The sequence below is a fragment of the Alkalibacillus flavidus genome (assembly GCF_040545925.1).
Lineage (GTDB): Bacteria > Bacillota > Bacilli > Bacillales > Alkalibacillaceae > Alkalibacillus > Alkalibacillus flavidus.
In genome coordinates, this window is sequence record NZ_JBEPMX010000002.1 from 115,344 (window position 1) to 173,014 (window position 57,671).

General features: G+C 39.4%; 54 protein-coding genes, 2 tRNA genes and 2 other annotated features (2 of these 58 cut by a window edge). Of the genes, 7 read left to right on the forward strand and 49 right to left on the reverse strand.

Annotated features, from left to right (window positions below; translation table 11 throughout):
• From radC to ABID56_RS03185, 5 genes are all read right to left on the reverse strand, one after another.
• A protein-coding gene (radC, locus tag ABID56_RS03165) for a RadC family protein (RefSeq protein WP_354219164.1) crosses the window boundary here: on the reverse strand, nt 1-66 show its start. It extends 624 nt beyond the left edge of the window; 66 of the gene's 690 nt are visible here — the first part of the coding sequence; its start codon is at nt 64-66; the stop codon falls past the left edge of the window.
• Nucleotides 67-220: 154 nt separating this feature from the next.
• Nucleotides 221-1,033: a hypothetical protein gene (locus ABID56_RS03170; protein WP_354219165.1), complete on the reverse strand. Its 813-nt coding sequence runs from the start codon at nt 1,031-1,033 to the stop codon at nt 221-223.
• A 152-nt stretch (nt 1,034-1,185) separates the two neighbouring features.
• Nucleotides 1,186-2,910, reverse strand: coding sequence for a sensor domain-containing diguanylate cyclase (locus tag ABID56_RS03175; RefSeq protein ID WP_354219166.1), 1,725 nt, complete (start codon nt 2,908-2,910; stop codon nt 1,186-1,188).
• Nucleotides 2,911-2,943: 33 nt separating this feature from the next.
• The gene (locus ABID56_RS03180) at nt 2,944-4,230 is read right to left on the reverse strand and encodes a bifunctional folylpolyglutamate synthase/dihydrofolate synthase (RefSeq protein ID WP_354219167.1); all 1,287 of its coding nucleotides are present in this window, start codon (nt 4,228-4,230) and stop codon (nt 2,944-2,946) included.
• Between the two features lie 75 nt (nt 4,231-4,305).
• On the reverse strand, nt 4,306-6,957 hold the full coding sequence (locus ABID56_RS03185; protein ID WP_354219168.1) for a valine--tRNA ligase: 2,652 nt from the start codon (nt 6,955-6,957) through the stop codon (nt 4,306-4,308).
• A gap of 51 nt (nt 6,958-7,008) precedes the next feature.
• Nucleotides 7,009-7,236: a binding site (T-box leader), on the reverse strand.
• Nucleotides 7,237-7,345: 109 nt separating this feature from the next.
• On the opposite strand from ABID56_RS03185, the gene ABID56_RS03190 reads away from it, so the two are divergent.
• Complete coding sequence (locus tag ABID56_RS03190) at nt 7,346-7,534, forward strand: YszA family small membrane protein (protein ID WP_354219169.1); 189 nt, start codon at nt 7,346-7,348, stop codon at nt 7,532-7,534.
• On the opposite strand, the gene ABID56_RS03195 is transcribed toward ABID56_RS03190, so the two are convergent.
• The 8 genes from ABID56_RS03195 to hemA all read right to left on the reverse strand — a co-directional run bounded on the left by ABID56_RS03195 (nt 7,531) and on the right by hemA (nt 15,485).
• Nucleotides 7,531-8,514 (reverse strand): LysM peptidoglycan-binding domain-containing protein, encoded by a 984-nt coding sequence (locus tag ABID56_RS03195; RefSeq protein ID WP_354219170.1) that lies wholly within the window; start codon nt 8,512-8,514, stop codon nt 7,531-7,533. The two genes, ABID56_RS03190 and ABID56_RS03195, sit on opposite strands and share 4 nt — an antisense overlap.
• Before the next feature lie 234 nt (nt 8,515-8,748).
• Nucleotides 8,749-9,066 (reverse strand): hypothetical protein, encoded by a 318-nt coding sequence (locus ABID56_RS03200; protein WP_354219171.1) that lies wholly within the window; start codon nt 9,064-9,066, stop codon nt 8,749-8,751.
• Between the two features lie 213 nt (nt 9,067-9,279).
• Nucleotides 9,280-10,563, reverse strand: a complete 1,284-nt coding sequence (gene hemL, locus ABID56_RS03205; protein WP_354219172.1) for a glutamate-1-semialdehyde 2,1-aminomutase — start codon at nt 10,561-10,563, stop codon at nt 9,280-9,282.
• Nucleotides 10,564-10,577: 14 nt separating this feature from the next.
• The gene (hemB, locus tag ABID56_RS03210) at nt 10,578-11,555 is read right to left on the reverse strand and encodes a porphobilinogen synthase (protein ID WP_354219173.1); all 978 of its coding nucleotides are present in this window, start codon (nt 11,553-11,555) and stop codon (nt 10,578-10,580) included.
• Nucleotides 11,552-12,328, reverse strand: coding sequence for a uroporphyrinogen-III synthase (locus tag ABID56_RS03215; protein WP_354219174.1), 777 nt, complete (start codon nt 12,326-12,328; stop codon nt 11,552-11,554). Before ABID56_RS03215 ends, hemB begins: the two co-directional genes overlap by 4 nt.
• The gene (gene hemC / locus ABID56_RS03220; protein WP_354219175.1) at nt 12,328-13,257 is read right to left on the reverse strand and encodes a hydroxymethylbilane synthase; all 930 of its coding nucleotides are present in this window, start codon (nt 13,255-13,257) and stop codon (nt 12,328-12,330) included. The genes ABID56_RS03215 and hemC overlap by 1 nt, the downstream gene beginning before the upstream one ends.
• Nucleotides 13,258-13,273: 16 nt before the next feature.
• Nucleotides 13,274-14,101 (reverse strand): cytochrome C assembly family protein, encoded by an 828-nt coding sequence (locus ABID56_RS03225; RefSeq protein ID WP_354219176.1) that lies wholly within the window; start codon nt 14,099-14,101, stop codon nt 13,274-13,276.
• 19 nt (nt 14,102-14,120) lie between these two features.
• Complete coding sequence (hemA, locus tag ABID56_RS03230) at nt 14,121-15,485, reverse strand: glutamyl-tRNA reductase (protein WP_354219177.1); 1,365 nt, start codon at nt 15,483-15,485, stop codon at nt 14,121-14,123.
• 200 nt (nt 15,486-15,685) lie between these two features.
• Between hemA and ABID56_RS03235 the strand changes: the two genes are divergently transcribed.
• A complete protein-coding gene (locus tag ABID56_RS03235; RefSeq protein WP_354219178.1) occupies nt 15,686-16,165 on the forward strand; it encodes a LiaI-LiaF-like domain-containing protein in 480 nt (159 codons plus the stop codon).
• A 40-nt stretch (nt 16,166-16,205) separates the two neighbouring features.
• Here ABID56_RS03235 and ABID56_RS03240 read toward each other — a convergent pair whose 3' ends face one another.
• From ABID56_RS03240 to ABID56_RS03270, 7 genes are all read right to left on the reverse strand, one after another.
• Nucleotides 16,206-17,330 carry an MFS transporter gene (locus tag ABID56_RS03240; RefSeq protein WP_354219179.1) on the reverse strand — a complete coding sequence of 375 codons (1,125 nt, stop codon included), beginning with the start codon at nt 17,328-17,330 and terminating at the stop codon, nt 16,206-16,208.
• 143 nt (nt 17,331-17,473) lie between these two features.
• Entirely contained in the window at nt 17,474-18,058 is a 585-nt protein-coding gene (gene yihA, locus ABID56_RS03245; protein WP_354219180.1) for a ribosome biogenesis GTP-binding protein YihA/YsxC, read from the reverse strand.
• Nucleotides 18,055-20,385, reverse strand: coding sequence for an endopeptidase La (gene lon, locus ABID56_RS03250; RefSeq protein ID WP_354219181.1), 2,331 nt, complete (start codon nt 20,383-20,385; stop codon nt 18,055-18,057). Before lon ends, yihA begins: the two co-directional genes overlap by 4 nt.
• Nucleotides 20,386-20,556: 171 nt before the next feature.
• Complete coding sequence (gene clpX, locus ABID56_RS03255; protein WP_354219182.1) at nt 20,557-21,834, reverse strand: ATP-dependent protease ATP-binding subunit ClpX; 1,278 nt, start codon at nt 21,832-21,834, stop codon at nt 20,557-20,559.
• A gap of 289 nt (nt 21,835-22,123) precedes the next feature.
• Nucleotides 22,124-23,410: a trigger factor gene (gene tig / locus ABID56_RS03260; RefSeq protein ID WP_354219183.1), complete on the reverse strand. Its 1,287-nt coding sequence runs from the start codon at nt 23,408-23,410 to the stop codon at nt 22,124-22,126.
• Between the two features lie 132 nt (nt 23,411-23,542).
• Nucleotides 23,543-24,538: a tetratricopeptide repeat protein gene (locus tag ABID56_RS03265; protein ID WP_354219184.1), complete on the reverse strand. Its 996-nt coding sequence runs from the start codon at nt 24,536-24,538 to the stop codon at nt 23,543-23,545.
• 144 nt (nt 24,539-24,682) lie between these two features.
• Nucleotides 24,683-25,537 (reverse strand): fructosamine kinase family protein, encoded by an 855-nt coding sequence (locus ABID56_RS03270; protein WP_354219185.1) that lies wholly within the window; start codon nt 25,535-25,537, stop codon nt 24,683-24,685.
• Nucleotides 25,538-25,678: 141 nt separating this feature from the next.
• Here ABID56_RS03270 and ABID56_RS03275 point away from each other — a divergent pair, with 141 nt between their 5' ends.
• Nucleotides 25,679-26,398, forward strand: coding sequence for a potassium channel family protein (locus ABID56_RS03275; RefSeq protein WP_354219186.1), 720 nt, complete (start codon nt 25,679-25,681; stop codon nt 26,396-26,398).
• An 83-nt stretch (nt 26,399-26,481) separates the two neighbouring features.
• On the opposite strand, the gene lipA is transcribed toward ABID56_RS03275, so the two are convergent.
• Together lipA and ABID56_RS03285 are read right to left on the reverse strand one after the other, a co-directional pair.
• A complete protein-coding gene (gene lipA, locus ABID56_RS03280; protein ID WP_354219187.1) occupies nt 26,482-27,414 on the reverse strand; it encodes a lipoyl synthase in 933 nt (310 codons plus the stop codon).
• A complete protein-coding gene (locus ABID56_RS03285; RefSeq protein WP_354219188.1) occupies nt 27,407-28,252 on the reverse strand; it encodes a lipoate--protein ligase family protein in 846 nt (281 codons plus the stop codon). The genes lipA and ABID56_RS03285 overlap by 8 nt, the downstream gene beginning before the upstream one ends.
• A gap of 243 nt (nt 28,253-28,495) precedes the next feature.
• Here ABID56_RS03285 and ABID56_RS03290 point away from each other — a divergent pair.
• Nucleotides 28,496-28,569 (forward strand) — tRNA-Gly (locus ABID56_RS03290).
• Nucleotides 28,570-28,582: 13 nt separating this feature from the next.
• Nucleotides 28,583-28,655: transfer RNA gene (locus ABID56_RS03295), tRNA-Arg, on the forward strand.
• A gap of 96 nt (nt 28,656-28,751) precedes the next feature.
• On the opposite strand, the gene ABID56_RS03300 is transcribed toward ABID56_RS03295, so the two are convergent.
• From ABID56_RS03300 to zapA, 20 genes are all read right to left on the reverse strand, one after another.
• Complete coding sequence (locus tag ABID56_RS03300; protein WP_354219189.1) at nt 28,752-29,357, reverse strand: XTP/dITP diphosphatase; 606 nt, start codon at nt 29,355-29,357, stop codon at nt 28,752-28,754.
• Nucleotides 29,350-30,105 carry a ribonuclease PH gene (gene rph / locus ABID56_RS03305; protein ID WP_354219190.1) on the reverse strand — a complete coding sequence of 252 codons (756 nt, stop codon included), beginning with the start codon at nt 30,103-30,105 and terminating at the stop codon, nt 29,350-29,352. The genes ABID56_RS03300 and rph overlap by 8 nt, the downstream gene beginning before the upstream one ends.
• Nucleotides 30,106-30,270: 165 nt before the next feature.
• Nucleotides 30,271-31,080, reverse strand: a complete 810-nt coding sequence (gene racE, locus ABID56_RS03310) for a glutamate racemase (protein ID WP_354219191.1) — start codon at nt 31,078-31,080, stop codon at nt 30,271-30,273.
• A gap of 2 nt (nt 31,081-31,082) precedes the next feature.
• Nucleotides 31,083-31,580, reverse strand: a complete 498-nt coding sequence (locus tag ABID56_RS03315; RefSeq protein WP_354219192.1) for a MarR family winged helix-turn-helix transcriptional regulator — start codon at nt 31,578-31,580, stop codon at nt 31,083-31,085.
• A 150-nt stretch (nt 31,581-31,730) separates the two neighbouring features.
• Nucleotides 31,731-31,955, reverse strand: a complete 225-nt coding sequence (locus tag ABID56_RS03320; RefSeq protein ID WP_354219193.1) for a helix-turn-helix domain-containing protein — start codon at nt 31,953-31,955, stop codon at nt 31,731-31,733.
• A gap of 111 nt (nt 31,956-32,066) precedes the next feature.
• Complete coding sequence (locus tag ABID56_RS03325; protein WP_354219194.1) at nt 32,067-32,531, reverse strand: acyl-CoA thioesterase; 465 nt, start codon at nt 32,529-32,531, stop codon at nt 32,067-32,069.
• Nucleotides 32,532-32,611: 80 nt separating this feature from the next.
• Nucleotides 32,612-33,379 carry a succinate dehydrogenase iron-sulfur subunit gene (gene sdhB / locus ABID56_RS03330; RefSeq protein WP_354219195.1) on the reverse strand — a complete coding sequence of 256 codons (768 nt, stop codon included), beginning with the start codon at nt 33,377-33,379 and terminating at the stop codon, nt 32,612-32,614.
• A gap of 18 nt (nt 33,380-33,397) precedes the next feature.
• The gene (sdhA, locus tag ABID56_RS03335; protein ID WP_354219196.1) at nt 33,398-35,152 is read right to left on the reverse strand and encodes a succinate dehydrogenase flavoprotein subunit; all 1,755 of its coding nucleotides are present in this window, start codon (nt 35,150-35,152) and stop codon (nt 33,398-33,400) included.
• A gap of 56 nt (nt 35,153-35,208) precedes the next feature.
• Complete coding sequence (locus ABID56_RS03340) at nt 35,209-35,823, reverse strand: succinate dehydrogenase cytochrome b558 subunit (RefSeq protein ID WP_354219197.1); 615 nt, start codon at nt 35,821-35,823, stop codon at nt 35,209-35,211.
• Between the two features lie 166 nt (nt 35,824-35,989).
• Nucleotides 35,990-37,786: an excinuclease ABC subunit UvrC gene (gene uvrC / locus ABID56_RS03345; protein WP_354219198.1), complete on the reverse strand. Its 1,797-nt coding sequence runs from the start codon at nt 37,784-37,786 to the stop codon at nt 35,990-35,992.
• Nucleotides 37,787-37,917: 131 nt separating this feature from the next.
• The gene (gene trxA, locus ABID56_RS03350) at nt 37,918-38,232 is read right to left on the reverse strand and encodes a thioredoxin (RefSeq protein WP_354219199.1); all 315 of its coding nucleotides are present in this window, start codon (nt 38,230-38,232) and stop codon (nt 37,918-37,920) included.
• Between the two features lie 175 nt (nt 38,233-38,407).
• Nucleotides 38,408-39,361 carry an electron transfer flavoprotein subunit alpha/FixB family protein gene (locus ABID56_RS03355; protein ID WP_354219200.1) on the reverse strand — a complete coding sequence of 318 codons (954 nt, stop codon included), beginning with the start codon at nt 39,359-39,361 and terminating at the stop codon, nt 38,408-38,410.
• A gap of 30 nt (nt 39,362-39,391) precedes the next feature.
• Entirely contained in the window at nt 39,392-40,165 is a 774-nt protein-coding gene (locus ABID56_RS03360) for an electron transfer flavoprotein subunit beta/FixA family protein (RefSeq protein WP_354219201.1), read from the reverse strand.
• Nucleotides 40,166-40,183: 18 nt separating this feature from the next.
• Complete coding sequence (locus tag ABID56_RS03365; RefSeq protein WP_354219202.1) at nt 40,184-40,957, reverse strand: enoyl-CoA hydratase; 774 nt, start codon at nt 40,955-40,957, stop codon at nt 40,184-40,186.
• A gap of 13 nt (nt 40,958-40,970) precedes the next feature.
• Nucleotides 40,971-41,561, reverse strand: coding sequence for a fatty acid metabolism transcriptional regulator FadR (gene fadR, locus ABID56_RS03370; RefSeq protein WP_354219203.1), 591 nt, complete (start codon nt 41,559-41,561; stop codon nt 40,971-40,973).
• Between the two features lie 103 nt (nt 41,562-41,664).
• A complete protein-coding gene (locus tag ABID56_RS03375; protein ID WP_354219204.1) occupies nt 41,665-43,365 on the reverse strand; it encodes an AMP-binding protein in 1,701 nt (566 codons plus the stop codon).
• A gap of 264 nt (nt 43,366-43,629) precedes the next feature.
• Nucleotides 43,630-45,990: an endonuclease MutS2 gene (locus ABID56_RS03380; protein WP_354219205.1), complete on the reverse strand. Its 2,361-nt coding sequence runs from the start codon at nt 45,988-45,990 to the stop codon at nt 43,630-43,632.
• Nucleotides 45,980-47,704 (reverse strand): DNA polymerase/3'-5' exonuclease PolX, encoded by a 1,725-nt coding sequence (gene polX / locus ABID56_RS03385; protein WP_354219206.1) that lies wholly within the window; start codon nt 47,702-47,704, stop codon nt 45,980-45,982. Before polX ends, ABID56_RS03380 begins: the two co-directional genes overlap by 11 nt.
• A 72-nt stretch (nt 47,705-47,776) precedes the next feature.
• Nucleotides 47,777-48,310: a CvpA family protein gene (locus ABID56_RS03390; protein WP_354219207.1), complete on the reverse strand. Its 534-nt coding sequence runs from the start codon at nt 48,308-48,310 to the stop codon at nt 47,777-47,779.
• Nucleotides 48,307-48,573: a cell division protein ZapA gene (zapA, locus tag ABID56_RS03395; protein WP_354219208.1), complete on the reverse strand. Its 267-nt coding sequence runs from the start codon at nt 48,571-48,573 to the stop codon at nt 48,307-48,309. Before zapA ends, ABID56_RS03390 begins: the two co-directional genes overlap by 4 nt.
• Before the next feature lie 134 nt (nt 48,574-48,707).
• Between zapA and rnhC the strand changes: the two genes are divergently transcribed.
• The gene (rnhC, locus tag ABID56_RS03400; RefSeq protein WP_354219209.1) at nt 48,708-49,631 is read left to right on the forward strand and encodes a ribonuclease HIII; all 924 of its coding nucleotides are present in this window, start codon (nt 48,708-48,710) and stop codon (nt 49,629-49,631) included.
• 22 nt (nt 49,632-49,653) lie between these two features.
• On the opposite strand, the gene pheT is transcribed toward rnhC, so the two are convergent.
• From pheT to ABID56_RS03415, 3 genes are all read right to left on the reverse strand, one after another.
• Nucleotides 49,654-52,083 (reverse strand): phenylalanine--tRNA ligase subunit beta, encoded by a 2,430-nt coding sequence (gene pheT / locus ABID56_RS03405; protein WP_354219210.1) that lies wholly within the window; start codon nt 52,081-52,083, stop codon nt 49,654-49,656.
• Between the two features lie 15 nt (nt 52,084-52,098).
• Nucleotides 52,099-53,133 (reverse strand): phenylalanine--tRNA ligase subunit alpha, encoded by a 1,035-nt coding sequence (pheS, locus tag ABID56_RS03410; protein WP_354219211.1) that lies wholly within the window; start codon nt 53,131-53,133, stop codon nt 52,099-52,101.
• A 101-nt stretch (nt 53,134-53,234) separates the two neighbouring features.
• Nucleotides 53,235-53,472 (reverse strand) — a binding site (T-box leader).
• A gap of 54 nt (nt 53,473-53,526) precedes the next feature.
• The gene (locus ABID56_RS03415; protein WP_354219212.1) at nt 53,527-54,276 is read right to left on the reverse strand and encodes a TrmH family RNA methyltransferase; all 750 of its coding nucleotides are present in this window, start codon (nt 54,274-54,276) and stop codon (nt 53,527-53,529) included.
• Between the two features lie 97 nt (nt 54,277-54,373).
• Here ABID56_RS03415 and sspI point away from each other — a divergent pair, with 97 nt between their 5' ends.
• Complete coding sequence (gene sspI / locus ABID56_RS03420) at nt 54,374-54,586, forward strand: small acid-soluble spore protein SspI (protein ID WP_354219213.1); 213 nt, start codon at nt 54,374-54,376, stop codon at nt 54,584-54,586.
• 51 nt (nt 54,587-54,637) lie between these two features.
• On the opposite strand, the gene ABID56_RS03425 is transcribed toward sspI, so the two are convergent.
• The 4 genes from ABID56_RS03425 to ABID56_RS03440 form a co-directional block, all read right to left on the reverse strand.
• Nucleotides 54,638-55,633, reverse strand: a complete 996-nt coding sequence (locus tag ABID56_RS03425; protein ID WP_354219214.1) for an ABC transporter substrate-binding protein — start codon at nt 55,631-55,633, stop codon at nt 54,638-54,640.
• 18 nt (nt 55,634-55,651) lie between these two features.
• Nucleotides 55,652-56,410 (reverse strand): ABC transporter permease, encoded by a 759-nt coding sequence (locus tag ABID56_RS03430; RefSeq protein ID WP_354219215.1) that lies wholly within the window; start codon nt 56,408-56,410, stop codon nt 55,652-55,654.
• A complete protein-coding gene (locus tag ABID56_RS03435) occupies nt 56,394-57,182 on the reverse strand; it encodes an ABC transporter ATP-binding protein (RefSeq protein WP_354219316.1) in 789 nt (262 codons plus the stop codon). The genes ABID56_RS03430 and ABID56_RS03435 overlap by 17 nt, the downstream gene beginning before the upstream one ends.
• A 224-nt stretch (nt 57,183-57,406) precedes the next feature.
• Nucleotides 57,407-57,671 carry the 3' portion of a M42 family metallopeptidase gene (locus ABID56_RS03440; protein ID WP_354219216.1) on the reverse strand. The gene runs 821 nt beyond the window's last position, so only the last 265 of its 1,086 coding nucleotides appear in the window; the start codon falls outside the window, past its right edge; it ends in the stop codon at nt 57,407-57,409.

Consider the following 57,671-nt stretch of genomic DNA (forward strand, 5'->3'; position numbering starts at 1 on the left):
CATCAAACGTTCACGTGGCCTTTCACTAGCTGGGACATCTCTAATTAAAATCGATTGGTTATTCACATCGTGAACCCCTTTCATTTTGAAGTTATCTATATTGTAGTGAATGCCTCTTAAAAAAACAAAAAGGGATAATCGTATTATCTCTATAAGCCACCGGGATTAACGCTTCATTTTTTGTCATAATCATTGAAAAAAAGAATGATAATCATTTTTTTTATGAAATTGAATCATACAGTAAATGCAATGTTAATAATAATGTGGCACGATGCATGCTAGTGTCCCTATCTCCATCATCAGACATCGTCACAATATTAATAGCTTGGTTTAAAAGTTTATCGTCTGACATTGACGTCGGGTAATTACCTAGCCACGTCGTGACGTCTTCCTCCCACTGTTCTGACAATGTGTCTGGCTCTAATAAACTCAATCCTTCTTCTAACCAAGACAAAGCAGCATGATCGGACGATATTTGGCTATCATCGAAAGTCCATGATGTCACATAATACCCTTCATTTTCAGTCAAGCCAACATTATTTAACCCATCTATAATCTCTTGCTTCGATTGTGACGGATGAATTAAACTCGCTAACACATAATAGTTACCATCACGCTCAGTCACGATAGATGGTATCATGTCGCGCGACCGTTTAAGCGAGTTTGCATTCTCTTCTGTTGAAAACACGCCTAATTGAACCACATCATACACACCACCCGAATATGTCGTTGACGTATCAGTAGAAGCTGGCTCAGATTGATCTAGTTCATCTGATTCATCATTGGACGCCACAGGTGCGGTCGCTTCATCTGATGTTGGCGGTGTTGTCATATCAAAGTAATATAAAATGCCAATGCCAAAAACAGCGCCTAACACGAGAGCTAGTAAAGCTGATTTTATAATAGACCATTTTTTTAAGTTGTATTTCGTAGACTTCGATGTTCGTGGTGTCATAACAGGTTCATATTGATGTTTTGATTGCTGGTTATCGTGTTGATGAATTGCTACTTTGATTTTTTTCCGTTCTTCCATATCGCAACCACCTTCGCTCATGTTAGGACTAGCCTAGCATAACGAACGCAAAAAAAAGCACAAACGATGTCACACACCTTCGCCAATTCACGACATCTTACCTTAATTAAACAAAAAAAGCTAGAAGAGGAGTAATCCATCTTCTAACTTCTTTAAATCGCTTCTTCAGCAGAAGCTACTCGGTTTTTACCATTACGCTTAGCCCCAACATACATCGAACGATCCGCTTGGCGAATCAACTCATCAGGGGTTTCACAATGATCTGGATAAGTGGCTACACCGATACTTGCTGTCACATAAATTTTAATCGGATCTTGGTGGTCCAGCATATGATTCGTCACTTTGAATGGTTCTTGCGCAATCTTGGCGCGTAATAATTCGGCCCAATCAACCGCTTCATGATGCTTATACCCTTTAATTAATACTGTAAATTCTTCACCACCATATCGAGCGACTAACCCTTGCTCACCGACAAAAGCTTCTATACGTCTTGCTAATTCGATTAACACTTCGTTACCTGCCTCATGTCCGTAAGTGTCGTTTAATTCTTTGAACGAGTCTAAATCAAATAAGATAATCGATAATTCTTCATCTAACTCTTTTTCTTGTAGGTCAAACGCATAGCTTTCTAAGTGCTCAGTGAAATAACGATAATTGTACAGCCCTGTTAAGCGATCACATTGACTTTTGTTCTTCTCGGATTGATAGTGCCTAGCATTTTCAATCGCAACAGATAGGAAGTTCCCTAAAATCTCAAGTAACATTAAATGATATTTTTCGTAAGCGTATTTGCGTTTTGACGCAATAACGAGAACGCCCACAACTAAGTTTTTCCGCATAATTGGAACACCTATTGCACTATTTACTTCTTCGGGAATTTCGCTATTTTCGATCTTGCCCAATTGGCTACGCTTCACGAGCATTTTCGGTATTTCTTCTTTATAAATTTGCCCAGCAAAACCTTCTCCGTATTCCAATGAAATATCTTGCAAATGCTGTGTTTCATCGTCACTCACATAACGGATCATATTCATCGAACGTGACGAGTTCGTAATATCATAGACATAAATGTACGACATCGGTATTAACGCATGCACCTTTTCCACGAACGTATCAAGGACATCTTTGACATTCAACTTCTTTGACAATTCATGGCCGATATTGCTCGTATCATGTAAATACTTATTGATTTGTTGCCCTTTATGATATGTCGATATAACCACTGATAATAGAATGGCTGGAAACCCGACAATAAATATAGCTGATAGACCGATTTCTAAATACAATATATATAAAATAAGGCCGATTGGAAAAATCATCGCCGTGACGAGACTATCGACGAGTAAAGAACTCGGGATACCCGTGAATTTGTTCCCTTTCACATATATATCAATAAGTGCGAGTAACACTTGGTTCACGACAATTGATCCGACAATATAGCCAACTAGAGGTATAATTTGATCTAACGTATTTAACGATAATACGCCATGAGTTCCGCCTAGTGCATAATAGACAACAGCTGCAAATATGGACGTTAAAAATAACATCGTCGAATTCGTCGCAATCCGGTAAAATTCGGATTTTTTTAGCTTGATTTTGATTAACAACGAAATTAATGCTAACTGCGTTAAGACTATTTCCGCAAAAAGACCAAAATATAAAAACACCGCAAAACTAACGCCGTTAATAAAGAAAATTGTAATTGACCCGACTTGAATCGGAAAATAAGCAACAGCACACATAATGATGGCAAATGCAATAATATCAACCCAATATCCGGTGAAATTGGGTTCAATGGCAAAATATAAGTAGGTCATCGATGTCGGGAAAATGGATAACCAAATTAGCCAAATGCTAATATTCTTCAATCTAGACATATACGGGCTCCTTTAGGACAAATTTCATTGGAGTTATATGCTTAACGTCCGTTTGACTTCCGAAATAAAGTATAAAGATCCTGTAATGACAAGTACATCATTTAGTTCTAGTTGTTCACGTAGTCGATGATAGGCTATTGTCCAATCGTCTATAATGCCCACCTCGCAATTTTCATACTTTTCTTTCAGTTCATAATACTCACAACTTTTACTGAAGTCAAACGTTGTTAACGTAATATGTTCAAAATGTTGCGACATTTTTTTGACTAATTGATCCACGGGTTTATGTTTCATAAAGGCAGCCAAAATATAAACCGATGAGGGAGAGTATCGTTGCTTAATTGTTTCAATTAACGATTCCATCGCTTCAACGTTATGAGCTCCATCAAGTATAACATCAGGTGTTTGTCGAATAGTCTCGAAACGCCCCGACCAATGTGTGTTTTTCAATCCATTTCGTATAATTTGGGGATTGGGCTTTTTAAACTCAATAGACATTAACGTCACATAAGCTTGTACAGCAAGCGCAGCATTGTTCATTTGATGGTGACCTGCCATGTTTATGGCCAAATTGCGTAATAATTGGTCATGATTATCGAAATCAAATTGTTCCCCTTCTGTAGTCGATTGAGTAGAATAAACAAAAAATGAATCGCCTAAATGAGTCACGTTCGTATCATTCAAATGTCCTATCCGATCAATTTCACGTTTAGCCTCATCTTGCATAACACCCGATATAACAGGTGTTTGTCTTTTAATAATGCCGGCTTTTTCGTGAGCAATATCTGTTAATGTATTCCCTAAGATGTCGGTATGATCAAATCCGATTGATGTAATAACAGACAATAATGGGTGAATGACATTTGTCGAGTCTAATCGCCCGCCTAATCCGACTTCGATAATGGCGTAATCGACTTGTTGTTCATCAAAATATAAATAAGCCATCGCCGTAATAATTTCAAATTCAGTCGGGTGTCCAACGTCGGTCTGAGCAATGTCTTCACAAATGGGCTTAACTCGTTCAACTAATGATATTAAATCATCCCCACTTATCGGTTGGTGGTTAATGCTCATTCGTTCATTAAACTGCTCAATATAAGGTGATGTGAACGTCCCGACTTTATATCCTTCTTCTTTTAATATGTGGCTCAGAAACGATGTCGTTGACCCCTTGCCGTTTGTACCTGCAATGTGAATGGTTTTAATCTTGTGCTGCGGTTGGCCTAACTGATCTAGCAACATATTCACTCGCGTCAATCCCGGTTTAATACCGAACGGTAACTGTTGGTGTATCCACTCAATCGCTTCTCGTTCGTTCATATGCGTCACCTATTTTCTTTCAATATGTAAAAGAAGTTGCTACTGACCGTAGTCAAGTAGCAACTCTAAGTCATTTTATTGCACGCGTTTTAATTCGTCAATGCGTGCTTGAACAGCTTGTTGTTTTTCGATGTAATCTTTTTCTTTGTCACGCTCTTCTTGCACGACGGCTTCCGGTGCTTTGTTGACAAAGTTTTCGTTTGCTAATTTCTTTTGTACACGTTCTACTTCGCTGTTCCATTTGTTCAATTCATCTTGTAAACGAGCAATTTCATCTTCTATGTTGATTAAGCCTTCTAATGGGAAGTAAAGCTCAGCACCTGTTACCACAGCGCTTTTCGCTTGTTCTGGAACGTCTAAATCAGTCTTGATCGTTAATTCCTCAGGGTTACAAAATCTCTCGAGATAAATTCGATTGTTTTGAAGTTCTGACACGACGTCTTCAGATTGTGCCTTAATCGCAATTTTGATTTCCTTAGACATTGGGGCATCAACTTCTGCACGCACATTTCGGACTGAACGAATAATCGATACTAAACGTTCCATCTCTTCACGCGATTGTTGATTACTATAAGCATGATCAGGTTGTGGCCATGCTTTAACAGTAATTGACTCACCTTCATGTGGGATGTGTTGCCAAATCTCTTCCGTGATAAATGGCATAAACGGATGTAGCATGCGTAAAATGTGATCAAGCGTTGTGACTAATACTGATTTAGTCGTTTTCTTAGCCGCATCATCATCTCCGTACAGTGGCAGTTTCGCCATTTCAATATACCAATCACAAAACTCATCCCAAATAAAATTGTATAAATGACGGCCCGCTTCACCAAAATCATATCGATCGATGTTATGGGTGACTTGTTCAATCGTTTCGTTTAAACGCGTTAAGATCCATTCATCCGCAACCGATTTTTCACCTGATAAATCAATATCATCATAACTAAAATCATCTAAATTCATAATAACGAAACGTGACGCGTTCCAAATCTTATTAGCAAAATTCCAAGTAGACTCGACTTTCTCCCAATGGAAACGTAAATCTTGTCCAGGAGATGAGCCTGTTGCAAGGAAATAACGCAAGGAATCAGCACCATATTGGTCAATGACATCCATCGGGTCAACGCCGTTACCGAGTGATTTACTCATCTTACGTCCTTCCGCATCACGAACGAGTCCGTGGATTAACACGTCTTTAAACGGACGGCGGTCCATAAAGTGTTTTGTTTGGAAAATCATACGCGATACCCAGAAGAAAATAATATCATAACCTGTTACGAGAACATCTGTCGGGAAATAACGGTTTAAATCATAACTGTCTTCATCTGGCCAACCCATAGTAGAAAACGGCCATAAAGCAGATGAGAACCATGTATCTAACACATCATCATCTTGCACCCAGTTCTCTATATCAGTTGGTTCCTCGCGACCAACATAAAGTTCGCCTGTTTCTTTATGATACCAAGCTGGAATGCGGTGTCCCCACCACAATTGACGTGAAATACACCAATCACGAATATTTTCCATCCAATGTAAATACGTCTTTTCAAAACGATCTGGCACGAAATCGACTTTATCATCTGTCTCTTGTAAGCCAATCGCTTGATCAGCTAACGGTTGCATATTAACGAACCATTGAGTTGATAAATACGGCTCTACGACTGCGTCGCTACGTTCAGAATGACCCACTTGATGAGTATGTTCTTCAATTTGGAACAGCACGCCTTCTTCTTGTAAATCTTGCACGATTTGTTTTCGGCAGTCAAAACGATCCATGCCATTATATTTGCCAGCATTTTCGTTCATCGTACCATCTTCATTCATGACGAGAACTCGTTCAAGATTATGACGTTCACCGATCTCAAAGTCATTCGGATCGTGAGCTGGTGTAATTTTCACCGCACCTGAACCAAATTCCATATCGACATAATCATCGGCGACAATCTCGATCTCACGTCCAACAATTGGTAATATAACTGTCTTGCCAATTAAATGTTGGTAACGTTCATCATCTGGATGCACAGCGACACATGTGTCACCTAGCATCGTTTCTGGTCGTGTTGTTGCGACTTCAATATGACCCGATCCATCTTTTAATGGATATTTCATGTGATAAAATGCGCCTTGAACTTCTTTATAAATGACTTCGATATCTGATAACGCTGTTTGTGTACTTGGATCCCAATTAATAATATACTGGCCGCGATAAATAAGTCCTTGTTCGTATAATGATACAAATACTTCACGAACCGCATTGGATAAACCATCGTCTAACGTAAATCGCTCACGCGAATAATCGACACCTAATCCTATTTTTTCCCACTGTGACCGAATGAAAGACGCATACTCTTCCTTCCAATCCCATGACTGTTGTAAAAAGCCTTCACGACCTAAATCGTGACGTGTTTTTCCTTCTTCTTTTAATTTTCCTTCTACTTTGGCTTGCGTCGCAATACCAGCATGGTCCATCCCTGGTAACCACAACACGTCATACCCTTGCATTCGTTTATAACGCGTTATAATATCTTGAAGAGTCGTATCCCAGGCATGTCCTAAATGCAGACGACCCGTCACGTTCGGCGGTGGGATGACCACTGTGAAGGGGTCTTTGGATTCGTCATTTTTCGCTTCGAAGAACTTCCCATCAACCCAAAATTGATAGCGGTCTTTTTCAACTTCAGTTGGATTATACTTCGGGGCCATGGATTGGCTCTGTTTTTCACTCATACTAACGCCTCCTATAAATTTTTCGTCATTAAAAAAAGCTTTCCATCCTTAAAAAAGGACGAAAAGCTTTGAGAACACTTTCGCGGTACCACCTTCGTTTATGAGTATGACCTCATACACTCCACTTAGGTAACGGTTTTCCCGGTTTCTTCTACTAGTATTTCAAAGAAACAGCTATTTTCAGAGCGACTTCCAGACAGCAGAGCCGAGGAAACTTCCAGCCAAGGTTTCCTTCTCTAGACGGGTACCAACCTGTACTCCTCTCTTACTAGCTTATTGACTTTATGACATTTGTATTTATTGTATCCAATTTTATCATCATAAGTCAATCATCTTTCGCACGAATTTCATATCGTGTTCATAAGTTATCGCAGGAGGCGAATGTAATATGGGAAAACATTATCGTTACCGGTTACCACCATGGATGCGAAAATGTATTATGACAATCGAACGGTGTATTGTCCCAATTATGATATTTCAACTCATCAGGACCTTATTATTTCCGACAACACTGGATGTTTTTTTAGCTGGAGCCATTGTTGGTATTTTCATTGGTTTTTACATGGAATGGTTTTAATCAGTTGAGTACGATTTAGCTGGAACGAGCAACACATCTCCTTCTTGTAATTGAGATGATGATTCCAAGTTGTTTAATCGTTCGAGTTGATGCGTTGTTAAATGGTAGGCATCTGCAATCGTTTCTAATGTTTCATTCGCTTGGACAAAACGAACTCGCATTTGAACTTGCGTTTCGTCTTGTTCTTCACGAAAAAACTTCGACAAATAATTCAAACCTTTTTTCACTGTCGATGCATCTTCTTCCTCCACCTCATCACTACTGTCTTCTATAGAATCATCGGAAGTATCATAATCTTCACTTGGTTCGTCATCCGTACCATGAGTATTACTTACTGATTGACTAGGCTCGTTTGACTCAGTTTGGAAAAAGTCTTGAAACGATGTCGATTTTTCTTTCGGCCAAATATCACGACCCGGTTGAGATGGTTCTGTATTGGTAACGCTTTGTGAGTCATCGTCATGTTGGACTTCATCCTCAATAGCTGGAAATTGCTTTAATTCAAAATCATTTGTATTACTATCATCTGTTATATCGTCTTGTTCGACATCAATCATCACAGCACCATCTAACCGAATCGTGGTATACACTTTTAACGTTCTCGGTTCTGGTAACTCATAATCGAAATAATCGACTGCAACCTGAACATCTTCTTCAAGCTTCACACGCTCGTAAGGAATGGAGATATCAACAGGAATAGGATATTGAAACTCCATGAAACCATTATCAAGTGCTCGCACTTGCTGGACGGTGTGCTGATCTTGATCAACGAACACGGTTTCTTCTTGCGTCGTTTGACGAGCTAAATAATCACCATGTACAACCAATACACCTCTTACCTGTACAGTGGATTGATGGTGATGCACTTGAACATCAGGATCAATCGCAATACTATACAAATCCTCAATTTCTTCACCATGACGAAACGTAATATGTTCCTGAACATCAAACTGATACGGCATGTTTTCACGATAACTCATTGGTTTCCCCCTCTACATATTCATCCAATACTTATGTTTATTATGAGGAGAAACAAACTATGCTTGATTAACGGTATAAATCCGATTCAATGATTAAGATGAAGCCCCATTCCTTCTATTATCAATGAACGATTACATCATACTAATTTTTCGGACTAAGAAGTTTTATATATAGGAGCGTCACTTTTGTTGGTGACTATTTTATAGCATCTAATAAAATGGATTAAACCTAGATTATGCAAAACAAACTGTCACACTTCCATCTTGTTCCGCAGATGATAAACAATCATGTAAAAATTGGTTAATTTGCTCATAATCCATATCGAGTGATTGTTTGGAGAGATGTCCATAATGTTGGCTGTATTGATCGAGGGCTTGTTTGATTTGCTCTTTGGAGAATGTTTTTTGCACGCCTATTCCACTGACACCGCCATCACATTCCTCAGAATCTAATAATTGATAGAGGTTATGTGCAACGTCATTAAACATGTGAAATCGCGCATACGCAACTTGTTGATGATTTTGATTAACGCCATAAATATCATGACCCATTAGAATCGAAAATCCCCTTTCAAATTGTCTGTAGTATTCAATTGGTTTTGAGTTAATAAAATGGAAAACTGTCACGTTCATCGAGGAAATGATGAAGGAATAGAGAGGCCTCAACGATATTATATACCGAACGATTGTTCCAATCAACGCAAAGCGTACGACATTATTCGACAAAAAAACACGCCAAAGCGACAGCTTTAGCGTGGAACAAATTTAATTATTATAATGTTTAAAGGCATGTTGAATGGCTTTAATAGTGCGATCAATATCCTCATCTGAGTGAACAGTTGATAAGAACATACCTTCAAATTGAGAAGGTGGTAAGAATATGCCTTGCTCAATCATATAACGGTAATATTCTGCAAACCATTCTAAATCAGATGTCTTAGCTGAATCGAAGTCAACGACATCTTCGTTAGTGAAAAAGAAGCCTAACATCGAACCAGCACGATTGACGCAAAGCGGTACACCGTTTTCTTTAGCCGCATCTTCAATGCCAGCAATTAATCGATCCGCTTTCTTATTCATCTCATCATAAGATTCAGGCGTTAATTCACTTAACGTTGCATAGCCAGCTGCCATCGCTAATGGGTTACCTGATAACGTACCAGCTTGATAAATATCACCCGCCGGCGCGATCATTTCCATAATATCACGACGACCACCATAAGCACCAACTGGTAATCCACCACCGATTACTTTTGCAAGACACGTTAAATCAGGCGTCACATTAAAATGACCTTGTGCACAGTTGTAACCAACGCGAAAACCTGTCATGACTTCATCAAAAATCAGTAGTGAACCGTAATCGTTCGTCATATCGCGTAAATACTGTAAGAAGTTATTAACTGGTGGCACGACACCCATATTACCGGATACAGGCTCAACAATCACGGCTGCGATATCATCACCATAATGTTCAAATGCATACTTTACACTTTCTTGATCATTGTATGGAACTGTGATCGTGTTTTTCGCGATCGATTCTGGAACACCAGGACTATCAGGTAATCCTAACGTGGCAACACCCGAGCCAGCTTTAATCAAGAGTGAATCAGCGTGGCCGTGGTAATTACCTTCGAACTTCAAAATTTTGCTTCGTTTTGTAAACCCACGCGCTAAACGCAAGGCACTCATGGTTGCTTCCGTACCAGAATTCACAAAGCGTACCATTTCGATCGATGGAACGCGATCAATTAACAGTTTAGCTAATTTATTCTCATACTCTACGTTCGTACCAAAGCTCGTCCCTTTTTTCATCACATGCTGTAATGTTTCCATCACTTGTTCATGAGCATGCCCAACAATTAATGGACCCCAACTCAAGACATAATCAATGTACTCATTTCCTTCAATGTCAGTAATCTTTGACCCTTTACCTTCTTCCATATAAATTGGATCAACATTCACTGAATTAAACGCGCGAACTGGTGAGTTAACGCCACCAGGCATTAGTTCGACTGCTTCATCAAATAATTGTTTTGATCGATTTGTCATTGTGAACCCTCCTACTATTCATTCAACCATCTAGCGATATCTTTTGCAAAGTACGTCATAATAAGATCCGCACCCGCACGTTTCATTGAGGTGATTTTTTCAAGAACGATTTCTTGTTCATTCACCCAACCATTTTGTGCTGCTGCCTTAATTAATGAGTATTCACCACTTACATTATAGGCAACAATAGGCTGATCGTAACGGTCTTTTAAATCACGCATAATATCTAAATAACTAAGTGCTGGTTTAACGATTAACAAGTCAGCGCCTTGTTCGACATCTGACTGTGCTTCACGATGTGCTTCTAAACGGTTAGCTGGGTCCATTTGATACGTTTTGCGATCGCCGAATTGTGGTGCACTATGAGCAGCATCGCGGAACGGTCCGTAAAAAGCTGATGCATATTTTACAGCATACGACATAATCGGAACATTCGTATATCCCGCTTCATCTAAACCATGACGAATTGCTGTTACAAACCCGTCCATCATATTCGAAGGCGCAATCACGTCAGCGCCTGCTTTTGCTTGCGATACAGCAGCTTTAACGAGCAATGGTAATGTAGCATCATTATCGACGTATTCATCATGGATGACACCACAATGACCATGATCAGTAAATTGACATAAACAAGTATCAGCCATGACAACTAAATGAGGTGCAATGGATTTAATTCGCTTCGTTGCCATTTGGACAACACCTTCATCATTATAAGCCTCAGTTCCAACGTCATCTTTATGATTAGGAACTCCGAATAAAATAATAGATTTAATCCCTAACGATACGATTTCCTCAATTTCTTCATCAAGACGATCAATCGACACTTGATAAACACCTGGCATTGATGGGACTTCATGCTTCTTTCCTTCTTCTTCTAAAACAAAAAGCGGGTAAATCAAGTCATCTGTATGTAAATGTGTTTCGCGTACGAGGTCCCGAAACGCTGATGTTTGTCGTAAACGACGATGACGATCAAACTGTAATTCCGTCATATTATCTCTCCTTTAAGATATTGTTCCACTAAATAGGCAAGCCCCTCTAACGTGAATGTACTGGGCTTATACACCTTAGTAAAGCCTTGTTTTGTCGCATAATCTGCTGTCGTTTGCCCAATAGCAAAACATGGTAATGAAAACCATGAACGCTTTCGTTCACTCATCATGTCTAAAAAGCCATCAATTGACGATGGTGATGTAAAGACGAACGCATCAACCGGCCCTTCAGCTAAAATATCATTCAATCGACTTTTCTCGTTCCAATTGGTCACCGTTTTATAAACCGTTAACGAGCGATATTTGATATCATAATCATCTAACGCTTGATCTAGTACAGCGCGTGATTTTGTTCCTTTAATGAGTAACGGATAATGCATTTGTCGTTGTTGAATCAGTTGCTCTGCCAACGTTTCTGCATCAAAAACAGATGGAACAAACTCAACATCAAAACCATATGAATTTAATGTTTGCTTCGTCTTGTCTCCGACTGTCACTAGCTTCATTTGATTCAATACATCAGGTGATATTTGATGATGTTTAAGCAATTCCATAAAATAATAAATACCATTATGACTTGTGAAAATAACCCAATCATGTTGAAGCAAGGTCTCTTTGGTCATCTGTGTGTCACTTGGTTCCACATAATCAAACGTTATAAGTGGCACACCATGGATTGTCGTGTCCAGCTTACGATCCAACATTTGAAATGCAGGTGCTTGCTCCAATGAGCGCGACAATACGATGCCGCGCTCATGATGATGTTCGACCACTATTCTTCTAACTCCTGTTTGGCTTGCTCAACTAATTCTTTCGCTCCACGGTCAATCAACAACTTAGCAGCTTGCTCACCTGCATCGAGAGGATCTTGACTTCTAACCGTTTCTTTTAATACCGTTTCACCATCAGACGAAGAAACTAATGCTTGAAGCACAATGTCATCTCCTTCTAGAACGGCATAAGCACCAATTGGAACTGAACAACTTCCCTCTAACAAACTAAGAAATTGACGTTCAGCCGTAACCGTTTTGGCTGTATATTCATCGTTGATTTGTTGAATCAATTGGCGTAATTCCTCATCATCTTCACGACACTGTAGCGCTAATGCTCCTTGGCCAACTGCTGGTAAACAAACATCAGGTTCAAGGAATTCAGTCACAAGTTCAGTTGACCACCCCATTCGCTTGAGTCCTGCTGCTGCTAATATAATCGCATCAAAGTCTTCTTCTTGAAGTTTACGCAAACGCGTTTCAATATTTCCTCGAATCCACTGAACCCTTAAATCGGGACGATACGCTTGCAGTTGCGCACCACGTCTTAAACTACTCGTACCGATTAATGCGCCTTCTTTTAAGTCATCAAGCTTTACATGGTTTTCTGAAATAAATGCATCACGGTGGTCTTCACGTTCTGGAATCGAACCAATCGGTAACCCTTCAGGCACTTCAGACGGAACATCTTTCATACTATGGACAGCAAGGTCGATTTCATGATTATACATCGCTTGTTCAATTTCTTTAACGAACAAGGCCTTGCCCCCAACTTTTGATAATGTCACATCCAAAATTTGATCGCCTCTTGTGACGATCTTTTTGATGTCAAAACTGTAATCATCCGAAACTTCATTCAGCTTATCAATCACCCATTCCGTTTGTGTGATAGCTAAATTACTACGTCTAGAACCAATAATAATATTGCGCACCTTATAGCCTCCTCAATTATAAGCCATGAAAGTTAGATAGCATGGACAAAATTAAATAATTACAAAATAAAAATAAAAAGGCAATCACATTCCATTTGGCAATCTTCTTCCCGATTATTTTTTGTCTAACTCTAATATAAATAATAATCGAATAAATGCCAATCACAACGAAGGATCCCACTGTTTTCGCATCAATCCAATAAAATAAATCATCTGCTGTATATGCCCATAAAACCCCTAATATAAGTGAAATAAGAAGAATCGGCGTGGCAAAAACAGTTAAGTAAAATGATACTTTTTCTAATTGGGCTAAGTTCCCAATTCGTTTGACTAACTCACGCCAACGCTTTCGTTTCAATAAATAAAATTGCAACAAATACAATGTAGCAAATGCGAACGATAACGTATAAAGTGTATAAGCAATAAACGCTAACACAATATGCGCGAGTAAAATATCTCCAATAATGACAGGTGTCATAGATGTCGCTTCACTCGATGCTGTCGTTAAGATCGACATCACCATCATTGAAAATCCGATTATATTAACGATAAAGACGACTAAATCAATTTTAAAGAAATAATTCACAACAATCGATACAAGCAAGATGAGCCATGCATAGAAATATAACCCTTCAATTGCATTCAGCATGGCAAAAAAGCCATATAAGTATATATTCGAAAATAATACGATAGTTTGTAAAATGAATACGAATAAAAGTAACCAGAAGGCAAAACGATTCGCCTTCCGGTTTCTCTCAACAAAATCATAGAAGTAAAAGGTTAAGCTTAACCCATACAATAAGACAATAATTTCATATAATCGTATATGTTCCCAAATAGTCATGAGAGAACTCCTCTCTCATCTATTGCAACGCCTTAACGAATTGTGCAATAGGTAATGATTCGTTAACCGATTTATGGCTTTGATGTTTTTCGCTTTGTGTTTTTAACTCTTGTTCGACTTCTTCTTCGATACCAAACATTCGGACAAACATCTTTAACATGTCATCTGCATGATCTTCGCCAGCCATTTCTTTCGCTTGTAAAATCGGTTCTTTCAACATTTGATTAACAATACTCTTCGTATGTTTATTTAATACTTTTTTCTCGCGAGCTGTTAAATCAGGCATTTTTCGTTCGATTGACGCCATTGTATCTTGTTGAATCGTTAATGCTTTTTGACGTAAGGCCGAGATAATTGGTACGACGCCTAATGTCTTCACCCATTCATTAAACTCATGCATTTCCGCTTCAATCATTTGTCTAATCTCTTGAGCGGCTTCTTGACGTTCAGCTAAGTTTTGATCAACAATGCCTTGTAAATCATCAATATCGTATAAGAAAATGTCATCTAGTTGTTCAATATCTGGGTCTAGATTTCGTGGCACTGCAATATCAACCATAAATAATGGTTTTCCGTGACGCTCTTTAAGGACAGGTTTCAAATGCTGTTTGTTTAAAATATAATCATCCGTACCAACAGATGTAATCATAATATCAGCTTGTTCGAGCACATCACTTAATTCGTCGATCGAGCGTGCTTCACCTGAAAATTTTGCAGCGACTTCTTCAGCCTTCTCAATCGTTCGATTGACGACAGTAATATTTTCGACACCAGAACCGTGTAAATTTTGGACGGCTAGCTCGCCCATTTTACCCGCACCTAAAATGACGACGTGTTGATTCTTTAAGTTATCAAAAATCGTCTTCGATAATTCGACGGCTGCATAACTAATGGATACCGCATTTTGACCAATGCCTGTTTCTTTGTGAGCTTGTTTCGCATTCGTTATAGCTTGTTTAAACAATTGATTAAACATTAAGCCTGATGCTTCTTCATCTTGAGCGCGCTGAAACGCTGATTTCACTTGGCCTAGGATTTGCGTCTCACCTAAAACCATAGAATCTAACCCAGCTGCGACGTTAAATAGATGCTCGATGGCTTCATCGTCCTCTTTAACTTCAATGAAGTTCGCCATATAATCAACATCCATTTCAAACCAATCAGCTAAAAACTTCTTCACATAATAACGACCAGTATGTAACTGGTCAGCGACAACATATAATTCTGTCCGATTGCACGTTGAAACAATCACATTTTCTAAAATGCTTTTTTGTGCATTCAACTGTTGCATCGCTTCGCTAAGTTGGTCGTCAGAGAAAGCTAAATTCTCTCTTATGTCAACTGGGGCTGTTCGATAGTTCATTGATAATGCAACAAAATGCATGTGTGTCACCCCTTACTTCGTACTCATAAACGTCTGAATACATTGTAACAACTAACCATTTCGATTAAACTGAAATCAGTTGAACAATTTATGAATATTTATGCTATTATTTCTTTAGAATTATTATTAATAACTATTTGTAGCCTATCATATTACCTATGACGCTTCAAGCGATTTAACTATGAAGGAGACATGTCATCGTGAAACAATCACAATCTTTTTTAGCCATCACGTTAATCGGGTTCGGTATATTTTTCCTCATTCAACAATATGATATACCTATTTTATCACAGTTTGGCTCTTGGCCGTCGATTTTAGTCATATTAGGCATTGCTTTTTTATTCAGTGCTTATGGTAATCGACAACACGACAATATTTTACCTGGGTTTATTTTGTTTGGGCTTGGTATTCACTTTCATATGTTACATAGTACCGTTAATTGGATTGATCACTGGGGCATGTATACGTTAATCATCGGGATTGCTTTTATTTTACGCGCCCAAAAGACGCGCCAGGGCACGATCATTGGCATAATATTTATCATTATTTCGTTTTTAGCCCTATCAGCTTTCGCCATGCCAGCTTGGCTCGGTTGGTTAGACCTCGCCTTTCAAATCATAGAACAGTTTTGGCCTATTCTTCTCATTATCTTTGGGATTGTGTTGTTATTTAAGAAATAAGCTCTTATAACGGATATTAACAAAGACAAGAAAATAAAACTTACTTCGATTTAAGTCGAAATAATATCATCATATTAACAAGTATTAAAACAGTACAGAAAATAAACGGTAGGCCAATCCATTGTTGAATGGCACCTGAGACGATTGAGCCAGCAACAACACCTAATGAGAAAAAGCCGTAAAAGATACCATATGCTTTTCCTCGGATCGTCTCATCTGTACTGTTAGCAATCATTTGATTCATCGATGGGAAAATGAACGCAAAACCAATACCATACACAATCATCGCGACAACCATTAACACTAAATGGAATGCAACTTGTAAAAGACTCATCGATAACGCAATTAAACCCAAACCAATTACTACTAAATGATAAGCCGTATAACGCGTGTAAATGTCATTGATTTTAGACATGAAAATCACTAACGCTGTAACGCCATACAAACTAAGCAGTAAACCTGTCGTCATCGAATCAAGTTGAAGGTTTTCGACACTAATAGGAAGTGCGAAAGCTAACGTACCATTACTCAGCATTAACGTAAACGCAACGGTTGATGCTTGCAACACACCACGATTCGTCATAATCGATTTCATAACCGTCCAAGTCATGTCGTCTTTCACTTGTGATACATATGACGCAGGAATCAGACTAATACTGATCACAGCAGTCACTACAAATACAATCGCGACAAAGACAAACACATAGACAATTTGTCCTGCGGCAGCTAATGCACCACCAATCGCAGGTCCAGCAATGGCCGCTACGCCAATGGCACCCCCAGCGAAGGCCATCATTTTAGGGTTGTCGTTTCGTTTGGCCAAATCCCCCAGTAAAGCGAAGGCAGCCGGAACTAAGACACCACCTGCTAATCCGTGGAAAAATCGAATCCATAATAGTTGCTCACCTGTTTGTGCAAACGGATAAAAACTTAACATGACACTAACGAGTAACATGCCAATAACCATCATCCGTTTACGTCCGATGCGATCAACCCAATGCCCACCTATAATATTACCGATGACATTCGATAACGAATACATGGCGACAATGAGACCTGTTAAGGCTTCACTTGCTCCTAGACTAAGTGCAAATGGCGTCATGATCGGAAGCTGAATAAATGTATCAATAAATGCCACAATGACAACAACATATAAAAATTTCACGATATTCAGCCTCCATTATCACTTCATTATTTTAATCTAACTGATTGAATCCACTGAATCATTGATTTATATCACAAAACAGCTGTTATTCGTTGACAAATTCGTGACAAAATAAGAGAACCCCGAACTAGTCGGGATTCCCATCAAACTAAATAAGATGACAACGCTTGCCACGCTTGATCTTTACCTTCTCCTGTTTCTGCTGAAAACGGAATGATAACGTCTTCTGGTTCTAACTCTAATTCCTCTTTTAACACTTTTAATTGTTTATCGCGCTGTGATTTTTTCACTTTATCTAATTTCGTAGCGATCACAATAACGGGTAAATCAAAATACTTTAAGTAATCGTACATAATTAAATCGTCTTCCGTTGGTGGATGACGGAAATCTACGAGTAAAACCGTTGCTTGCAGTGCTTCACGCGTTTGAAGGTACTCTTCAACCATACGGCCCCACGCCTCACGTTCACGTTTCGACACTTTAGCATAACCATAACCAGGCACATCGACAAAATAAAACGCATCATTAATGATATAAAAATTTAACGTTTGTGTTTTACCAGGTTTGGACGATGTACGTGCTAAGTTTTTCCGTTGAATCATTTTATTAATGAACGAAGATTTCCCAACATTGGATCGACCAGCTAAGGCAATTTCCGGTTTTTGGTCTTCAGGGTATTGTGCTTGACTGACCGCACTAATGACAATATCAGCATGATTTACTTTCATATTATCGACTCCTTCGGCAATAACGCATGGTCTAATACGTCATCTAAATGACTCACTTTAATAAATGTCAGTTGGTCACGAACGCTATCAGGTATATCTTCTAAATCTTTATCATTATCTTGTGGCATAATAATCGTCGTTAACCCAGCACGGTGGGCACTTAACGATTTCTCTTTTAAGCCACCAATTGGTAGCACCCGACCACGCAATGTGATTTCACCTGTCATACCGACTTCTTTTCTCACTGGTCGATTCGTGAAAGCCGATACTAAAGCTGTAGCAATCGTGATACCAGCAGATGGACCGTCTTTAGGAGTCGCGCCTTCTGGGACGTGTATATGGACGTCGTATTTATCATAAAAATCCGCTTCTAAATCAAATTCATTAGCTCGAGCTCTTACATAACTAAAGGCCGCTTGTGCCGATTCTTGCATCACATCACCTAATTTACCGGTTAACGTTAATTTACCAGTACCTTGAACGATCGAAACTTCAACAGCTAACGTATCGCCTCCCGCTTGTGTATAGGCTAGGCCTGTCGCGGTTCCGATTTGATGCTGTTGTTCAGCCTGTCCGTATCTAAATTTCGGTTTTCCTAACAATTCTTCTAATTGATTTTCTGTGACAACGACACGTTTTTTCTCTTCAGACACAATTTTCTTCGCTGCTTTTCGGCAAATTGACGCAATTTCTCTTTCTAAATTACGGACACCTGCTTCACGTGTGTACATACGCACGAGCTTTAAAATCGCATCATCACGAAATTGTAACTTTGATTTCGTCAAACCATTCTCCTCAAGCTGTTTCGGAATTAAATGTTGTTTCGAAATATGCAATTTCTCAAGCTCCGTATATCCTGCAATCGAAATCACTTCCATACGGTCAAGCAATGGTGCTGGAATCGTCGATAAATTATTCGCTGTCGCGATAAACATCACTTTAGATAAGTCATACGGTTCTTCGATAAAATGGTCACTAAACTTATCGTTTTGTTCAGGATCCAATACTTCGAGCATAGCAGATGACGGATCCCCACGAAAATCGCTCGCCATTTTATCGATTTCATCTAATAAAAATACAGGATTCACTGTACCTGCTGATTTCATGCTTTGCATAATTCGACCTGGCATCGCACCGACGTAAGTCCGGCGATGACCTCGAATTTCGGCCTCGTCACGCACCCCGCCTAGAGATGCACGGACAAACTCACGACCAATTGAACGCGCGACTGATTGAGCGAGTGACGTTTTACCAACTCCTGGTGGTCCGACTAAACATAAGATAGGCCCACTCGTCGAGTCCGTCAGTTGTTGAACCGCTAAATACTCTAAGACACGCTCTTTCACACGTTCGAGTCCATAATGATCTTCATCTAACACATGTTCAGCACGACTGACATCTAAATTATCTTCCGTTTCATTTGTCCAAGGTAATGCGATGAGCCATTCAATATAATTACGAATGACGGAGCTTTCCGCAGAACTTTGTGGCACTTTTTCGTAGCGACTTAATTCCTTATGTGCGATTCCTTCTATACGCTCTGGCATTTCTGCATCTTCTATCTTCTCTTTTAATTCTTCGATTTCACCCGTTTTACCATCACGTTCGCCTAATTCCTTTTGAATCGCTTTTAACTGTTCACGTAAATAATACTCGCGTTGCGTTCGTTCCATCGAACGTTTCACACGCTGACCAATTTTCTTTTCCATCGACAGAACTTCTTTTTCGTTCTGAATCACTTGGATGAGATAGTCTAAACGCTCTGGCACGTTGACTGTTTCTAGAACGTGCTGTTTTTGTTCAATTTTAAGCGAGAGATGAGACGTGACGATGTCGGCTAAATGGCTAGATTCTTCAATATCTTTAACCGTGTCATACGTTTCACGTTTTGTTTTTTTTGATACTTTTGTATATTCGTTAAATTGACGCGTTAACATTCGCATTTGTGCTTGTTCTTCTGTTTCATCACCATGTTCATCGTAAATCGTGTCGTACGTTACGGTCATAAATGGATCATTTTGTTCGTACGTTTTAACTTGAGCTCTCTCGATGCCTTCAATTAAAATACGACTCGTCCCATTCGGCAACTTCACCATTTGTTTAATATGTGCCACAGTTCCAACGTCAAAAATATCTGACTGCGTTGGATTTTGGACAGACGAATCACGCTGAGCGACTAAAAGAAGTCGATGATCACCCATCATGGCCTCTTCTAATGCCTTAATCGAATGCTCTCGCCCGACATCAAGGTGTTGTACCATGGATGGATATATCACAACACCACGTAATGGGAGTAACGGCAATACCGCTTCTGATTGTTGGCTCATCTTCGTACACCTCCACTTGCAATTGCAATGCCAATTATCATAACCATTGATTGCTTTTAGTTTATTCATTCCGTTTCATTTCATTAGTTGGATATAACATACATAAAAAGGGTACTCTCACCTATGATGAGGAGAGTACCCTCTTGTTATCACATATCGTGATGTTGCTCTTTATGCACTTTCTCTAGGTGATTGCTTATTTTGATCAATGACTGTGCCGTCTTCCATGACTAACGTCGGTTTTCCGTTTTCTTCTTCAACCGTTTCGCGCGTAATGATACATTTCTCAATGTCGTCACGAGACGGTAATTCGAACATCACGTCTAACATAATATCTTCGATGATTGAACGCAGTCCTCGTGCTCCAGTGTTACGTTCAATCGCTTTATTCGCAATAGCGCGTAACGCATCATCGCGTAGTTCAAGTTCAACGCCATCAATTTCAAACAGTTTTTCATATTGTTTGGATAACGCGTTTTTCGGTTGCGTTAAAATATCAACTAACGCGTCTTCATCTAATGGCGTTAAGCTACCAATAACCGGTAGACGGCCGATAAACTCTGGAATTAACCCATAACGTAACAAGTCTTCTGGTAATACTTGTGTAAGCAGTTCTGACTCTTCTAACTGTTCACCTGTTGATTCTGAACCAAAACCAATCACACGCTCGCCTAGACGACGTTTAACCGTTTGATCAATGCCATCGAATGCGCCGCCGACGATAAAGAGAACATTCGTCGTATCAATTTGAATGAATTCTTGATGAGGATGTTTACGTCCACCTTGTGGCGGTACACTTGCTTGCGTTCCTTCTAAAATCTTAAGCAATGCTTGTTGAACACCTTCACCTGACACGTCACGCGTGATCGATGGATTTTCTGATTTTCGAGCGACTTTGTCGATCTCATCAATGTAAATAATTCCTTTTTCAGCTTTTTCAACATCATAATCAGCTGCTTGGATTAATTTGAGGAGGATGTTCTCGACATCTTCACCGACATAACCTGCTTCTGTTAATGATGTTGCATCAGCAATGGCAAACGGGACATTCAAAATACGTGCCATCGTTTGTGCGAGCAATGTCTTACCACTACCCGTTGGCCCTAATAAGAGGATATTACTTTTCGATAATTCAACATCGTCTTCTTTACTGCTCGAATTAATACGTTTGTAATGGTTATAAACTGCTACAGATAGAGATTTTTTCGCTTCTTCTTGACCGATGACATAATCGTCTAGAATGTCGCAAATCTCTTTCGGTTTAGGCAGTTCTGTCATTTCTTCTTGCTCAGTTGATCCTAATTCTTCTTCAACAATTTCTGTGCATAATTCAATACATTCATCACATATATAAACACCAGGTCCTGCCACTAGCTTGCGGACTTGATCTTGTGTTTTACCGCAAAATGAACATTTAAGCTGTCCTTTTTCATCACTAAATTTAAACATACTTTCACCCCATACATGAACTGTTATATGTTAACTCATTCAACATATATCTTATGATTTAATTTGACGTAATAAATGATGTTTCATACTCAATTTTATGATGAACCATCCATTTATACTACATTACCCATTATGTACTTCTCAATCGAATTAGTCAAAAGAAAAACTTTAGTCTTATTATATGTCTTGACCAAGGTATCATGTTACAAACTTACTTTAAAATTAAATGGTTAATAATAGTGTAAAACAAGGCACGTTGATATAACGCGCCTTGTTGCTTCACTATCATTTATGCTGTTTTTGCGTTTTCTGCTAAGAAGTCGATAGCTTTTTTAAGTTTTAAATCTTCGTTAAGCGCATCAGTATTACCGCCAAGCATTTGTTTTAATTGCTCAACGTCTGTTTGATACATTGACGCCATTTCTTGCAACTGATCTTCAATATCTTGTTCTGTCACTTCTAAGTTTTCAGCTGCAGCAATCGCTTCTAACGTTAAGTTCGTACGTACACGTTTGCCTGCATCTTCACGCATTTGTTCTTTCAAGTCATCTTCGCTTTGACCTGCGAATTGGTAATACATATCAAGCGTCATGCCTTGCATTTGTAAGCGTTGTTCGAACTCTTGTAGCATACGATCTAATTCAGAATCAACCATAGCATCTGGAATTTCAACCGTTGCGTTTTCAGACGCTTTCTCGACAAGTTGCTCACGTTTTTCTTGGTCAGCATCTTGTTCTTTCTGTTCTTGTAAACGCTGCTTCGTGTTTTCACGTAGCTCGTCTAATGTTTCTACATTATTATCAACATCTTTAGCGAATTCATCATCAAGCTCTGGCACTTCTTTTGCTTTCACTTCATGAATCTTCACTTTGAACGTTGTTTCTTTACCAGCTAAGTCTTCAGCTTGGTAATCTTCTGGGAATGTCACTTGGATTTCTGTGTCTTCGCCAGCTGTCTTACCAACTAACTGCTCTTCAAATCCTGGGATGAACTGGCCAGATCCTACTTCTAATGTATGGTTTTCAGCAGATCCACCTTCAAACGCTTCACCGTCTAAATAACCTTCGAAATCGATAACGACTGTGTCGCCTTCTTCAACTTGTCCTTCTTCTTTCACGACAAGTTCAGCGTGTTTTTCTTGAAGAGAAGCTAGTTCTTCTTCTACTTCTTCATCACTAACTGACGTATCTTGTTCTTCTACTTCTAAGCCTTTGTATTCGCCTAGTTCAACTTCAGGTTTAACCGTTACTGTCGCTTTGAAAATAAGCGGTTGACCTTTTTCGATTTGTTCAACGTCAACGTCAGGACGATCAACTGGTGTAATGCCCGTCTCTTCTACTGCTTGCATATAAGCATCTGGTAGTACAATATCAACAGCATCTTGATAAAGTGACTCAACACCGAAACGTTGTTCGAAAATGCCACGTGGCACTTTTCCTTTACGGAAACCTGGCACTTGAATGTCTTTTACTACTTTTTTGAAGGCTTGGTCTAATGCTTTATCGAATTCTTTCGCATCTACTTCTACCGTTAAGACGCCTTCATTACCTTCTTTCTTTTCCCATTTTGCTGACATAAATCTTCCCTCCAACATCTATTCATCTACTATATTATCGTTTGAGTCATGCATTTCTATAATCATGCATAATGCAACCACTATATTATAACATAGAAATTTCGACGTTCAACACTCATGATGAACTAAATTTTATTCACCAATTTGTGAAAAATAATTTTTTTCTAAACGCTCAATTTCATCCATCCATTCACGCTGTTGAGTAGTGGCTTCCTCTCGTACATCAACATCTTCATTCAGTTGTAAGTATTGTTGCGCTAGTTTCAATACAGCTTCACCTAAATTTTTAACATTGTCATCAGACGGTTGAGGCGCGAACGGAAATTTTATGTATAAATAGCGATATAAAATCTGTTTAACAAATTCATATAACGTCGGGTCACCTTGTTCAATATGTTCTAAGTAATCAAGGACACTTTGCGAGAACGATGTGTTTAATACGTCCTTTAAGGCAACAGGTGTCACATGATTCGATTCGCCAAACTTTTCGACTTCAACCTGATGATCAACTTCTTCTTCCATAAACCATTGTAAAATACCTGTTTTGATCACTGGATTAAGTCTCGTGTCACTTAAATACGGTTTAATTAATTCTATATGCGGTCCGACATCGAACTTCCGATGGTAAGATAAAAGCTTCCACTGTTCTTGAAAGTTTCCGTTCTCAAGCGATTCGATGAAATGATTAATATGTTCTTCAGATTCAGCCTCCGTTGCTGATTCACGCATATCAGTACTTACATCATATAATTGTTGAAAAGCATCTCGATAATCAAACGGAATCGTTTCTGTTTGAAAGATCTCATCTAACAATTCAATTAATTCACGGTACTGACTTGTTTGAAATAAAATCGTTAAATAAATATGTAAATACTTATAGTAATTGTCCTCATCTTCTCTCATAAGCCGTCTACATAAACTTATCGCTTCTTCATAACGATTCAATTCAACATATGCAATCACTTTCGCTGTAATAATATCATGTGAGGCTTCATTGAAATCTTCCAATTTTTTAATATGTAATAAGGCTTCTTCATAATATTTTTGTTGTATTGCATCGAATGTTTTCTCTTCTAATTCTTTTCGCCATCCTGGGAACATCACGACCCCTTGCTTATTATCATTCATCTTTATTCACCTCCTTCAATCGTATTATGTAGTTTACCCGATTCCCTTCATAAAAAAACATGACCAAACTAAGTCTATTGTATCAGAAAAATCACAAGACCACGCTTGTTTTTCGTGATATTCACTTAAAATGATCAATTTATGTTACACATAATAATGTAGTATGCGATCGACCGATTTACCATAGGCTTCACCGAAAATATTTAAATGTACGAGCAAGAAGAACAGTTGATAGAGTGGTTTCAATTCTTCATAATCAGATCCAATCGATAAAACAGATCGATAACCGTCATAAAAAGATGACGAAAAACCGCCAAATAAATCCGCAAATGCCAATTCAAAATAACGATCTCCATACAAAAACGATGGATCGATAACATATGGCTTGCCTTCTTGATCAAACATCCAATTCCCGTTCCATAAATCACCGTGTAAATAAGACGGTGGTGGATCTTTTGGCACAATACGTTCGATTTGGTCCAATAATTGGTTTAATTTATTCGCCCTTTGCCCTTTCATAACGCCGAGTGATTCCCCAATCGTCATTTGATTTCTTAAACGTTGATCACGATAATACTTAGCCCAATTGTCATATAACCCATTCGGTTGCTTAAGCGTGCCTACATATGTAAAGTCACTGAATCCATATTGGGAATGAGTGTGGTGATGGAGTTGAGCGATCTTTTGACCCAAGATCGCTTCATCAAATCCTCGCTTAGGCTGAACCCATTCTAAAATCAAATAACTTGGATGGTTCTCATCACTAAAATCGATGACCTCTGGTACATGGACTGTATGTGTTGAGGCAATACGTTTTAATCCCTCTACTTCACGTTCAAAAAATGACTCTGGTCCCTCACGATTCGTTTTCACAAAAAAACGTCCATCCGATGTTTTTACATCAAAACTATCATTAATGTCGCCACCTGACACTGGGACTACGCTATCTACAATGGTTGATGTTGCTTTTTCAACGATTCGTTTAATATGCTCTGGCATCATAAAACACCCTTTTTTCAAAGCTTGTTATACCCTTCATTATAAGTTGTCCTTCTAATATGTGAAATAACCATCTACAATTTCGTTCCTTTAATTTTTCGCTTATAATAAATGATAAAGCGTGCTAAATGGAGGAATTGAATGAGTTCAAAAATCAAAACAGCTTATGAAGTAACCTTATTTTCCCTCGCTCTGACAGCCGTGTTATTAATGTGGTCGGACAATCAAACTTCAATCATCATTAATCGTATAGTTTGGATTGTATTCGTCATCGATTTCTCGATTCGACTATACTCTACAAACGATAAATGGCGTTATATCAAAAAGAACCCATTTGATTTAATTGCCATTATACCATTCGATGCCATTTTTCAGTTAGCGCGTGTTGCTCGTCTAATACGATTTGTTCGCGTGTTATTACTAGCGAAACATTATTTCAAACCTTTTTGGGCTATTATGCGAACGAACAATTTAGACAAGGTCATCGCATTTTCTATCATTCTTGTTCTATTGACTTCTATTCCGATTATGTATATTGAACCAAGCATCGATACGTACCAAGATGCCTTGTGGTGGTCTATCGTAACAGCGACAACAGTTGGTTATGGGGACATTTCACCTGTAACCGGTTTAGGTCGTATGATTGCGATGATTCTAATGTTTGTCGGTATTGGTTTAATCGGTATGATTACCGGTTCGATCGCCACTTACTTTATAAAAGATGAAGCAAGCGAAGACCATACTATTCTCCATATCAAACATGAACTCGACCGCTTTGAGGAACTCGAGCCACACGAAGTCGACCGACTGATTACATTAATGCAAACGCTGAAAAATGAAAAATTAGACCATACTAAATAAGCGAATTCGAACTATACTATAGCTCGAATTCGCTTTTAATAATTGGCGAACCATATGGCTTTCGGATTTCAATTCTTCAACATTTAAAAAACCGACTTACCTTCTTGCTCCTCTACACCTTTCATATACTTAATCCGATTTTGCGTCGCGGCATTCACTTGTTCATCGGCATGATAAGAAGAGCGGACAAGTGGTCCTGCTTCACAATGGCTAAACCCTTTTGCTAACGCTATCTCTTTTAACTCTTCAAACTCATCTGGATGATAATAACGTTCTACATTTAGATGTTTACGTGTTGGTTGTAGATATTGACCAATTGTTACAATATCTACATTGTGAGCTCGTAAATCATCAAGCGCTTCAATTAGTTCTTCTTTCGTCTCACCTAAGCCAACCATGATACTTGATTTAGTCGGGGTGTTCGGAGCTATCTCTTTGACTCGTCTCAACAATTCCAAAGATCGTTCATATCTTGCGATCGCTCGAACTTTTTTCGTTAGGCGTTGTACCGTTTCGATATTGTGATTAAATATATCCGGTTCACTATCCATTAATGTATGAAGGCTTTCGTAATCCCCTTTCATATCAGATGGTAATATTTCGATACTACATGTCGGATTCTCACGACGTATAGCGCGAACGGTTTCGGCAAAAACTGCAGCCCCGCCATCATTAAGATCATCCCGAGCAACTGACGTCACGACAACATGCTTTAATCCCATCACTTTAACAGAATCAGCAACTCGCTGCGGCTCGCCCCAATCTAATTCATTAGGCAAGCCCGTTTTAACTGCACAAAAACGACAGCCTCTTGTACATGTGTCACCTAAAATCATAAATGTTGCTGTTTGTCGTTCGCTCCAACATTCGTGTATATTTGGGCACTGCGCTTCTTCACACACTGTGTTCAAACGATTATCGCGCATTAATTTTTTTAAGCTTTTATACGATTTGTTTGTGTTGAGTCGTGTTTTTAACCATTCAGGTTTACGGATGTACGTGTTTTGACTAGTCATTCAACAAAGCCTCCTTGTATGTTCTTTCATAATTCCATTCATTTGAGCGATATTTTAGTTCAGCTAATTCAAAAACGTCTTGCCATTGTTCATCTGATAAAGTCAAAGGTGTTAAAGAAATATTAAGTGAATCTTGGAACCCATTAATAAACGCTTGTTTTACCTCATCGTATGTATGTGATTTCCCTGTCACTTCATTTAAGGTTGTTGCTTTTTCACCAAACGATTGACGTCGTTGTTCTCTTATTTGATCAGAAGGAAATTGAAACAAATCAAACAACATTTCCGCATTCAACGACATTGGGATCGAGCCATGTTGTAATAAAACACCACTTTTTCTAACTTGAGCGTTACCGGATAATTTTTTGTTATCAACTAACAATTCATAAAATGCAGGCCTTTCAAAACAGACATCTGTTCGTCTATTCGTTTTCTGTTGGTTAGGTAGCGAATAATCCACTTGAACTCCTAATAGTTTAAAGCCCTTCACAAGCCCTTTAGACAATGTGTAATAAGCCTCTTGAACAGATCTCGAAATCAATGGATGATTTTCAGGAACAACAATACTATAGGTTAGTTCATCATCATGTAACACTGCACTGCCACCGGTCAGCCGTCTAACTAATTGACAATCATATTTTTCCAAAGAACTTAAATCAATAGAGCTTTCAACATTCTGAAACTGCCCAATAGATAACGACGGTTCAGACCAAGCATAGAAGCGTATCGTCGGACCTATTTTGTTGTCGTTTACCCATTTTAGTAAACACTCGTCAAGTGCCATATTAGTTGCAGCGTCATAATCTCTAGTATCAATTAACCTCCATTCTTCAGCCATTTACTCACCTCTTAACATCAAGATTTTTATTATAAATTTTTTAAATATTAAAACTGACAAAAGTGTATCAATCTAACTAAACAATGTAAATACTTAAAATTGATAAAATGTCATGTTGAGAAGTGATTTCTTTGTTAAGATTTTCTCAGCCGTCTGTTGACATTTATCGCTTAGGTTTATATAATAAAACATGTCGCAATAAACGTCTCGTTTTATTAGCGACCCATAAATGCATAGTTCGATGCGGGTGTAGTTTAATGGTAAAACCTCAGCCTTCCAAGCTGATGTTGTGGGTTCGATTCCCATCACCCGCTCCATTTTTTTGACGTTGTCCCGGTAGCTCAGGGGATAGAGCAACAGCCTTCTAAGCTGTCGGTCGCAGGTTCGATTCCTGCTCGGGACACTAAACTAAAAACGCCCAATCCTTTGTAGACAAAGGATTGGGCGTTTTTCTTATTTATATTATCATTCACTAACTATATAAAAACGCCTGAACCGATCAACGACCCAGTACGGTTTCTAATTGCGTTAACATATTATTAAGCGCGTGGCGTCGGTGGCTAATCGTATTTTTAATCTCAGGCCCTAACTCGGCTAATGTTTGATCATATCCATCCGGTTTAAATATAGGATCGTAACCAAAACCATGTTCGCCGTAACGTTTATCTGTTATGCTACCGGCACATTTGCCTTCTGATGTTAATGTGGTACTATTTGGTTCAGCGAAAGCTATCACACATACAAAGGCCGCATCACGGTTTGATTCAGACACGTTCTCTAATTGGTGTAACACTTTATCAATATTCGCTTCGTCATTTTTCGCTTCGCCTGCATAGCGTGCCGAGTAAACACCCGGTTCACCATTTAGCGCGTCGACCTCTAGCCCAGAATCGTCAGCTAAAATCGGCAATTGATAGCGCTCAGCGTATGTCTCAGCTTTTAATATCGCATTGTCACGAAACGTTTCTCCTGTTTCTTCTACATCATCCATTTGAGGTACTTCATCTTTGAGACTTTTCACATTGAGATTTAATGGTGACAACATCTCATTAAACTCATTAATTTTACCAGGGTTTGTCGTTGCAACATAAATTGTTTTAGTCATGGTTATCAGATCCTTTAATTAAATTTGCATATTCTCCTAGCGCGTCACGTTGATAATCAAAGATTGTCTTAATACCCTCAGTGCCCAACTGTAACATGTCATTTAGTTGTGTGTGCGAAAATGTAGCTTCCTCGCCGCTTCCTTGAATCTCAACAAATTGGTCTTCATCTGTCATGACCATATTCAGATCAACGTCAGCGTTAGAATCTTCTTCATAACACAAGTCTAACAGCGCATCACCCTGTTCATTAATACCGACAGATGTTGCCGCTAGCATATTCGTAATCGGCATAGCATCAATGACGCCATCTTCTACTAAACGAGCACAAGCGATCGTTGTGGCAACAAATGCGCCGGTGATAGCTGCGGTCCGAGTTCCGCCATCAGCTTGAATAACATCACAATCAACCCAAATCGTTCGTTCGCCTAATTTATCTAAGTCGATGACAGCTCGTAGTGCACGACCGATTAGACGTTGAATTTCCATCGTACGACCGGCGACTTTTCCTTTCGACGATTCACGGATATTCCGTTGCGCTGTCGCGCGTGGTAACATCGCGTATTCTGCCGTAATCCAACCCTTACCTTCGCCGCGCAAAAATGGTGGCACCTTCTTCTCAACACTTGCATTGCAAATGACTTTAGTATCACCAACTGTAATTAAGACAGACCCTTCTGGATGTTTCGTGAAATCTGTTTCGATTGTCGTTTCTCTTAATTGATTAAATCGACGTCCATCAGTTCTCATGTTTAGCCTCCTCTAGCTTGCTATCATGTTTTAACACTAGTTCTTAACTTGTTTAATCGCGTCATATATTATGATACCCCACGTTATTTTACCGTTTTATACGTGAACTTACAATCACATAAAACATAAAACAAAGGAAAAGCTTATACGTTCACCACGTATAAGCTAAGAATTTAACGTCACTTGTTGTACTTGACTACTAGTAAAGTGGAACAGTTCATCTTTTATTCGCTGTAACACGGTTAAATGACCCGTCGTTAAAATGACCGGATGATGATTAATATCTTGTTTATCATCGGCTAACAGCTCATGAAAAGCCAAGCTTGCACTCACTTCAGAACCAGTTTCTAGTGCGGATGACAATACTGTGATTTTATCACCTAACACCGATTCAATTAACGGTTGGATCATCGGATAATGTGTACACCCTAAAATAAGTGTATCAATAGTCGGGTCATTTTTGATCGCCGTTAAGCTTTGTTCGACAATATGATATGCTTCGTCGCTAATCAAATCACCAGACTCAATTAACGGAACAAATTGTGGACAGGCTACGCCTAATGTTTGAATAGACGGGTTTATGGCCGTTAACGCCGTTTCGTACGCCTGACTAGAAATTGTATTTTCCGTCCCAATAATGGCAACATGCTCAGATTCAGTCGTTTTAATCGCTGCCCTTGCACCTGGCTCAACGACACCAACGACTGGAATCGTTAAATGATCTTTTAACTCATCTAGTGCAACGGCTGTCGCTGTATTACAAGCAACTACTAACATTTTGATATCATACTGCAATAAATAACGGACCATTTCCCATGTATATTGGCGAACATCATCCTCTGACTTTGATCCATAAGGGCATCTTAACGTATCACCTAAGTAAATAAAGTGTTCTTTCGGTAGTTGCCGTTGTAATTCGTATAAAACAGTCAGTCCGCCAATACCTGAGTCAATAACAGCTATAGGTTTATTCACGATTATGACTCCTTATCTTCATCTTGTGTCTGTTCTTGATGTTTCATTTCTTCAAATAGTTGCGTCATAGACCGACGTAATGTTTCAACCTCATCAGACGAATATGACTTGAGCACATCACGTAAATATTGTTGGCGCTTATCGATCACTTCATCAATAATGTCTTTACCTCTTTCAAGTAAATGAATCCGAACAACGCGACGGTCTTTAGGGTCACGAATCCGTTCGATTAACTCATTTTTCTCCATGCGATCGACTAAGTCGGTCGTTGTACTAAACGCTAAGTACATTTTTTTCGATAATTCACCAATTGTTAAATCACCCGAATCTAATAACCACTGCAACGCTATAAATTGTGGCGGTGTGATCGGATAATGGTTTAAAATTTCACGACCTCTTTGCTTGACCATATTGGATATGTATCGAACATCTTTTTCCAATTCAGCAATGACTTTCGAATCAATAGTTGAATGCAATGATTTGCTCCCTCCAACACTCATTTTCTAAAATCGTTAAGATCTTGATAATGATTTGTGTTAATGTAAGTTACTACCTACAGTATAACAAAAAACGGCATGTTATGGTGTGAAAAACGATGAAGTTACACCACAAATAGAATGAAAAAACCGGCTAACATGTAGCCGGCATCATTAAAGTTCAATTTCGCCAAGCCGAATTAGTTCCACTACGGCTTGAGAACGCCCCTTGACTTGCAATTTTTGAATTGTATTGGAAATATGATTTCTTACGGTTTTTTCTGAGATAAATAACGTTTGGGCGATGTCTTTTGTCGTTTTATCTTGTACGAGTAATTCAAAAACTTCTCTCTCTCGCTTCGTTAATAAGTTGCTAGGATGATACGGTTTGTTGTCCAAGTGGTAACCCCTCCTCCATACAGAAGCGAGCTACTTCTTGCACGAGGAATGTTTCAGTCACCATAGTTTATGTTCATTCTAACTGTCACGTTCGCAACAGTTGTCATGAATTTATGAATTCATGATATGTTTCGGTTCTTTCAAACGATTAAGTTGATCTTCAGAAAATGGTTCTGGCTTTTGGGTGTCAGCATGTATTTGAACAACACGGCCGCGTCCAGCCAAACAAACATGGCCTTTTTCGTTTTCTGCCATATAGTGAATATCAATTGACGTGTTACCAATATGAGCTGTTTTTACGTAAACATAAATCGTTTCACCAAAATAAATTTGGCTTAGGTAATCGCATTGCAAGTCGCTTACGACAGGAATTTTTGTGACGTGTTGATCTAAATTTCCGAACAGACCAATTTTGTTCATATAAGCAATGCGTGCTTGTTCAAAATATATAAATGGTGACACGTTATTCACATGGCCGAACATATCCGTTTCTGAAAATCGGATTTCAATTGGTATGTAAAATGAAAATTCGTCTTTCCACTGTTGCATATCATCAATATAACTTGGTGTTTTCATAATAACCCTCCTACATTTGCTTTAAAATTCTGACATTAATAGGTGTGAAAAAAGGGCTGACTGAGTCAGCCCTTTTTACCTTATACGTGATGATCGCTACCGAAGAAGCTCTTGAATGAATGTAACGTTGCTTCGCGGTTTAATGCAGCAATTGAAGTTGTCAAAGGAATACCTTTTGGACAAGCTTCCACACAGTTTTGTGCATTACCACACGATTGCAAGCCACCTTCATCTAATAAAGCATCCATACGTTCAGCTTTGTGATATTCACCAGTTGGGTGTGAATTGAATAAACGAACTTGTGATAATGGAGCTGGTCCGATGAAATCAGAGTTGTCGTTAACATTTGGACAAGCTTCTAAACACACTCCACACGTCATACACTTCGATAATTCGTAAGCCCATTGACGTTTACTTTCTGGCATACGTTGACCTTCACCTAAGTCATATGTTCCATCAATTGGAACCCATGCTTTCACTTGTTTGAGTGAATCAAACATCTGAGTACGGTCAACAGCTAAGTCACGCATAACTGGGAATGTTCTCATTGGTTCTAAGCGAATCGGTTGTTCTAATTGATCAACTAACGCCGTGCATGACTGTTGCGCTTTGCCGTTAATGACCATCGAACAAGCACCGCAAACCTCTTCTAAACAACCCATATCCCAATAAACTGGTGTTGTTTCTTCACCTTGGGCATTGACTGGGTTACGACGGATTTCCATCAGAGCGGAAATGACGTTCATATTGTCACGATAAGGAATATCAAATTCCTCTTCATACGGCTGTGCTTCAGGTTCATCCTGACGTTGGATGATCATTTTAATTGTTTTTTGATCTCCCGCCATACATTTGACCCCCTATGCTTATTTTGATTTCGAATAGTCACGCTTACGAGGTGGAATTAAGGATGTATCAACATCAACATATTCGAAGTCAGGTGCATTTTTCTCTGGATTATATGTTGCTTTTGTTGTCTTCAACCATTCTTCATCATTACGATCCGGATACTCTGGCTTGTAGTGAGCACCGCGGCTTTCATTACGGTTATAAGCCCCTCGTGTAATAACACGCGCTAAGTTCAACATGCCGTCTAATTGACGGACGAACATCGCTGTTTGGTTAGCCCATCTCGATGTGTCGTGAATGTTAATATCTTTTGCACGTTCCATTAATTCACCGATTTTTTCGTCAGTCTTAAGTAATGTTTCATTGTCACGAACAACTGTTACATAGTCTGTCATCCATTCACCTAGTTCACGGTGAATTTGATAAGCATTTTCAGAACCAGATGTCATGCCAAGGATATTTTCGAAACTTTCTTCTTCAGCTTTTGCTTTTTCATCAAACAGTTCTTGTGGTTTGTCTTCCGCTAACTCATCTAAACCATCAATGTATTTAATCGCGTTAGGTCCTGCAACCATACCACCATGAATACATGATAATAGTGAGTTAGCACCAAGGCGGTTACCACCATGAATAGTGTAATCACATTCACCCGCAGCAAAAATACCTGGGATATTTGTCATTTGATTATAGTCAACCCATAGACCACCCATAGAATAGTGCACAGCAGGGAAGATCTTCATCGGTACTTTACGTGGATCATCACCGACGAATTTTTCATAAATCTCCATGATACCGCCTAGTTTAACGTCTAATTCTTCTGGGTCTTTATGTGATAAATCAAGGTAAACCATGTTCTCGCCATTAATACCAAGTTTTTGGTTAACACAGACATCAAAGATTTCACGCGTTGCGATGTCACGTGGAACAAGGTTACCGTAAGCTGGATATTTCTCTTCTAAGAAGTACCAAGGCTTACCGTCTTTATATGTCCATACACGACCACCTTCACCACGTGCTGATTCTGACATCAGACGTAGCTTGTCATCACCAGGAATGGCTGTCGGATGAATTTGAATAAATTCACCGTTCGCATAAACAGCTCCTTGACGATATAGATTTGCCGCAGCTGAACCTGTATTAATAACAGAGTTCGTTGATTTACCAAAGATGATACCAGGACCACCCGTTGCCATAATTGTCGCATCTGCTTTAAATGCGCGGATTTCGTGGGATTGGATGTTTTGGGCAATAACACCGCGTGCCACACCATCCTCATCAATGACAGCTTCTAAAAAGTCCCAACCTTCGTATTTCGTCACTAAGCCATTCGCTTCATGACGACGAACTTGTTCATCTAGTGCATATAATAATTGTTGTCCTGTTGTTGCTCCAGCAAATGCTGTACGGTGATGCTGAGTACCACCGAAACGACGGAAGTCTAATAAACCTTCAGACGTACGGTTAAACATAACACCCATACGATCAAGCATATGAATAATGCTAGGAGCCGCTTCACACATATCACGCACTGGTGGTTGATCGGCTAAGAAGTCACCACCATAAACCGTGTCATCAAAGTGTTCCCAAGGTGAGTCACCTTCACCTTTCGTATTAACAGCCCCGTTAATACCACCTTGTGCACAGACTGAGTGGGAGCGTTTAACAGGAACAAGTGAAATCAAATCGACGTGAACGCCCGCTTCTGCTGCTTTAATGGTTGCCATTAACCCAGCTAAGCCACCGCCGACTACTACGATATTTTTATTACTCATATTGACGTTTCACTCCCTTTTTCTACCGTTAACTAATTACAACTAAAAATTGGTTCTTAAAACGCAAACGCGATTAATGACGCGATACCCATGTATGAGAAAATGACAAATACGCCTAACGTTACATAGGTTACAAACTTTTGTGACTTCGGTGTTACCGTTAACCCCCAAGTAACACTGAATGACCATAAACCGTTAGCAAAGTGGAATACAGCTGAAATAACACCAATAATATAGAACCAGAACATAAATGGTGAACTTAAAATATTTTGCATCATATCAAAGTTAACCTCTGTTCCATAAAGTGCATGAGCAATACGTGTTTCCCAAACGTGCCATACAACAAAGATCAATGTTAAAACACCTGTTACACGTTGAAGCATGAACATCCAATTTCGGAAATAGCCGTAGCGCTTCAAATTGCTTTTCGCTGTAAAGGCTATATACACACCATAAATTGCGTGGAACAATAATGGTATATAAATTAAAACAAACTCAAGCAATAATCTTAAAGGTAAATTTCCCATAAAGTCAGCAGCTGTGTTAAACGCTTCAGGACTATATGTAGCAAAATGGTTAACAACTAAGTGCTGCATCAAAAATAATCCAATCGGAAATACACCTAAGAAAGAATGAAGCCTACGATTAAAAAACTCCTTATTGTCCGCCATGTGTGACCCCCCTCATTTAAAATAAATGTGATTCATAAATGCATTGAAATAAACGATGCAAAATTATTATACATGACAAATTCATTGTACTTCTAACGTGCAAAAGCGTCAAGAAAGTTTGGCGGAAATTGCCACGTTTTTACGGAGTTTGGCACCCAATTAAACCTTATTGTGAACCATTTTCATTTGTATTATGAATAAAGTATTCCTGGATTTGTTCAGCAACCGTTTGTGGAATCCCTAATTTAGTTAGGTCATCAGACGTCGCTTCTTTGATCGCATCAATCGATCCGAAATGTTGCATGAGTAATTGCCTGCGTTTCGGACCAATACCATCAATTTCATCCAAAGTCGACTGAATCGACCCTTTCTCTCTAATCTGTCTATGAAACGTTACGGCAAAACGGTGTACTTCTTCTTGAATCCGTTGAATGAGATAGAACGGTTGGCTTTGACGATCAAGTGCAATCGGTTCAGGTGGGTCACCGTACAATAATTCGCTCGTTTTATGTTTGTCATTTTTAGCTAGGCCACACAATGGAATGTCCAACCCTAATTCATTTTCCAACACATCTTTGGCAGCTGACATTTGACCTTTTGCGCCGTCGACTAATAACAAGTCGGGTAGCGGTAAGTTTTCCTTCAACACACGCTTATACCGTCTTCTGATCACTTCACGCATCATTTCATAGTCGTCTGGTTGATCGACAGTTTTAATTTTGAACTTCCGGTAATCACTCTTCTTCGGCTTTCCATCTTCAAATACAATTAAAGCTGAAACAGGGTAGGCACCTTGAATATTAGAGTTGTCAATGGCTTCAATACGATGAGGTGTCTCAATATCTAACGTTTCACCTAAATACTCGACGGCTTGAATTGTGCGTTCTTCGTTCTTTTCAATTAAAGAAAATTTCTCATTAAGCGCAATCTGTGCATTTTCTTGCGCTAAATCAATAAGTTTTTTCTTTTGCCCACGATAAGGTGTTTTCACTTTGACATCTAAGTAGTCTTGGATTAACTCATAATCAATACCAATCGGAACATTTACTTCTTTCGGCTTGATATGATTTGAATGGGTGTAAAAACTTGCAATAAAACTAATAAACGCTTCAGACGGTTCATTATAAATAGGAAAAACAGATACATCACGTTCAATGAGTTTGCCGTTACGCACAAAGAATACTTGAACACACATCCAACCTTTATCAAAGCTATAACCGAAAATATCGCGATCAGTTAAATCGGTTAAATCCATCGTTTGTTTCTCCATGACAGCTTCGATGTGTTCGATCAAATCACGGTATTCCTTCGCTTTTTCGAAGTCTAATGATTCTGATGCTGCCTGCATTTTTTCTTTAATATCATTTTTGATGTCTTTATGACCACCATTTAAAAAGCTTGTGATATTTTGGACGAGTTCGTTGTTTGTTTCCTTACTCACATTAAATTCACACGGTCCTAAACATTGTCCGATGTGATAATACAAGCAGACACGTTTCGGCATCACATTACATTTACGCAATGGATACAACCTGTCGAGTAATTTCTTCGTCTCTCTTGCAGCCGACACGTTTGTATACGGTCCGAAATATTTACCTTGGTCCTTTTTCACTTGACGTGTCACAATTAACCTCGGATGACGCTCATTGGTGATCTTTAAATAAGGATAACTTTTATCATCTTTTAACATGATGTTGTATTTCGGGTCATATTTTTTGACTAAGTTCATCTCGAGAATAAGCGCTTCCATTTCAGAACTCGTCACAATGTACTCAAAGTCAACAATCTCACTAACGAGCCGTTGTGTCTTTAAATCATTCGCACTTGTAAAATAAGATCGAACACGGTTTTTTAGTATTTTTGATTTACCGACATAAATAACCTCGTCTTTTTTATTCTTCATTAAATAGCATCCTGGTTTGTCGGGCAAAATTTTAAGTTTTTCTTTAATTTGATCGTTCATGCTTACACCTCATGTATAGTTGGAAACCGCTTCGGGATATATAGTGCCGTCGATAATGGACAGAGCCATATTAGATAACGTGAAAATAAAGAGCTAACTCACGTGGAGTCAGCCCTTATGATTAAAGTGCATTATTTGTTTTTCTCTACTAGCTCTTCTAGTGCTTCTTTCGGTTGGAAACCGTGAGCTTGGTCGACTTGTTCACCGTCTTTGAACATGATTAAAGTCGGAATGCTCATAACACCGTATTTTTGAGCTGTTTCTTGGTTTTCATCAACGTCTAGTTTTACGATTTTAACATCGTCACTCTTTTCAGAATCAAGTTCTTCTAAAACGGGTGCAATCATCTTACAAGGTCCGCACCAAGCAGCCCAGAAGTCTACCAATACTAAGCCTTCTGACGTCTCTTGAGAAAACGATTGATCTGTTGCGTGTACAATTGCCATATATAATTCCTCCTGTAACATTCGAATTCAAACATAGTATAGCACGTGATATAAGAACCGTGCCAATACTTTGTTTGTATTGAGTTAATGTGTTTTCACTTTTAATTACAACATAAAAGCCCCTAGGACTAAAGCAATTTGCTCAAATCATAACTAGGGGCTTGGTATAGATTAATTACAATGCTTTAATTTCTTCTGTAAATTTCGGAATGACATCGAATAAGTCGCCGACAATACCATAATCCGCTACGTTAAAGATGTTCGCTTCTGGATCTTTGTTAATCGCGACGATCACTTTTGAGTTAGACATACCAGCTAAGTGTTGGATGGCACCCGAAATACCGACAGCGATATACAAATCAGGTGTTACGACTTTACCTGTCTGACCAATCTGTAGCGAATAATCGCAATAACCAGCATCACAAGCACCACGCGACGCACCAACTGCCGCACCTAATTCATCGGCTAATTCGTACAGTGGTTCAAAACCTTCAGCGCTTTTCACGCCACGACCACCTGCTACGATAATATTCGCTTCAGATAGATCGACACCTTCAGATGCTTTTCGAACAACATCTTGAATTACCGTACGTAAGTCTTTAATGTCAACATCTAATGAACTCACGTCACCTGAACGACTTTCGTCTTGTTCTAATGGCGCAATGTTGTTCGGACGAATCGTCACAAATGTTAATCCGTCTTTAATCGTTTTCTTCTCAAATGCTTTTCCTGAATAAATCGGACGAACAAATTCGTCACCATCGATGCTTGTAACATCTGATACGAGTCCAGAATCCAATTTGTTCGCTAAACGAGGCGACAAGTCTTTACCAGCCGACGTATGCCCCATCACGATACCATCTGGGTCTTCGTCATTAATAACAGCCATCGCTGCTTGAGTAAAAGCATCTGATGTGTATTCTTTTAAATCTGAATGCTCCACTACTACAGCACGATCAGCGCCGTATTGAATCATTTCATTTGCTAATGTCTCCGTATTTTGGTCAGCTAAAACGACACCGACAACGTCAGCACTGTCATCGATTTGTTTTGCTGTTGCAATCGTTTCGAACGATACATTACGTAATTCTCCGTCTTTTGCTTCTGCAAACGCTAAAAATGTAGTCATATATATTGTCTCCTTTCGGCACCTGTTTAATTAAAGTACTTTTGCTTCTGAACGTAATAACGACACGAGTTCTTTCACTTGATCGTCGATTTCACCTTCTAACACTTTACCTGCTTCTTTTTCAGGTGGAAGGAAAACGTCAGATGTTTCGGTTTTCGCTTCGACATCGTCTTCTTCAAGATCTAAATCGTCTAACTCCAACTCTTCTAATGGTTTCTTCTTCGCTTTCATAATCCCTGGAAGAGATGGGTAACGTGGTTCATTTAAACCTTGTTGACATGTCACTAATAATGGTAATGATGTTTGAACTTTTTCTTCATCACCTTCAACATCTCGTACAATATTTGCCGTTTCACCGTCGATATTAATTTCAGTAATTGTCGTGACGTATGCCATATCTAATTGGTCTGCAACGCGTGGTCCAACTTGTCCACTTGCTTGGTCAATTGCCACGTTACCAGCCAAGATTAAGTCAACCTCTTTATCTTTTAAATACGTTGATAGAATCGTCGATGTTGTATATTGGTCACCATCTTCAACATCATCTTCTGTATTGATTAATACTGCTTGGTCCGCTCCCATTGCTAGGGCTGTTCTTAACTGTTGCTCTGAATCTTCATCGCCAACTGTAACGACGGTTACTTCACCACCGTGTTCATCACGTTGATTAATCGCCTCTTCAATCGCGTACTCATCATAAGGGTTAATGATGAATTCAGCACCTTCTTCTTCGATGGCACCGCCTTTAATTTGAATCTTCTCTTCTGTATCAAATGTTTTTTTCATCAGAACATAAATGTTCATACGATGACCTCCCTTAATCTATTGATCTTTAAAGTTTGGCTGACGTTTCTCAATAAAAGCTTGAACCCCTTCTTGAGCATCGTCATTGCCAAACACTTTCCCAAATTCTTCTGCCTCTTGTGCCACTCCGCTAGCAAACTGTGATGTTTGAGCGTACGGCATTAACTTCATAATTGCATGAATCGATGGGCCACTTTTTGCTTGGATTTTTGTTGCTAACTTAGAAGTTGTAGAGTCTAATTCAGATTTTTCTACCACTTGATTCACTAATCCATAATGTGCAGCTTCATCTGCTGAAATGGGCTCACCGGTTAAAATCATTTCATACGCTTTCGGGATACCAACATAACGTGGTAACCGCTGAGACCCAGCAAAACCTGGAATAATACCTAAATTTAATTCTGGCAAGCCCAGTTTCGTGTCTTTTGTTGCGATACGGATGTGACAAGCCATTGCTAATTCTAAACCACCACCTAGTGCTGCACCGTGGATCGATGCAATGACTGGTATGTGAAATTGTTCAATTCGATCAAACAATTGTTGACCTTTTTTCGATAGCTGTTTATAATCATCTTGTTGTTGAAATGATGTAAATTCTTTAATATCAGCTCCTGCTGAGAAAAACTTCCCTTCCCCACGCAAGACTACAAGTTTAATAGATGAATCCGCTTCCACATCATTTAATACTTGTTCTAAATCTTTTAAAATCCCTGAGGAAAGGGCGTTCGCAGGTGGACTCTGAATGGTTACATAAGCGGCTTGCTCATGCTTTTCCCAAGATAAATGTTCCATTTCATCAACTCCTTTATCCATGATCACGAAGGCCATTATAAATTAAATAATGAACATCCTCCGCTTGATCGACTAATTCATAACGTTGATCTTTCATCACCCAATTCGTGACAACTTCATCAAGTGTACCAAACAATACTTGACGTACAAGTTGGACGTTCAATTGGCTGTAAAATGTACCATCTTCCATGCCTTCTGTTAAAATGGCATCCATAAGAGCCAAATAACCTTTTAAAACATCATTGATTTTAAGTCGTAATGTTTTGTTCGATTGTCTTAATTCCAGTTGTGTGACGATGGCTAGACTTGGGTCTTCAGCCAACTGCGAGAAGTGCATTTCAATCAGTTTGTACAACTTTTCGTCAGCACGATCAAGTTGGTCAATTTCATTTCGAATCCTCGAAACGAATTGCCCCATCTTCTCTTCAAACAATGAAACTAAAATATCTTCTTTGTTTTTAAAATAAAGATAGATGGTACCGTCTGCAACGCCTGCTTTTTTTGCAATCTTCGACACTTGTGAATGATGATACCCATTTTCTGCGATAACGTCAACAGCTGCGTCCAATATTAACTTGTATTTCGGCTTCGATTTGTTTTCCATAGCAACGGCTCCTATAGTTCTCTTTAAACAAAAATAATAGGTGAATGAATGGTCATTCACCTATTATCTTATATAGAAATTAAGTTTGTGTCAACTGTTTCTCTTATTCTGCTTGTTGCTTTTGCATTTTTTCTTTTTCTTCATCGACTAATTTCCGTCTTAAGATTTTGCCAACGGCCGTTTTAGGCAGTTCGTCACGGAATTCATACAACTTAGGCACTTTAAACGCGGCTAAGTTTTGACGGCAAAATTGATCTAAGTCATCTTCAGATAAATTAGCGCCTTCTTTCAAGACGATATAAGCTTTCACTGTTTCACCGCGATACGGATCTGGTACACCAGCCACTACAACCTCTTGGATGCTTTCATGTTCATAAAGGATTTCCTCTACTTCACGCGGATAAATGTTGAAACCTCCCGCGATAATCATATCTTTCTTACGATCAACGATATAGAAGAACCCTTCTTCATCCATATAACCCATATCACCTGTAAAAAACCATCCATCTTTCAAGACTTGCTTCGTTTCTTCTGGACGATTCCAGTAGCCTTTCATCACTTGTGGTCCTTTCACACCAATTTCGCCAACTTCACCAACACCTAACTCCTCATGTGTATTCGGATCAAATACTGACGAATCGGTATCTGGCCAAGGCACGCCAATCGTTCCACTCCGTCTATCTTGCCAAACAAAATTAGAATGCGTAACGGGGGACGTTTCTGTCAATCCATATCCTTCAACTAATCGTCCACCTGTTACTGCTTCAAATTTTTCTTGGACTTCTTTCGGCAAAGGAGCAGAACCGCTAATACACGCTTCAATGGACGATAGATCGTATTTATTTAATTTCGGATGATTTAATAACCCGATATAAATAGTCGGGGCTCCTGGAAATAGCGTCGGGCGCTGTGAGTCAATGGCCTTTAATACATTATCCACATCAAATTTAGGAATTAAGACCATTTTTTGCGCTTGCATAATCGACATGTTCATTACTGTTGTCATGCCATAGACGTGGAAAAACGGTAATATGCCTAAAATGGTTTCGTTCCCGAATTCCGTTTTATACAACCAATAGTCACTCATTTGCGTATTGGATACAAGGTTAAAATGAGTTAACATCACACCTTTAGGATAACCTGTTGTCCCTCCAGTATATTGCAGTAATGCTAAATCTTCTTCAGGATCAATATCGTATTCATAGTACTGGCCATCAGCTTCCTCGAGCATTGATGTCCAAACATGTGTCCCACCACCATGCTCTGGTTTCACGACCATCCCATATTCTCGTTTTTGTAACATCGGTTGGATCATATTTTTCGGAAATGGTAAATAATCTTTGATACGAGTAGTCACAACATGTTCTAACTCTGTTTCAGATTTGATAGCGTTTACACGAGGAAGTAAAATATCTAAGCAAACAAGCACTTTAGCACCTGAATCTTTCATTTGGTATGACAGTTCACGTTCAGTATATAACGGGTTCGTTTGAACAACAACACCACCTGCAAGTAATGTTCCGTAATACGCCATAACGGATTGAGGTGTGTTCGGTAGCATAATACCAACACGATCGCCTTTTTCAACACCTAATTGTTGCAAGTAGCTTGCAAACTTCTTCGCCGCCTCATAAACATCTGCAAACGTTAAATCTTTCCCCATAAAATGAACCGCCACTTTATTAGGATAGTTTTCGGCATTTTCAACTAAATAGCTCTGAAGCGTCCGTCTGTCATAATCAATCGTTGGTGGCACTTCTTCTGGGTAATGCTTTAACCAAGGTTTTTTCACTTCAACCCCCATAAGTGAGCTTCCTCCTTTAAACATTTATTTATAACTATTATAAACACAAATTGACACAAAATTAAAACATTATTTATTATTTTGTGAAATTTCTGAATTAAAATCGTGAAAAAAACGGCTATGGTCACCCATAGACCTATAGCCATTTAATACATCTTATTAATTCATGACGACAAATAGAATACCAACAAGTACAAATACGATCGCCACAATCCATAACACTTTTGCTAATGTTTCCATATGTGTAATCCTTTCTGTCAACTGCTAAGACAACTTCAATACTGTCACACCCGTACCACCTTCATTGGCATGGGCAAATTCGCTTCCCTTTATCGACCGGTGTTCCTTCGCGAACTGTTGCACACCTTTCATTAATGCCCCTGTCCCTTTACCATGAATGATCGAGACTTGGTGATAGCCCGCCAATAACGCTTCATCAACATACTTTTCTAATTTTTGAATCGCATCTTCATATCGTTGACCACGTAAATCGAGCTCAGGCTTCACATGCACTTGGTTTCCTTTGACAACAGGTGATGGTTTAGATTTATCAGGTTCTGGTCGTTTTACAAACTCAAGTTGCTCAACCGCTACTTTCATTTTTAAAACGCCGAGTTGGACTTCATATTCTTTGTCGTTCACTTGTTGAACAATGGTCCCTGACTGGTTAAATGTTTTGACAAACACTTCATCTCCCGTTTCAAGTGTTTGTGTTGCTGGTTTTTCAGCTTCATTTAATGGGGTTTGGTCATCTTTTGGTGTCAAACTCGCTTTTTGTTGATCCAATTTCGTTCGTGCTTCGATGAAATGATGATCTTTAACCGAATGGTCATCGCGCAATTGTCTTAAGTCTTCTAAAATTTGGTCAGCTTCTTCACGCGCTTGCTCCAACACTTTTTCAGCTTTTTCTTTCGCTTTTGCTTCATACTGCTCTTTTTTCTTCAAATATTGGTTATATTCATGTTTTAAGCTACGGTAAAATTGTTCAGCTTCTTCTAAGATGTCAGCTGCTTGTTCATAATCCTGTTCTGCTTCATGTCTTGATTGTTCTAAAGACGCAATCATGTTTTCAACTGAGCGCGAGTCATCATTCACCATAGATTGCGCCTTGTGAATAATGTTATCACTTAAACCGAGTCGTTTCGAAATATCAAACGCATTACTTCGTCCAGGCACACCGAGTAATAGTCGATACGTCGGCTGTAACGTTTCAACATCAAACTCCACTGACGCATTGGTCACTTCATCTCGATTATAACCGTATGCTTTTAATTCAGGATAGTGCGTCGTTGCAATGACACGTGCTCGTTGTTCAATGACGTAATCTAAAATCGACATCGCCAAACCAGCCCCTTCTTGAGGATCTGTCCCGGCACCTAATTCGTCAAACAACACTAAACTTCGATCGGTCACTTGATTTAAAATATCGACTATATTCGTCATATGAGAAGAAAACGTACTTAAACTCTGTTCAATCGACTGTTCATCGCCAATATCAGCAAATACATGATCAAATACAGACAACTCACAGCCGTCTAAAGCAGGTATTTGTAAGCCTGTTTGTGCCATAAGCGTGCATAAGCCAACCATTTTTAACGCAACCGTTTTACCACCTGTGTTAGGTCCTGTAATGACGATCGCCGTAAATGAATCGCCAATTTCAATATCGTTACTTACCACTTCATCTTCTTCCAATAAAGGATGACGCGCTTGACGCATACGAATCACGCCGTTTTCGTTTATCGTCGGTTTCGCCGCTTTCATTTGGCGTCCTAATTTCGCTTTAGCAAACATAAAGTCGATTTGCTGCAACGCATTAACGTTTTCTTTTAAAAAACTAGCGTCCGTTTGAATCCGTTCAGACAAGTCTTTTAAAATCCGTTCTATTTCATGCTGTTCTTCTACGCGTGCTTCTTGTAACTTATTATTCATATCGACAACAGATTGCGGTTCAATGAATAATGTTTGACCTGAAGACGACTGATCGTGCACCATACCGCCAAATTGACTGCGATATTCCGCTTTAACTGGTAAAACATATCGATCGTGGCGAATCGTCACAATCGCATCAGATAGCATTTGACTTTTAGATTTCGTTAAACCGTCTAAACGGTCACGAACACGGCTTTCATATGAACGGATTTGACTACGAATCGTCCGTAATTGACTCGACGCCCCATCCATCACATGACCGTAATCGTCAATACAACTTTTAATTGCACGTTCTAATTGATTAAGGTTCGAAATGTGTTCAGCACGGTCATTTAAAATCGGGATGTCGATCTCCTCTTCATCGATGATGTGAGCAACAAACCGTTTCAACTGTTGACCACCATAGATGGTACTAGCGACTTCCAATATTTCATGTGCCGATAACATGCCACCAATTTCAGATCGTTTGATTTGTGGTCGAATATCACGAATGCCACCTAATGGGATATGACCTTTTAACCGAACGACTTGAGCCGCTTCATCAGTCTCGCGTTGCCAGTATTGAATGTTTTCCAAGTCTGTCGACGGCTTCATTTGACGTGCCATCTCTTGACCTAAACTCGTTTCGGCTTGCTGTTGCAACTGCTCGATGACTTTCGGGTATTCTAATTGTTGTAAAATTTTATCGTTCACTTGCCTCACCTTTTTTCTTTGTCAAAAACTGTTGGATGGCCTCAACTGACCACGTGTTAACAACCGTTTCAGGCTCAATCCACCCTTTACGCGCTGCTTGGATGCCTGTTGCCATGTCATTTAACATTTGATAATTGTGCGCATCTGTATTAATCGCGATTTTAGCTCCGCGTTCTTGTGCCACCTTTAACCATGACCACGTTAAGTCTAGTCGGTTCGGGTTCGCGTTCAACTCAATGATAGTATCATGTTCAACTGCTTGCTCAATGAATTGCTCAACATTAACGGGGTAGCCTGATCGTTTACCAATTAATCGACCTGTTGGATGCGCAATCATATCGACGTATGGGTTTTGGATCGCATTAACTAAACGGGTCATGATCGTCTCTTCGTCTTGATTAAAACTAGAATGAATGGATGCAATCACAAAGTCAAGCTCTGCTAACATGTCGTCATCAAAATCTAACGAGCCATCCGGTAAAATATCCATTTCAACGCCAGCAAAAATATGAATGTCATCGTATTTCGCATTCATCTCATCAATCATCGTCCGTTGTTTTCGTAATCGCTCCTCATTCAAACCATTCGCGACTTGTAAATATTTTGAGTGATCGGTAACGGCCATAAAATGATACCCAAATTCACGCGCTTTTACTACCATTTCTTCAAGTGATTGAGCCCCGTCACTCCATGTTGTGTGCATGTGTAAATCGCCTTGAACATCATCGATGGAAATGAGATTTGGCATGGTCATTTCAACTTCTTCGCCCGTTTCACGCAATTCCGGCGGGATGAACGTTAAACCAAGTCGCTCAAAAAACGCTTCTTCGGTCGTAAAAGTTTCCACCTCTCCCGTTTCAACATGCTCAATACCGTATTCACTGATTTTATAACCTTGCTCTTTCGCTAAACGTCTCATTTCAACATTGTGATCTTTAGATCCCGTAAAATGATGCAACGTCGTCACAAACGCATCTGGTTCCACAAGACGAAAATCAACTGACATATCCCATTCACCTGTTACAACAACAGTGACCTTCGTTTCGCCTTTCGCTTCGACTTCTTTGACGCCAGACAGATTGACTAATTGATTTGCCACCGATTCTGCTTGATTTGTAGCAATAATAAAATCTAAATCTTTCACATCTTCTCGCAGTCGTCGGAAACTTCCCGCAATCGCATAGCGCTCAATGTCTTCCAACTGATCCAATTCGGAAACAAGTGCTTCATACGTTGGGATAACACTTGCAATCGGCAAGCGCTCTGGTCGCGTTCCTTGTTCATCTAAAGCTTTAATAATTTTCTCAACCGATTTCTTACCGAAACCACTTAATGCTTCAATGTCGCCATTTTCACTAGCTGCACGCAATGACGCTTCATCTGTTACGCCAAGTTCGTGATACAACCGTGACAGTTTTTTACCGCCTAACCCTTGGACGTTCAACAACGGAATTAATCCTTCTGGGACGTCACGTTTTAATTGATTAAGCGTTTCAGTTTCTTCATTCGCTATAAATTCTTCAATCACAGCTTTAGTCCCTTTGCCGACACCAGAGAGGCTTCCGATATCCTCAATTTCATTTAACGACCGATCATCACGCTCTAACGCTTGGGCTGCTTTGCGATAGGCTGAAATTTTGAAAGCATTTTCCCCTTTTAATTCAAGGTGTACAGCGATTGATTCTAAATGTTTAATGACTTGTTTTTTATCCAATTCGACCCCTACCTTTATGAGCTATTCTCACAAATAAAAGAGGTTGCCATCGTGACGAACCTCTTCTAATCATTATTGTTCAAACCACGCACTTTTAATTGCTTCCGTTAAAATAGGTGTATGCTCAATAATAAAGGATGCAATCGCAGAGTCTTGAACAATATCTTGCACAAAACCAACGGATAATAATGAAATACCAAATAGTAAAATAAAGATTATAATATACATCTCAATAAAGCCTAAAATAGCACCTAATAAGTTATTCACACTATTTAATACTGGCATGTTAGCCACGAAATCAAGCATGTTCGCTAACACTTGCATTAACACTTTCACAATGACAAAAATCGCAATAAACGCCACACCATTATAAAAAGCATCCGCTATATGACTCGTTGATAACACTTCAGCCCAAAAATGGGTGTCGCCAGCCTCCGGATTCGGGATCCACAACTCCAATTGACTCGCTAAGTCTTGATAATAAATTCGTGCCACGATAAACGCGACAATAAACCCAGCTAAATGTAACAGTTGTAAAATAAAACCTCGTTTTAATCCAATTAAAAAACCTAAAATGAATATAATGATTAATATTAAATCGATCATCTTTTGTTGTCCTCATTCCTATCCTTGTTTATAAGCGCATCGTAATCTTGTTTCAATTTTAAGTAGTCATTCATTGTATTAAGAGCAGTTAAAACCGCTAACTGCGTTGTGTCATAGGACGGTTTAGCAAATTGTATTTCGTCCATTTTTTGATCGACTAAACTTGCGACCATTTTAATCTGTTCGGGCGATTCTTCACCGACAACGGTGTATTTTCGGTTATGTATATCGACTGTGATTTTATTCTTCTCATCATCAGACATCCAGGAGGCCTCCTCACTGTTTTTCTAAAACATATCGTAACACGTTTTGACTAAAATAGGAAAGTACTCATGCGTGTGAAACCTTTACAGTCACATGATATACTAAAGCTAATGTGAAATAAAGGAGTAATATGATGGGACAAACTGTTATCAAAGTCGACCGCAAGACATTAGAAGCAATCGATCGCTATTACCAACAATCTAAATCGAATAAACAACCCCCACATACTGTATTTGTCGCCAAACATAACGGATGTACGATTACGGCCTACCAATCTGGTAAAGTCTTATTCCAAGGAAGTGAGCATGCTAGTGAAGCGGCTAAATGGGATGCCAATCCGCAAACAAATAAAAAACAACACAACGTCGAAAGTCATTCAAAGGCTGTGTTAACTAAAGATCATATTGGATCGGATGAAGCGGGCACTGGTGATTATTTCGGGCCGATTACCGTTGCTGCTGTCTATGCTGATGAGCGTCAGCAAGCATTATTACGTGAACTTGGTGTCAAAGATTCGAAATCGATGAACGACAAAACCATCGCCTCGATTGTTCAAGATATTTTAAAAACCGATATTATTTACAGTACCGTGACATTGAATAATGAAAAATATAATCAATTAAAGCAACAAAACTGGTCACAAACACGCATGAAAGCGTGGATGCACCACAATGCGATTGACCATGTGATAAACAAATTAAATGATATGACACCGAGCGGGATTGTGATTGATCAGTTTTGTGAACCAGGTGTTTATTACAACAAAATTAAAGCATCAGATGCGAGGCCCCATAACGATATCACGTTTTTAACAAAAGCGGAAAGTCAATCAACGTGTGTCGCGGCAGCATCTATGTTAGCTCGGTACCGATTCGTCCAAGAAATGGAGCAGCTATCCAAGAAAGTTGGATTTACGTTGCAAAAGGGATCCTCTAACCAAGTCGACCGGCAAATTAAACAATTGATTAACACAAAAGGCGAATCGTTTCTTAACCAAGTCGGAAAAGTCCATTTTGGCAATACACAAAAAGCAAAAAAGCTGAGTCTTGATTCATAAAAGACTCAGCTTTTTCTATTGGTTAACCTCTTAATGTAGCGTCAAATTGTGATTCTAGATGAGTTACGATGGTTGCTCTTGCTTGTTCAATTTCTTCGTCTGTTAATGTTCGTTCTTGGTTTTGGAACATGAGGTTAAAGGCGACTGATTTTTTGCCTGGTTCCATATGTTCACCTTCATATACGTCAAATACTCGAACGCTTCGTAGGTGAGGCTGTCCTTTGTCGACAATCGCCTGTTCCAACTCAGCCGCTGGTACCGTTTGATCAACGACAAACGCTAAATCTTGAGCGATTGCCGGGTATTTCGAGATCGGTTCATATCCTGATTGTGTATTCGTCTCAGCTATTAACGCTTCTAAATTAAGGTCAAAAACGTATGTCGGCTGTAGATCGAATTCTTTTTCAACTGTCGGGTGAACCTGACCAATATAACCGATAACAGTGCCATTCAACTCAACGACAGCTGTACGACCAGGATGTAAGTCGTCAATCTCTGCTTGTTTAAAGCTAACACCGTCAATCGCTAAATAATCGACTAGCCCTTCTAGGACGCCTTTTAGCACGAAGAAATCAACTGGCTTACGTTCACCTTGCCAAGCATGATTTTCCCACATACCCGTTACAGCAGCCGACAAGCGTAATCGTTCAATTGGTTGAGAGCCTGCACCGTTCGTTTGCGTATAAACAGATCCTAATTCATATAAACCGATGTGATATTGATTTCGCGCGATATTATACTGGAGACTTGTAAGTAATTCAGGCACTGCGCTTAAGCGTAAATGACTATGCAAATCACTCATCGGCATCGCTAGTTTAACTGGTGAAACATTTAATTCACGTATATCCGGGCTCATAAAACGGTCTGCTTTAGCTTCAGTCGTAAGCGAATATGTCACCGCTTCATACAACCCACTTGCTTGTAAATAACCGTGAACATCACGTAACAACGTTTGTTGACGTGTTAAACCACCTGGACTCATTTCACCTACTGGTAAAGTATAAGGAATATGGTCATAACCATATAAACGCGCAATTTCTTCAAGCATGTCTTCTTTGATGGTAATGTCTTGTCGTCTAGGTGGCGCTGTTACCGTAATCGCTTCACCGTCAACTTCATAATCGAAACGTAAACGCTCAACAATGTTAATCATTTGCTTTAACGTAATATCAGCACCAATTCGACGAGCCATTTCGGATTGTGTGAATTGAATTCGATGAGGTGTCCAATCTGTTGAACCAGCCTCTACGATATCACCTAAAACGGTGCCATTGCCTAATTGAGCGAGAAGCTGCGCCGCACGACTAGCCGCTTCTTTCACACGTGTAATGTCCAACCCTTTTTCATAACGAACACTCGCTTCACTCCGAATGCCATGATCTTTTGAACTTGTCCGAATCGTTTGTGGGTCGAAATAAGCCGCTTCTAATAAAACAGTCGTCGTATCGTGTTGGACTTCTGATTGTTCGCCACCCATAACACCTGCAATAGCATGAGCTTCCTCACCATTTGTAATAACCAAGTGGTGATCTGATAACGTACGCTCTTCACCATCTAATGTACGAATCGTTTCACCATCTTCAGCTAAACGCGTCACGACGTGTTTAGAGTCAAAACGATCATAATCAAATGCGTGTAACGGTTGACCATATTCTAATAAAATATAGTTCGTCACATCCACGACATTATTAATCGGTCGAATACCAGCACTAATTAATCGATTTTGTAACCATAACGGTGATGTCGTCACTGTTAAACCGTCAATAATCCAAGCGCCGTAATATGGATTGGCTTGTTCATCTTGAATGGTGACATCGATATAGTCACTGGACTGTTTATCTGATGCATTCACTGTTGCATCTGGTAATGTAATTGATTGATCATACATCGCAGCGACTTCATACGCCATGCCTAACATGCTTAAACAGTCTGAACGGTTAGGTGTCACATCAAATTCAATGATCGCATCATCCAAGTTCAATAACGGCGCTGCGAGTTGCCCAACTTCTACGTCTTCCTCGATGACATAAATCCCATCTTTATAGTCATCCGCGATATATTTTTCATCGACACCTAATTCTTGTAATGAACAAATCATACCTTCAGATGCTTCACCACGTAGTTTCGTCTTTTTAATCTTCATACCACCTGGCAACACCGCGCCAGGTTTAGCCACAATGACGTGATGTCCAGCCGCTACGTTATCAGCGCCACAGACAATTTGTGACACGTGATCTTCTCCGACGTCTACTTGACATAAATTTAATTTATCAGCGTTAGGATGTTGCTCACATTGTTGAACGTAACCGACAACAAGCTGGTCGCTTTCGATGACAGGTGGCATTACTTGCTCCACTTCGACCCCTGTTTTCGTAATATCTTCAGCTAGTTGTTCAGTCGAGACGTGATCAACATCAACATATTGTTTTAACCAATTCGTAGACACAAACATATCATTAATCCTCCTTTATACCCGATGGAATTGTTTCAAGAAACGAACGTCATTCGTATAGAAATGACGAATATCTTCAATTCCGTGTTTTAACATGGCAATGCGTTCAGGTCCCATACCAAATGCAAAACCAGAATAACGCTCTGAATCAAATCCAGCCATTTCTAATACATTTGGATGAACGAGGCCTGCACCTAACATTTCAATCCAACCTGTTTGTTTACATACAGAACAACCTTCACCACCGCACATTTTACACGAAATATCCATTTCAACTGACGGTTCAGTAAATGGGAAATAGCTTGGACGAAGACGAATATCACGATCTTCACCGAACAAGTATTTCGCTAGCGCATTCAGCGTCCCTTTCAAATCACTCATACGGATGTTTTCATCAACATAAAGCCCTTCAATTTGCGTAAACTGGTGAGAGTGAGTCGCATCATCTGTGTCGCGACGATACACCTTACCAGGACAAATGATTTTCACAGGTCCGCGTCCTTCATGTTGGTTCATCGTACGTGCTTGGACAGGTGATGTGTGAGTGCGCATTAATAACTCTTCTGTAATATAAAATGAATCTTGCATATCGCGAGCTGGATGCCCTTTTGGTAAGTTTAAGGCTTCAAAGTTGTAATAATCTGTTTCGACTTCTGGTCCTTCAGCCACTTCATATCCCATACTCGTAAATAAATCTTCAATATCACGAATAACGCCCATTAACAAATGGGATCCACCCACTTGCGCTGGCTTACCAGGTAACGTGACGTCAATCGTCTCTTCTTTTAATTGTTGTTCTAGTGCCGCCTCTTCCAATGTTGCTTGCTTCGTATCTAACGCTTCCGTAATCGCATCACGAATGTCGTTAGCTAATTGACCAATGACTGGTCGTTCCTCTTTTGATAACTTACCCATCCCCTTAAGGACTTCCGTTATTTGACCCTTTTTTCCTAAGTACTTAACACGAAGATCTTGCAACGCTTTAGAATCTTTCACTTCGTCAATTTGTTGCAACGCTTCTTCTTTAATTGATTGCAAACGCTCTTTCACAATAATAGCCTCCTTTTCTAAACCAACAGTTCATCACTTCCGCCACCACAATGACAACATAGCGATAAGCGTTCAAACAAAAAAACTCGCCCCTTCTATAACGAAGGGACGAGTTGTGATTCCGTGTTACCACCCTAATTGGCATACATATGTATACCCACTTCATTTGAATAACGAGGATAGCCCCCGGGTCACTTTTACTTGATGAAACAAGGTCCAAGCACCAGCTCCAGAGTGAAATTCGTCTACCCGACTGTTTCGGCAAGCTTTCAGTCTAAGGCTTCCCTCCCTTTTCAAACAGCTGAACGGGTGATTACTCGGCTCTTTCATAGCTTTTCATTATACGTTTCTCCTAAAAGAATATTATAGATAACTTATCGTTAATTATCAAGTCTATTGTTGAAAATGATACAAAACGATGCTCGCAGCAACACCGACATTTAATGACTCACTTTGCTCGGCAATCGGGATGTATAAGGTTTCATCAGCTTGATCAATGACGGTTTTACTCACGCCACTTCCTTCATTACCGACAATAATGGCATATTGATCGCGAGCTGAAACATGAGGCAATGGCTGTGCCCTTTCATCTAAAGCCGTCGCCCATATAGGAATATCGTTTTTCTTTAGCTCCGTTAGCCAGTCCGTTAAATCACCTTGTACAAACGGCACTTGAAAGATTGCCCCTTGCGTCGCTCGAATAACCTTATCATTAAACGGATCGACCGTTCCAGTTCCTAACACAATAAGGTCAATTTGAAAAGCTAACGCACTTCGCATAATTGTCCCTAAGTTACCAGGGTCTTGGATACCATCTAAACATAATACTTTTTGTGTTGTCTGAGCATCAACTTGATAATTCGGTTTCTCTGCAACAGCAATAATGCCTTGATTTGTTTCAGTTTGAGACAACTCGCGGAATACAGCATCAGTCACGTAAAACTGTTTAATATCATCATATTCCTTAGGTAGGGTTGTCGCTTCTTTTACAATTAATTCTTTAATCGACCAATTACTATGAAACACTTCTTCAACTAGATGCCAACCTTCAACTAATAAATAGCCATCTGCGTCCCGATTCTTCCGTTTATGTAACTTCTTCCACTGTTTCACTCGTTCGTTTTGTTTCGATTCAATGATCATATGTTTTAAACTCCTCTACTTAACATAAATTTATCATACATAACTGAATCAATGATGGTCAAACTAATGACATATTAATTTGTGCAGAGGTGGTTAAATGGATTTAAACTTACGACAAGCCGTTAAAAATAATATTGCGGGTCATAACGAAGAACAACTTGAAGCAACTATTGCCGAAGCAATCCAAAGCGGCGAAGAAAAAATGTTACCCGGGTTAGGCGTCTTATTCGAAATGTACTGGCAACAAGCATCTGAAGATGAAAAAGAAACGATGTTATCAACATTAGAAACAGAAGTCGGTAAGTTGTAATCAAAAAAATGAACCTGTCACTTTAATATAAAGCGACAGGTTCTTTAATGATTATGATTCTAGGAACGATTGATCGACTAGTCCGTCTAAGTTCTGTTGTTCGTCTAAAAATCCTAAATCATATGACGAATCAATAAAATCTTGAAGCACTTGCTCATCGACGTCATAAGAGAATTCAATTCGCTCCCACGCGTTATCAATCACGTCTTGCGATAATTCTTGGTCTGTAATGTCTTTAATCTTCTTAATCGCAATCGTTTTCGCTTCTTCAGGATTATTTTGAATAAACTCTGTTGCTTGTTTGTGAGCATCAACGATATTTTGTACTTTTTCAGGCTTGTTATCAACTAATTCTTGCGACGTTACAAACACAGCTGCTGGTAAGGTTTCACCATATGCCACATTAGGTGTATCCACTAATACTTTACCTGTTCCTTCTGCTTCAATAACAGACGCCCACGGTTCTGGAACGGTTCCGACATCCACGCGCCCTGTTTCAAACATGCTTGCATATGTGGCTGGCTTACCCGTTACATGTTTCATTTCACCGCCGACACGATCGGATGTAAGACCGTATTCTTCTTTCATCATCGTTTCAAATTGTACATCATGCGTGCACCCGACGCGTGGTGAAATAAACGATTTTCCAGCTAAATCTTCAGGCGAGTTAATCCCTGCATCTTGTCGTGCCATGATGACCGTACCTCCTTTAGACCCTGCTCCAACAATATTAACATCCGCACCACTTGCGAAATGGTTCATCGCAGGTCCAGGCCCTACCAAGCCACCTTCAATTTCACCTGTTTCGACGGCTGTCATAAACGCCGATCCGTCTGGGAAGTATTTATAGTTCACGTCAGTTCCATCTGGTAACGTTTCTGTATACATGTCTTTTTCTTCAGCGACCATCCCGGCCACGTGGTTAATGTTCGGAAAATAACCAATTGTAATGGTTTCTGAATCATTATTATCAGCTGATGCATTTCCACAAGCAGCCATAATACCGCCCATCAATAATATAAACGCAAAAGTTATTAATCGTTTCATTTGTTCAACAATCCTTTCTCATGTTTTTAATAAGCCCCAACGTTTCATGACGTTTGTCTCGAGTTTAGAGAAAACGAGCATGTCAACGACAGCGCCAATAACCCCAATAATGATAATGATACCGATAACTTGATCCATTCTGGCATAATCTTGTGCGAAGCTAAGTGAATAACCTAAACCAGGACCATTACTTAAAAATTCTCCCGCCATTAATGCTCGCCAACTAAAAGCCCACGCTAATCGGACACCTTGTATAAAATAAGGGACGCTAGCTGGCACTTCTACACGGTAAAACAATTGCAATCCTTTCGTATCCATCGTTCTTGCCGCCCGCACAAATTGTGGCGGTACGTTATGAATCGCTGAGCGAACATTTAACGCCATCACAAACGTGCCACCAACGACAACTACAAAAATAACAGCTGTCTCAGTAAATCCGAACAACAAGATCGCTAACGGAACCCAAACAATACTCGGAATGCTCTGTAAAGCAATCAAATACATTCCAGCTGTTTCATCTGCTTGCTTTGATTTACCGAGAATAACACCTAATAACGTTCCAATCACAATCGACAGTGAAAGTCCAATCAATAAGTGTTTGAAACTAGCCGCTAACGCCCGGAGTAAATCGCCACCGACAAACCCCTCAACTAGCGTTGTCCCAACAGTCACTGGTGACGGAACGATGTAGTTTGGATATAATCCTGCCACGTATATGCCTTGCCAAATGCCTAAAAGCACGATGATGAATAACAATCGTTTAATCGCTATGTTCATAACTCAGCTCTTCCTTTAACACTTTATTAATTTCGCCTTCTAGCAAACCCATCACGTCTTTTTCTAACTGAATGACATCCGCATCATCACGTTCTCGTGGTCGGGGCACGTCAATGTTAAAATCTGCAATAATACGACCTGGACGAGTTCCCATCACTACGACACGATCCGAAAGTTTAATCGCCTCTTGAATACTATGTGTCACGAACAAAATGGTCTTTTGCGTTTCTTGCCAAATCTTCATTAATTCATCGTGCAAAATATGACGTGTCTGCTCATCTAATGCCCCAAACGGTTCATCCATTAACAACACTTTGGGATCCATTGCTAAAGCACGTGCAATGGCCACACGTTGTTGCATACCACCCGACAGTTCATGAGTGTAATGATGTTTAAACCGGCTTAAATGCACCATTTGTAAAAAGGTATTTGCTCTTTCTTTAGCTTCCTGTTTTGAAGTACTATTTTTGAGCGGGAACATGACATTTTCTTCAACATTTAACCAAGGGAATAAAGAAGGCTCTTGGAACACCATGCCACGATCTGGTCCAGGTTGTTTAATGGTACTATCTTCTAATGTGATTGTGCCTTCGCTGATTGACTCTAAACCAGCCACCATTGATAGCAATGTTGATTTACCACAACCAGAAGGGCCTAAGATAGACACAAATTGATTTTGTTCAATTGATAGGTCTATATTCGAAAAAACATGAAACGACCCACTTTGATTATCATGAAATGACTTACCGACGTCATTCACTTCTAAAAACATATCATCACCCATTCCTTATAATCCCTATAAAAATAATAAGGATTATGATTACAGTTATATATTATATAAATACGATGCATTTTGTGTCAATCAATTTTTCAATAAATATGTATAAGACGTCAATTAAACCATAAAAAAACTAACCGAAGTGATAACAAACATCACCTCGGTTAGTATTCATAATCGATTATTCAATTCTGATGAAAATAGTCTGATTTAATGGATTAGCTGAATGTTAATTGTTCAACTGTATCTTGGTCAAGCTTCTTAATCACTTCAACAATTAATTTAACCGCATTTTCGTAATCATCACGATGTAACATCGCTGCATGTGAGTGGATGTAACGTGTTGGAACTGTAATCGATAACGATGGCACACCATTTGCTGTTAAATGGATAGACCCTGAATCTGTTCCGCCACCAGCTAATGAATCATATTGGAACGGAATATCTAACGATTCAGCTGTATCAACGACAAAATCACGTACA

Coding starts and splice junctions, on each gene's coding strand:
- ABID56_RS03375 (WP_354219204.1), bottom strand. CDS start 43,365: ATGGGGGTTGAAGTGAAAAAACCTTGGTTAAAGCATTACCCAGAAGAA.
- ABID56_RS03315 (WP_354219192.1), bottom strand. CDS start 31,580: ATGAGTGTTGGAGGGAGCAAATCATTGCATTCAACTATTGATTCGAAA.
- ABID56_RS03430 (WP_354219215.1), bottom strand. CDS start 56,410: ATGAACATAGCGATTAAACGATTGTTATTCATCATCGTGCTTTTAGGC.
- sspI (WP_354219213.1), top strand. CDS start 54,374: ATGGATTTAAACTTACGACAAGCCGTTAAAAATAATATTGCGGGTCAT.
- rnhC (WP_354219209.1), top strand. CDS start 48,708: ATGGGACAAACTGTTATCAAAGTCGACCGCAAGACATTAGAAGCAATC.
- lon (WP_354219181.1), bottom strand. CDS start 20,385: ATGAGCCAACAATCAGAAGCGGTATTGCCGTTACTCCCATTACGTGGT.
- ABID56_RS03425 (WP_354219214.1), bottom strand. CDS start 55,633: ATGAAACGATTAATAACTTTTGCGTTTATATTATTGATGGGCGGTATT.
- uvrC (WP_354219198.1), bottom strand. CDS start 37,786: ATGAACGATCAAATTAAAGAAAAACTTAAAATTTTGCCCGACAAACCA.
- ABID56_RS03190 (WP_354219169.1), top strand. CDS start 7,346: ATGGGAAAACATTATCGTTACCGGTTACCACCATGGATGCGAAAATGT.
- ABID56_RS03415 (WP_354219212.1), bottom strand. CDS start 54,276: ATGATCATTGAATCGAAACAAAACGAACGAGTGAAACAGTGGAAGAAG.
- ABID56_RS03185 (WP_354219168.1), bottom strand. CDS start 6,957: ATGAGTGAAAAACAGAGCCAATCCATGGCCCCGAAGTATAATCCAACT.
- ABID56_RS03275 (WP_354219186.1), top strand. CDS start 25,679: ATGAGTTCAAAAATCAAAACAGCTTATGAAGTAACCTTATTTTCCCTC.
- trxA (WP_354219199.1), bottom strand. CDS start 38,232: ATGGCAATTGTACACGCAACAGATCAATCGTTTTCTCAAGAGACGTCA.
- ABID56_RS03180 (WP_354219167.1), bottom strand. CDS start 4,230: ATGAACGAACGAGAAGCGATTGAGTGGATACACCAACAGTTACCGTTC.
- ABID56_RS03265 (WP_354219184.1), bottom strand. CDS start 24,538: ATGAATGATAATAAGCAAGGGGTCGTGATGTTCCCAGGATGGCGAAAA.
- tig (WP_354219183.1), bottom strand. CDS start 23,410: ATGTCAGCAAAATGGGAAAAGAAAGAAGGTAATGAAGGCGTCTTAACG.
- sdhB (WP_354219195.1), bottom strand. CDS start 33,379: ATGGCGGGAGATCAAAAAACAATTAAAATGATCATCCAACGTCAGGAT.
- ABID56_RS03390 (WP_354219207.1), bottom strand. CDS start 48,310: ATGATCGATTTAATATTAATCATTATATTCATTTTAGGTTTTTTAATT.
- ABID56_RS03175 (WP_354219166.1), bottom strand. CDS start 2,910: ATGTCTAGATTGAAGAATATTAGCATTTGGCTAATTTGGTTATCCATT.
- ABID56_RS03300 (WP_354219189.1), bottom strand. CDS start 29,357: ATGACTAAAACAATTTATGTTGCAACGACAAACCCTGGTAAAATTAAT.
- sdhA (WP_354219196.1), bottom strand. CDS start 35,152: ATGAGTAATAAAAATATCGTAGTAGTCGGCGGTGGCTTAGCTGGGTTA.
- ABID56_RS03435 (WP_354219316.1), bottom strand. CDS start 57,182: ATGTTTTTAGAAGTGAATGACGTCGGTAAGTCATTTCATGATAATCAA.
- ABID56_RS03325 (WP_354219194.1), bottom strand. CDS start 32,531: ATGAAAACACCAAGTTATATTGATGATATGCAACAGTGGAAAGACGAA.
- ABID56_RS03365 (WP_354219202.1), bottom strand. CDS start 40,957: ATGGAACATTTATCTTGGGAAAAGCATGAGCAAGCCGCTTATGTAACC.
- ABID56_RS03360 (WP_354219201.1), bottom strand. CDS start 40,165: ATGAACATTTATGTTCTGATGAAAAAAACATTTGATACAGAAGAGAAG.
- fadR (WP_354219203.1), bottom strand. CDS start 41,561: ATGGAAAACAAATCGAAGCCGAAATACAAGTTAATATTGGACGCAGCT.
- rph (WP_354219190.1), bottom strand. CDS start 30,105: ATGAGAACTGATGGACGTCGATTTAATCAATTAAGAGAAACGACAATC.
- hemL (WP_354219172.1), bottom strand. CDS start 10,563: ATGACAAATCGATCAAAACAATTATTTGATGAAGCAGTCGAACTAATG.
- yihA (WP_354219180.1), bottom strand. CDS start 18,058: ATGAAAGTAAATCATGCTGATATTGTCATTAGTGCGGTCAGTCAAGCA.
- ABID56_RS03170 (WP_354219165.1), bottom strand. CDS start 1,033: ATGGAAGAACGGAAAAAAATCAAAGTAGCAATTCATCAACACGATAAC.
- ABID56_RS03225 (WP_354219176.1), bottom strand. CDS start 14,101: ATGACTATTTGGGAACATATACGATTATATGAAATTATTGTCTTATTG.
- clpX (WP_354219182.1), bottom strand. CDS start 21,834: ATGTTTAAATTTAGTGATGAAAAAGGACAGCTTAAATGTTCATTTTGC.
- ABID56_RS03200 (WP_354219171.1), bottom strand. CDS start 9,066: ATGGGTCATGATATTTATGGCGTTAATCAAAATCATCAACAAGTTGCG.
- ABID56_RS03285 (WP_354219188.1), bottom strand. CDS start 28,252: ATGGCTGAAGAATGGAGGTTAATTGATACTAGAGATTATGACGCTGCA.
- ABID56_RS03270 (WP_354219185.1), bottom strand. CDS start 25,537: ATGCCAGAGCATATTAAACGAATCGTTGAAAAAGCAACATCAACCATT.
- pheT (WP_354219210.1), bottom strand. CDS start 52,083: ATGTTTGTGTCTACGAATTGGTTAAAACAATATGTTGATGTTGATCAC.
- ABID56_RS03195 (WP_354219170.1), bottom strand. CDS start 8,514: ATGAGTTATCGTGAAAACATGCCGTATCAGTTTGATGTTCAGGAACAT.
- zapA (WP_354219208.1), bottom strand. CDS start 48,573: ATGTCTGATGATGAGAAGAATAAAATCACAGTCGATATACATAACCGA.
- ABID56_RS03355 (WP_354219200.1), bottom strand. CDS start 39,361: ATGACTACATTTTTAGCGTTTGCAGAAGCAAAAGACGGAGAATTACGT.
- lipA (WP_354219187.1), bottom strand. CDS start 27,414: ATGACTAGTCAAAACACGTACATCCGTAAACCTGAATGGTTAAAAACA.
- hemB (WP_354219173.1), bottom strand. CDS start 11,555: ATGACGGAATTACAGTTTGATCGTCATCGTCGTTTACGACAAACATCA.
- ABID56_RS03340 (WP_354219197.1), bottom strand. CDS start 35,823: ATGGCGGACAATAAGGAGTTTTTTAATCGTAGGCTTCATTCTTTCTTA.
- hemA (WP_354219177.1), bottom strand. CDS start 15,485: ATGCATTTTGTTGCATTATCAATGAACTATCGAACAGCCCCAGTTGAC.